The organism is Nostoc sp. (assembly GCF_036916735.1).
In the GTDB taxonomy this organism is placed as follows: Bacteria; Cyanobacteriota; Cyanobacteriia; order Cyanobacteriales; family Nostocaceae; genus Nostoc.
Genome location: NZ_JBALFV010000056.1, coordinates 1 through 48,950, shown reverse-complemented (window position 1 = coordinate 48,950; position 48,950 = coordinate 1). Strand labels below are relative to the sequence as shown.

Annotated in this window: 44 protein-coding genes and 3 pseudogenes; 24 read left to right on the top strand and 23 right to left on the bottom strand. The window is 40.5% G+C overall.

Annotated features, from left to right (window positions below; genetic code table 11):
- Positions 1–164: 164 nt before the first annotated feature.
- The 3 genes from V7L20_RS14295 to V7L20_RS14285 all read left to right on the top strand — a co-directional run bounded on the left by V7L20_RS14295 (position 165) and on the right by V7L20_RS14285 (position 2,367).
- Positions 165–383, top strand: coding sequence for a hypothetical protein (locus V7L20_RS14295; RefSeq protein ID WP_334744718.1), 219 nt, complete (start codon positions 165–167; stop codon positions 381–383).
- Between the two features lie 585 nt (positions 384–968).
- A complete protein-coding gene (locus V7L20_RS14290) occupies positions 969–1,514 on the top strand; it encodes a hypothetical protein (RefSeq protein WP_334744717.1) in 546 nt (181 codons plus the stop codon).
- Positions 1,515–1,839: 325 nt separating this feature from the next.
- Entirely contained in the window at positions 1,840–2,367 is a 528-nt protein-coding gene (locus tag V7L20_RS14285) for a hypothetical protein (RefSeq protein WP_334744716.1), read from the top strand.
- Between the two features lie 30 nt (positions 2,368–2,397).
- Here the strand turns inward: V7L20_RS14285 and V7L20_RS14280 are convergent, their stop codons facing one another.
- Positions 2,398–3,708 (bottom strand): aminopeptidase P N-terminal domain-containing protein, encoded by a 1,311-nt coding sequence (locus V7L20_RS14280; RefSeq protein WP_334744715.1) that lies wholly within the window; start codon positions 3,706–3,708, stop codon positions 2,398–2,400.
- Positions 3,709–4,572: 864 nt separating this feature from the next.
- Here V7L20_RS14280 and V7L20_RS14275 point away from each other — a divergent pair.
- Complete coding sequence (locus tag V7L20_RS14275) at positions 4,573–5,814, top strand: FG-GAP repeat domain-containing protein (protein WP_334744714.1); 1,242 nt, start codon at positions 4,573–4,575, stop codon at positions 5,812–5,814.
- 426 nt (positions 5,815–6,240) lie between these two features.
- Here V7L20_RS14275 and V7L20_RS14270 read toward each other — a convergent pair whose 3' ends face one another.
- The 8 genes from V7L20_RS14270 to V7L20_RS14235 all read right to left on the bottom strand — a co-directional run bounded on the left by V7L20_RS14270 (position 6,241) and on the right by V7L20_RS14235 (position 12,680).
- On the bottom strand, positions 6,241–6,792 hold the full coding sequence (locus V7L20_RS14270; RefSeq protein WP_334744713.1) for a hypothetical protein: 552 nt from the start codon (positions 6,790–6,792) through the stop codon (positions 6,241–6,243).
- A gap of 454 nt (positions 6,793–7,246) precedes the next feature.
- The gene (locus tag V7L20_RS14265; protein ID WP_334744712.1) at positions 7,247–8,014 is read right to left on the bottom strand and encodes an MBL fold metallo-hydrolase; all 768 of its coding nucleotides are present in this window, start codon (positions 8,012–8,014) and stop codon (positions 7,247–7,249) included.
- Between the two features lie 3 nt (positions 8,015–8,017).
- A complete protein-coding gene (locus V7L20_RS14260; RefSeq protein ID WP_334744711.1) occupies positions 8,018–8,617 on the bottom strand; it encodes an anthranilate synthase component II in 600 nt (199 codons plus the stop codon).
- 182 nt (positions 8,618–8,799) lie between these two features.
- Complete coding sequence (locus V7L20_RS14255) at positions 8,800–9,255, bottom strand: diacylglycerol kinase family protein (protein ID WP_334744710.1); 456 nt, start codon at positions 9,253–9,255, stop codon at positions 8,800–8,802.
- Between the two features lie 153 nt (positions 9,256–9,408).
- Positions 9,409–9,936, bottom strand: coding sequence for an rRNA maturation RNase YbeY (gene ybeY, locus V7L20_RS14250; RefSeq protein ID WP_334744719.1), 528 nt, complete (start codon positions 9,934–9,936; stop codon positions 9,409–9,411).
- A gap of 443 nt (positions 9,937–10,379) precedes the next feature.
- Entirely contained in the window at positions 10,380–10,535 is a 156-nt protein-coding gene (locus V7L20_RS14245) for a DUF3285 domain-containing protein (protein ID WP_334744709.1), read from the bottom strand.
- Positions 10,536–10,765: 230 nt separating this feature from the next.
- Positions 10,766–11,879 (bottom strand): peptide chain release factor 2 gene (prfB, locus tag V7L20_RS14240; protein ID WP_334744708.1). Its coding sequence is split into 2 segments (ribosomal slippage): positions 10,766–11,806 and positions 11,808–11,879, totalling 1,113 coding nucleotides; the frame shifts between segments, so codons are not numbered across the junction.
- 591 nt (positions 11,880–12,470) lie between these two features.
- On the bottom strand, positions 12,471–12,680 hold the full coding sequence (locus V7L20_RS14235; protein WP_334744707.1) for a hypothetical protein: 210 nt from the start codon (positions 12,678–12,680) through the stop codon (positions 12,471–12,473).
- Between the two features lie 357 nt (positions 12,681–13,037).
- On the opposite strand from V7L20_RS14235, the gene V7L20_RS14230 reads away from it, so the two are divergent.
- The 3 genes from V7L20_RS14230 (at position 13,038) to V7L20_RS14220 (ending at position 16,811) form a co-directional block, all read left to right on the top strand.
- Complete coding sequence (locus V7L20_RS14230) at positions 13,038–14,087, top strand: adenosine deaminase (protein ID WP_334744706.1); 1,050 nt, start codon at positions 13,038–13,040, stop codon at positions 14,085–14,087.
- Between the two features lie 80 nt (positions 14,088–14,167).
- The gene (mutL, locus tag V7L20_RS14225) at positions 14,168–15,943 is read left to right on the top strand and encodes a DNA mismatch repair endonuclease MutL (protein WP_334744705.1); all 1,776 of its coding nucleotides are present in this window, start codon (positions 14,168–14,170) and stop codon (positions 15,941–15,943) included.
- 634 nt (positions 15,944–16,577) lie between these two features.
- Entirely contained in the window at positions 16,578–16,811 is a 234-nt protein-coding gene (locus V7L20_RS14220; protein ID WP_334744704.1) for a hypothetical protein, read from the top strand.
- Between the two features lie 198 nt (positions 16,812–17,009).
- Here V7L20_RS14220 and V7L20_RS14215 read toward each other — a convergent pair whose 3' ends face one another.
- Positions 17,010–17,141, bottom strand: a complete 132-nt coding sequence (locus V7L20_RS14215) for a hypothetical protein (protein WP_334727016.1) — start codon at positions 17,139–17,141, stop codon at positions 17,010–17,012.
- 103 nt (positions 17,142–17,244) lie between these two features.
- Positions 17,245–19,152, bottom strand: a complete 1,908-nt coding sequence (cas12k, locus tag V7L20_RS14210) for a type V CRISPR-associated protein Cas12k (RefSeq protein ID WP_334744703.1) — start codon at positions 19,150–19,152, stop codon at positions 17,245–17,247.
- A 68-nt stretch (positions 19,153–19,220) separates the two neighbouring features.
- Here cas12k and V7L20_RS14205 point away from each other — a divergent pair, with 68 nt between their 5' ends.
- The 7 genes from V7L20_RS14205 to V7L20_RS14175 all read left to right on the top strand — a co-directional run bounded on the left by V7L20_RS14205 (position 19,221) and on the right by V7L20_RS14175 (position 27,983).
- The gene (locus V7L20_RS14205) at positions 19,221–19,652 is read left to right on the top strand and encodes a MerR family transcriptional regulator (protein WP_334744702.1); all 432 of its coding nucleotides are present in this window, start codon (positions 19,221–19,223) and stop codon (positions 19,650–19,652) included.
- Between the two features lie 75 nt (positions 19,653–19,727).
- A complete protein-coding gene (locus V7L20_RS14200; protein ID WP_334744701.1) occupies positions 19,728–21,953 on the top strand; it encodes a DEAD/DEAH box helicase family protein in 2,226 nt (741 codons plus the stop codon).
- A 9-nt stretch (positions 21,954–21,962) separates the two neighbouring features.
- The gene (locus tag V7L20_RS14195; RefSeq protein ID WP_334744700.1) at positions 21,963–23,615 is read left to right on the top strand and encodes a type I restriction-modification system subunit M; all 1,653 of its coding nucleotides are present in this window, start codon (positions 21,963–21,965) and stop codon (positions 23,613–23,615) included.
- Positions 23,612–24,922, top strand: coding sequence for a restriction endonuclease subunit S (locus V7L20_RS14190; protein WP_334744699.1), 1,311 nt, complete (start codon positions 23,612–23,614; stop codon positions 24,920–24,922). Before V7L20_RS14195 ends, V7L20_RS14190 begins: the two co-directional genes overlap by 4 nt.
- Before the next feature lie 72 nt (positions 24,923–24,994).
- A complete protein-coding gene (locus V7L20_RS14185) occupies positions 24,995–26,800 on the top strand; it encodes an AAA family ATPase (protein ID WP_334744698.1) in 1,806 nt (601 codons plus the stop codon).
- A gap of 5 nt (positions 26,801–26,805) precedes the next feature.
- Complete coding sequence (locus tag V7L20_RS14180; protein WP_334744697.1) at positions 26,806–27,732, top strand: hypothetical protein; 927 nt, start codon at positions 26,806–26,808, stop codon at positions 27,730–27,732.
- 92 nt (positions 27,733–27,824) lie between these two features.
- The gene (locus V7L20_RS14175; protein ID WP_334744696.1) at positions 27,825–27,983 is read left to right on the top strand and encodes a hypothetical protein; all 159 of its coding nucleotides are present in this window, start codon (positions 27,825–27,827) and stop codon (positions 27,981–27,983) included.
- A gap of 202 nt (positions 27,984–28,185) precedes the next feature.
- On the opposite strand, the gene V7L20_RS14170 is transcribed toward V7L20_RS14175, so the two are convergent.
- From V7L20_RS14170 to V7L20_RS14160, 3 genes are all read right to left on the bottom strand, one after another.
- The gene (locus tag V7L20_RS14170; RefSeq protein ID WP_334744695.1) at positions 28,186–30,693 is read right to left on the bottom strand and encodes a S8 family peptidase; all 2,508 of its coding nucleotides are present in this window, start codon (positions 30,691–30,693) and stop codon (positions 28,186–28,188) included.
- Positions 30,694–30,712: 19 nt separating this feature from the next.
- Positions 30,713–31,723, bottom strand: coding sequence for an AAA family ATPase (locus V7L20_RS14165; RefSeq protein WP_334744694.1), 1,011 nt, complete (start codon positions 31,721–31,723; stop codon positions 30,713–30,715).
- A gap of 267 nt (positions 31,724–31,990) precedes the next feature.
- Positions 31,991–32,167: a ribbon-helix-helix domain-containing protein gene (locus V7L20_RS14160; RefSeq protein ID WP_334744693.1), complete on the bottom strand. Its 177-nt coding sequence runs from the start codon at positions 32,165–32,167 to the stop codon at positions 31,991–31,993.
- 172 nt (positions 32,168–32,339) lie between these two features.
- On the opposite strand from V7L20_RS14160, the gene V7L20_RS14155 reads away from it, so the two are divergent.
- The 3 genes from V7L20_RS14155 (at position 32,340) to V7L20_RS14145 (ending at position 33,531) form a co-directional block, all read left to right on the top strand.
- Positions 32,340–32,876 (top strand): hypothetical protein, encoded by a 537-nt coding sequence (locus V7L20_RS14155; protein WP_334744692.1) that lies wholly within the window; start codon positions 32,340–32,342, stop codon positions 32,874–32,876.
- On the top strand, positions 32,869–33,174 hold the full coding sequence (locus V7L20_RS14150) for a helix-turn-helix domain-containing protein (RefSeq protein ID WP_334744691.1): 306 nt from the start codon (positions 32,869–32,871) through the stop codon (positions 33,172–33,174). The genes V7L20_RS14155 and V7L20_RS14150 overlap by 8 nt, the downstream gene beginning before the upstream one ends.
- Positions 33,175–33,333: 159 nt before the next feature.
- Positions 33,334–33,531 (top strand): hypothetical protein, encoded by a 198-nt coding sequence (locus V7L20_RS14145; RefSeq protein WP_334744690.1) that lies wholly within the window; start codon positions 33,334–33,336, stop codon positions 33,529–33,531.
- Between the two features lie 102 nt (positions 33,532–33,633).
- Here V7L20_RS14145 and V7L20_RS14140 read toward each other — a convergent pair whose 3' ends face one another.
- Genes V7L20_RS14140 through V7L20_RS14130 form a run of 3 tightly spaced genes read right to left on the bottom strand, consistent with a single transcriptional unit; the run spans position 33,634 to position 36,715 of the window.
- Positions 33,634–34,161, bottom strand: a complete 528-nt coding sequence (locus V7L20_RS14140; RefSeq protein WP_334744689.1) for a TniQ family protein — start codon at positions 34,159–34,161, stop codon at positions 33,634–33,636.
- Complete coding sequence (locus tag V7L20_RS14135) at positions 34,161–34,997, bottom strand: TniB family NTP-binding protein (RefSeq protein ID WP_334744688.1); 837 nt, start codon at positions 34,995–34,997, stop codon at positions 34,161–34,163. The genes V7L20_RS14140 and V7L20_RS14135 overlap by 1 nt, the downstream gene beginning before the upstream one ends.
- Positions 34,998–34,999: 2 nt before the next feature.
- A complete protein-coding gene (locus tag V7L20_RS14130) occupies positions 35,000–36,715 on the bottom strand; it encodes a Mu transposase C-terminal domain-containing protein (protein ID WP_334744687.1) in 1,716 nt (571 codons plus the stop codon).
- Between the two features lie 753 nt (positions 36,716–37,468).
- On the opposite strand from V7L20_RS14130, the gene V7L20_RS14125 reads away from it, so the two are divergent.
- Positions 37,469–37,681, top strand: a complete 213-nt coding sequence (locus tag V7L20_RS14125) for a hypothetical protein (protein WP_334744686.1) — start codon at positions 37,469–37,471, stop codon at positions 37,679–37,681.
- Between the two features lie 471 nt (positions 37,682–38,152).
- On the top strand, positions 38,153–38,527 hold the full coding sequence (locus tag V7L20_RS14120; RefSeq protein WP_334744685.1) for a response regulator: 375 nt from the start codon (positions 38,153–38,155) through the stop codon (positions 38,525–38,527).
- 502 nt (positions 38,528–39,029) lie between these two features.
- Here the strand turns inward: V7L20_RS14120 and V7L20_RS14115 are convergent.
- Positions 39,030–41,090, bottom strand: a complete 2,061-nt coding sequence (locus tag V7L20_RS14115) for a tetratricopeptide repeat protein (protein WP_334744684.1) — start codon at positions 41,088–41,090, stop codon at positions 39,030–39,032.
- 351 nt (positions 41,091–41,441) lie between these two features.
- Between V7L20_RS14115 and V7L20_RS14110 the strand changes: the two genes are divergently transcribed.
- Entirely contained in the window at positions 41,442–41,588 is a 147-nt protein-coding gene (locus V7L20_RS14110; RefSeq protein ID WP_334744683.1) for a hypothetical protein, read from the top strand.
- Between the two features lie 172 nt (positions 41,589–41,760).
- On the opposite strand, the gene V7L20_RS14105 is transcribed toward V7L20_RS14110, so the two are convergent.
- Positions 41,761–43,608, bottom strand: a complete 1,848-nt coding sequence (locus V7L20_RS14105) for an aspartate kinase (RefSeq protein ID WP_334744682.1) — start codon at positions 43,606–43,608, stop codon at positions 41,761–41,763.
- A 438-nt stretch (positions 43,609–44,046) separates the two neighbouring features.
- Here V7L20_RS14105 and V7L20_RS14095 point away from each other — a divergent pair.
- Positions 44,047–44,232 (top strand): annotated as a pseudogene (locus V7L20_RS14095) (outer membrane protein transport protein); the annotation flags it as partial.
- 82 nt (positions 44,233–44,314) lie between these two features.
- Here V7L20_RS14095 and V7L20_RS32625 read toward each other — a convergent pair.
- Together V7L20_RS32625 and V7L20_RS14090 are read right to left on the bottom strand one after the other, a co-directional pair.
- Complete coding sequence (locus V7L20_RS32625) at positions 44,315–44,410, bottom strand: hypothetical protein (RefSeq protein WP_442943545.1); 96 nt, start codon at positions 44,408–44,410, stop codon at positions 44,315–44,317.
- A 16-nt stretch (positions 44,411–44,426) separates the two neighbouring features.
- Positions 44,427–44,676: pseudogene (locus tag V7L20_RS14090) on the bottom strand (GTP cyclohydrolase II); the annotation flags it as partial.
- Positions 44,677–44,930: 254 nt separating this feature from the next.
- On the opposite strand from V7L20_RS14090, the gene V7L20_RS14085 reads away from it, so the two are divergent.
- Positions 44,931–45,413 (top strand): tetratricopeptide repeat protein, encoded by a 483-nt coding sequence (locus tag V7L20_RS14085; RefSeq protein WP_334744681.1) that lies wholly within the window; start codon positions 44,931–44,933, stop codon positions 45,411–45,413.
- 162 nt (positions 45,414–45,575) lie between these two features.
- Positions 45,576–45,737: a hypothetical protein gene (locus tag V7L20_RS14080; protein ID WP_334744680.1), complete on the top strand. Its 162-nt coding sequence runs from the start codon at positions 45,576–45,578 to the stop codon at positions 45,735–45,737.
- A gap of 225 nt (positions 45,738–45,962) precedes the next feature.
- Here the strand turns inward: V7L20_RS14080 and V7L20_RS14075 are convergent, their stop codons facing one another.
- The gene (locus V7L20_RS14075) at positions 45,963–46,223 is read right to left on the bottom strand and encodes an SBBP repeat-containing protein (RefSeq protein WP_334744679.1); all 261 of its coding nucleotides are present in this window, start codon (positions 46,221–46,223) and stop codon (positions 45,963–45,965) included.
- Positions 46,224–46,736: 513 nt separating this feature from the next.
- Here V7L20_RS14075 and rtcA point away from each other — a divergent pair.
- Entirely contained in the window at positions 46,737–47,786 is a 1,050-nt protein-coding gene (gene rtcA, locus V7L20_RS14070; protein WP_334744678.1) for an RNA 3'-terminal phosphate cyclase, read from the top strand.
- A gap of 982 nt (positions 47,787–48,768) precedes the next feature.
- Here rtcA and V7L20_RS14065 read toward each other — a convergent pair.
- Positions 48,769–48,950 (bottom strand): annotated as a pseudogene (locus V7L20_RS14065) (hypothetical protein); the annotation flags it as partial.

Below are 48,950 nucleotides of genomic sequence, written 5' to 3'. Positions count from 1 at the left end.
ACTTTGCTTTTAGGCGACAAACGTCTTGAGCCGGAAACAGCTTATGCACTGGCTCAAATTATCAAAGCAACTTATCGTTATTTGTTAGAGTGAAACTGCCAAAGGGTACATGAAACATGAGCGAGAAACTCTAGAAGCAGTTACTAGAATCTCTGCGCTTGGGTGTGCCAGAGCAGGAAAGTGCAATGGCGATCGCTTTTGCCCTAGCGTTAGATACTGAAAATATCGAGATCCAACAACGTCAAATTGCTTGGTTACGCGAAGTGCAGCCTGCTGAGTTGGTAGAAAAAACCCTGGAATTGAGCAGCCAAATTAGGCAGTTAAACCCCATCCATCTTGAGAACTGGAGTTTTACGAGAAAAAATATTACTGTATATAGATAAGTGTAGCTGCGTAGTGAAGTGGGGATGCTGAAAGTAGAATGCGATCATTGGAATGAAAGTGCTTCTTCTTTAAGAGAAGTAGCCTTGAGAGCGAAGCATATTCGCACACGCGAGCGGCTAATGGCTTTATACGAGATATGTAACCGGAAAAGTGCAACAAAAGTAGGACAACAAACAAATCGAAACCCCCAGCAGAGTTAATTCAACGCGTTGATTTATTTCAAAAAGATATCAATTCCAAGCCTTTTGATATTAGCGATCGCCTATGGGTAAAAAATCATCTCGAGTCCGATGAGGAAAAACTACGGGTTTCAATTTAGACGAGGTTTAGTTTCGTCAGTCAACAGCTTGAAAATCAAAAATTGTTAAATAGGTAGGCATGAATAAACCTAACTATCTAACAAAACGCAAAATCGTCAAAGTTCTTGTGATTGCTTTTCCACCAAACGCTAAGTGTAGCTTGTATCGACCTACTAGTACGTTGCACTCAGTTTCACTGGCAGTGACATACTTAATAAATTTTCCCACCCACTTAATATAGCTATTATATATATATAAATATCTACCAGTTTTTATTTGCAGTAAATGGATAGTAAAGTTAAATTATTGACTCTTAGTACCGTAACACTTGCCCTTTCTTATTTGACAATTGGGACAGTACTAGCACAAGGAAAACTGACAAATCAATCAAAATTGTCCATCAATGGTATCGGACAAGTAAGAGTTGGGATGACTGTTTCCCAAGCGTCAAAGGCTGCTGGTACTAAGCTAGTGGGCGATCCACCCAATAACAATTGCTACTATGTTAAGCCACAAAATGAACCCAAAAATCTTTCATTTATGGTTACAGAAGGTCGCATTTCTAGAGTAGATGTGCAGCAGAATACTCAAATTACTACCCTTAAAGGTGCAAAAATTGGCGATACCGAAGCACAAATCAAGTCTCTTTACCCAGGACAAATTAAAGTCACACCTCATAAATACGTCCAAGGCGGACACTACTTGACATTGATCCCGAAAGACCGTGCTGATCAGAAATATCGTGTGATATTCGAGACTGACGGTAAGCGTGTTACTCAGTTTCGTTCAGGTAAACTACCAGAAGTTGAATTTGTTGAGGGCTGTTCTTAATTTGAGATATTATCAAACTTACTTTCTTAGCAATCCGCAAGTTGCGTAGCTTGCCGCACTTCTCTACGAGACGCTGCGCGTAGCTTGCTTCCACGAAGTGGTACGACATACTTCGACTGCGCTGCTTCGGCTACGCTCAGCACAAGTCAGTACAAGAAGCTCAGTGACCACCGTAGGCATCGCTGCACTTTACTCCCAAGATGATACTATGCAGTTAAGCGTGATTGAGGGGTGATACAGTGCCGTACAGCGCCTTTAATCTTAGCAAAGTAAAAACAGACTTTTTAAATTAATCTTTATTGAAAATCAAGATTTATTTGTAGATGTGCAGACAGTTTCACCTAGTGAATATTTAAATTTGATTTTCTCTGAGCATTTCCCATTGGTGACAGCAATAAATACAGAAAAAGCTCGTTCTGAACTAATTATTATGCCTGTTTTAATTGAAGTTAAACGCTTCTTTAAATACCAAGTTAGTATATTTTATGGTTCAGAGTTTAATGTAGATGTTTCTAAAGGCTTAGAAGGGCACTGTGATTTTATTCTCAGTTGTTCACCAGAACAATATGATATTACTAGCCCTGTCGTGACCATTGTGGAAGCCAAAAATGAAAGTATTAAATCTGGTTTAGGGCAATGCATTGCGACAATGATTGCATCTCAATTGTTTAACCAGCAACAAGGAAATATTATCAATGAAATTTATGGTGTAGTTACAACAGGAACAGATTGGAAATTTCTCAAACTTTGTGACAATACCATCTTTATCGATAAGAACGATTACTTTATTAAAGAAATAGACAAAATCTTAGGGATTCTGACAATGACTCTGATGGCTTGTCCTCAATTTTAGTTTGGGGATGGTTCGTACCATCCCCCTTTTTTATCTTTCCACTTCATCCACTGCCTTGGGAACTCCCGCAGTTAACACTTCATGTCCATTAGATGTAACTAACACATCATCCTCAATCCGAATACCAATGCCAACCCATCGAGGATCAGTCTCTGGTTGGTCTTCTGCTAGTTTGGTATCAGGCACAATATATAGTCCCGGTTCCACTGTCAAAATTTGACCTGGTTGCAAAATCTGCGGTTTATCTTCACCGTGCTGATAAACTCCCACATCATGGACATCTAACCCTAACCAATGACTGGTGCGATGCATATAATATGGCTTATATTTCTCTTCTTCAATTAACTTATCAATTTCACCTTTGAGGATGCCAAGTTCAACTAAACCTTCGGTGAGAACGCGCACTGCTGTATCATGAACTAATTTGAAGGGATTACCTGGTTGCACTTGAGCGATCGCTTGTTTTTGCGCCTCTAAAACAATCTCATACAGTGTCTTTTGTTCTGGTGTAAATTTACCCCCAACAGGAAATGTCCGGGTAATATCCGAGTTGTAATAACCATAAGCACAACCGGCATCAATTAGCAGTAATTCTCCATCCTGCATTTGACGATTATTTTCAATGTAATGCAGTACGCAAGCATTCACGCCGGAAGCCACAATCGAAGGATAAGCCGGGCCTAATCCACCCCGCACTCGAAAGATGCGTTCCATCTCCGCCTGAATTTCGTACTCATAACGTCCGGGTGCGGTGATTTTTTGTGCATAATTGTGTGCTTCCGTGGCGATCGCAGCTGCTTGACGCATCAATTCCAACTCAGCTTCACTTTTGATTAGTCTCATGCTGTTGAGAACAGAACCAGTATCTTCAATGGCGATCGGCCCAGTACCGCGCTTAGGGTAAGTCCGTAGTAAACTTTGGTAATGTCGCAGGATTTGGTCATTGAAAGTGCGATCGCGTCCTAAGTGATAATAAATCCGACTGGCTTTTTCCAAATACTGCGGCAACTTTTCATCTAACTCGCTAATGGGGTACGCTTCATCAGCACCATAAATTTCCTTCGCTGCATCTACCCCTGAAAGATAACCAGTCCATACTTCCTTTTCGCGATCCTTTGGTTGGACAAACAGCACAAACCGATGTTCTAAATGATGCGGCGCTAACACTGCTACTGCTTGTGGTTCATTAAAACCAGTTAAGTAAAAAAAATCACTGTCTTGACGATAAACATACTCGACATCATTGTGCATTACTGCCATTGGCGCACTGCGAAAAATGGCTGTACCATCACCAATTTTTGCCATTAACTGCTCGCGACGCTGCCGATATTCTGCTTGCATAGTTGATGTACTTTTAATATTATTGTATTATTTGACACTTTAAGTAACTAGCAGATGCACAGATTATGCCTCTTAATAGTTGCTAATTTAAGTTATTCTAACCAATATTTGTTTCCCCTCAAGTTATAAATCATTAGAGAAGAATTAATTATCTCGAAACACTTAGATTTTCTAGTTTTTAAGCAACTCGGAAATCTTGTTGTTATCAAATAATTTAGGATCTTCCTGAAATAATTTATAACCCTTTATTTTATCTAATTTTTGGTATTTAATAAATTTCACAACACACAGTAAAAAATATGTTCACTCAACCTACAACAAAAAAGCGATCGCTTACGTAACCAATAAATATAAATTAAGTGTCTTAAATATACAAGTAGATTTTTGATACAACATTTTATGACTTACGCAAAACCCCTCCCAAACTCTCATTTCTCCATGACCTCTGCGTTGCGCCAGTTGCTAAAGAGCAAGAATGCTAAAAGCGAACAAGTCTCTTAACTGCAAGGGCGCACTGGCTTATCTGTGGTACCCTGCCTTAAGCCGATGCAGCGTCTACGTTTTCCGTTACCTGTGCCTAAGTCCTATATTTAAATGTCAAAGAAAATAAATAAAACAATCAAACTTTATCTATAAAGCATCATATATAAAATACAAAATAATATTTTGCAATTGCTTGTATAAAACTTGAACAACTTAGAAGAATAGTTTAAAATCAACAAATATTTATCTTCAAAAAATGACATTAATAAAGAATAAATAGTTATAAAGAAAACCTGAAAAACTGGTAAATGTTATTTTGTTACAGAAAGAGATTGGCAAAAAAAGTTAAAAGAATATAACAACCAATCATAAAAATAAACCATGTCTGGAAATCAAAATTCCTCACCTTTAGCTTTGAATACATTTCGATTAGTATCAGATTCTTTTGCAAAATCAGAAATCTTGACAACTTCTCTTAAGAGTTTAAATTATGATTTGGGGTTTGGAAGTAAGAGTTCTTCACTAGCACTAGAAAGTGAACCGGTGACTGCACCTGTTAAAACATCAGCAAATCCCAATCCTAATCCTTATTTAACTAGTGCAGCGATTACTCCTGACTTTAACGGTGATGGTAAAACAGACAAAGTTTGGGTCGATTCTACAACTGGTGAGATTATCATTCGGTTGATGGATGGCACAAAAGTTATCGACCAGGGTTCTCTAGGTAAATTCGACCTATCCGCCTATGATTACAAAATTGCTGACTTCAATGGTGATGGCAAAACCGACTTCTTATTACGCAATAAGACAACCGGTGAAAATGCCATTGCGCTGATGGATGGAACCAAAGTTGCTAATTCGGCTGCTCTAACCAGTGTTGACCCAGCTTGGACTCCTCAGATTGGCGATTTTAATGGCGATCGCAAAACCGATATCTTCTGGCATAATAATCAAACCGGTGAGAACGCTATTTGGGAGATGGATGGCACCACAGTTCTGAATGCAACTGTTTTAGATAAAACAGACCCAGCGCTAACTCCTAGCATTGTTGATTTCGATGGCAATGGCAAGAGTGATATTTTCTGGCGCAATCCGACAACCGGCGATAACACCGCTTGGTTTATGGATGGTACGCAAAAGACTGAGCTTGCAATACAATCACAAGACGCCGCTTGGACTCCTACCCTTGGTGATTTTAACGGCGACTATAAGACTGATATTCTATGGAGAAACGCTCAAACCGGTGAGAACAAAGTTTGGACGATGAATGGGATCATAGTTACAGAGGGTGCTTTGAAGACACTTGACTCAGCCTGGACTTCTAAGATTGGCGATTTCAACGGTGATGGCAAGACCGATATCTTCTGGCACAATGGCACCACTGGCGAGAACACCGCTTGGTTGATGGATGGTACAACAGTTGCCACTGAAGCTTTCTTACCGACTAATACCGCGGCCTTGACACCATCCCTTGGCGACTTCAACGGCGATGGCAAGACCGACATCTACTGGCGCGATCAGACAGCAGGTGCAGACAAAATTTGGACTATAGATGGAACGACGGCGGTTGAGACTCCTATCAGCGACGCAGATAAGCTTGGTGGAGAGTGGTATACGTTCTAAAACCTAGAAACAAGAGTCATTCAATTTTAGATTTTAGATTTTAGGTTTTTCGTTCAATCAAAAATCCAAAATTCAAAATCTAAAATTGGCAGAGTCAGGAGTCATATCTAGGACTTATGCACTGTACAAATTAACCATAATGTGATTTACGGTATTTAGTCGTTTCAAGCGCTTGGCATAATTTTGATTTATTCGCAACATGAGTGACGCCGAATAGCCCGTCGTAGACATAGCTAGTTGCTAAACATAGCTGAAACACCTGAATTGCATGTAGTATTTATGTACGATGCGTAACTCCTAGAAACGACTCAACCAGAACATTAGCGTCGGCTTGCCGATACTTCATCCAAATCACCAGTGAGAAATCCAGGTCAAGCGATATCTGAAGAATTGTTCTCAAGAAAAATTAATTTTAGAAATTAGGCTTTATCTACGGTATCTAGCGGTTCCCTTGAGTACAACAGTCTTATATGACGTTGGTACCACTGGTACGCCACGAACTAAATTTCCTTCAACTTGCTGAGTAGCTAAAATGGCTATGGCTTGGACAGCAAGTTCATCTGTAGTGCTGACTAAGTTGATATCTGGTAAGAATAAGCTCAGTCTGACTATACTTCCGAGAACAAAATTCAAGTTTGGTGGTCTGCTAATAATTACTGTGAGTAATGTATCATTGATTCCATCAGTGGTTGATGTCTCAATTTGATCGCCACTGAAATTATGAGAAATTTTTTCAGTTTTGTAATCAAGCTGTGGAACTCCATTAACAACTGAATACTTGATCTCAATACCTTCACCCTTAAGTTCAAACTCATTTGCTTTTTGCACAGGAATAAGTGCTTTTGCTGGCTTTGTGGATTTGGGAATCAAAAAAGATAACAGTGATGTGGTGGTTAAGCCAGTCACAAAGGTGAGAGCAGTCTTTAAAATTTGACGGCGAGACGAATTGGGGGATATATCTTTAAGGTTAGGGTTCATAATTGCGAAATGCCAAAAAATAAAATTATGAGCTTTTCAATTCTCTCAAAAAATTATCTAATTTTAATGACAAACTGATGATTTCTTGGTCTATAGAGAATAAGCATTTCTTATTTAAACCTGAGTTCTACGTAAGAAAATTTCCCAAAACATTATACATAAAGCTTTCGGATGAAAAACGCATTCGTGCTTTGTGATCAACATGTCTCTTATAATGAGAATAAACACTCTGTTCTCAAAAAATAGGTTTAATTCTGAATATTTTTTCTAGCTCAATTGGTTTAAAAGCTGATCATACAAGCTTTTTAAGCTAATTTATTATATCGAACTCAGGTTAGCAAGGGAAAGGGTTGGGGTGGTGTGCTTTTATGATGGGCAATTAGACGGACATCATATCAGCAGCTAGGGGACTGGAATCATTGATTATTCTCCCTCATCCACTCATCCCTACTCCTCAAAACTTGTAGCTCAAAACCTCAATTTCCCCATTTTCCGGCAATTTACCAGGGCTAATGGAAATAGTATCTGTGTTACTACGTTGCACTGTCATACCTTGCATCAAGGTCAGAAAATCATCCAGTGGCGAAAGATCGCACTTAGCAGCATCAGCGGCCTGTGTCCGGTAATGGGTTGGAATCACCAACTTGGGATTTAACACTTGAACAGCCTGCTTCGCTTCCTGGGCATTGTAGGCTTTTGCACTGCCTCCCACCGGAATAAATGCTACATCAGGACGCCCCATGAGAATTTTTTGCTCAATGGAAATGGGTGCAGCAGCTCCACCTAAGTGTAGAATATTAATTCCGCCTTGCTTCCAACTCCAAGCGGTATTTGAACCGAACTGCCTACCACCTTTGCGATCGTGGTCTATGGCAATTCCTTGAAACTTAATACCTTTGAACTCGTAAACTCCTGGCTCGTAGATGAGTTTTGCATTTCCCGGTAGTACATCCACAGCACCTTCATCTAGCAGTTGGCTGCTAATCAATACTAAATCTGCTGCAACTTTTGGGGGACGATACCCAGCTGTACAGCCGATTGACCGAAATGGATTAACGAGAATTTTCGCACCGCCACCAGTAAAAAGAAAGCAAGTATGACCCAACCACTGAACTGATAAACCGCTAGATTGTGCGTCAGCTTGAGATTCAGAACCCAAGTTAGTAATCAAAGCTGTGACTAACCCCGCCCCAGCATAGCCCATCAACTGTCGTCGTTTCATTAATTATGCTCTCGACTGTAACTGTTGGAGAAAATTTCGCAATAACTGTTTTCCTGAAGATGTCAGGACACTCTCTGGGTGAAACTGGACGCCCTGAATATGAGGATAGTTCCGGTGTCGTACTCCCATAATGGTGTTATCTTCAACCCAAGCGGTGATTTCTAACACATCAGGGCAAGTCTCACGTTCGATCACCAAACTATGATACCTGGTGGCGGTTAAAGGATTTTCTAATCCTCGAAAAACCCCCACCCCAGTGTGAGACACCTGAGAGGTTTTGCCATGCATCAACTCTGGAGCAGGAATTATTTTACCACCGAATACTTGACCGATGCTTTGATGTCCTAAACAAACACCCAAGATTGGCAACTCTTGTCCTAGCTGTTCAATCAATTCTAAAGAAATACCGGCATCTTCCGGGCGACCAGGTCCAGGAGAAATAACCACGGCTTCGGGCTTTAATGCTTGAATTTCATCTATGGATATCTTATCGTTACGAAAAACTTTAATATCATCTGCTACTGGGAATTCTGCTGCCAATTCTCCCAGATACTGCACTAAATTATATGTAAAACTGTCATAATTGTCGATAACTATAATCAAAGCTCATCACTCCTGGTTTTTACAGAGATACTGACTCAAAGCCCTTTACCCAGGATGCTTGGCACGAGCGCCTCACTTTTCAATTGCTTATAATGTGTTCTCCAGGGGATTGGACAGAGTGTGATCCTCTTATCAGCTCACTTGGCGACGCTTTGGTTGGGCTACGCCAAAGCAAATCACGTCTATAAAGTCGATATAATTAACTTTACCAGAGGAGGGAGCAGGAGCGTACCAGCTACCAGCACTGCTACCAAAGCAGAGACAAGCACTGCGCCAGCCGCACAATCTTTTGCAATTTTTGCCAATTCATGGTATGTCTGCTTAACGGTTAAGTCCACAAGAGACTCGAGCGCTGTATTTAGTAACTCTAATGCCAAAACTAAACCACTAGTTACACCAATTACCGCGATTTCCACGGCTTGCAGATGTAGAAAAACGCTTAAAGCGATCGCCAACGCGCAAACACTTACGTGGATGCGAAAATTACGTTGAGTTTGAAAACTATAACTGATTCCAGCCCAAGCATATTTAAAACTAACAAATAAATTAGAGGCTACTTTCCAGGAGAATTCCCGTTCGTTAGACACCAGTGTTTGTAACGAGGTGGGCGTTGGTGATGGAGAAATTTTTTGGGACATACACTTAAAAAGACAAAAACAGAGTTGCTACAGTGGGAATATTTGCTGATTTTAATGGCGGAATTAACTTTGAGGCAATCTTTAAGCAATTTTCCACAGAAGTATTATAAAAGTATTACCCAAAATTAATATTAAAGAATACATGAACTCTTGCTATTCCATGTCAATAGCAATACCTATTGCGTTCAGCAATCTCACTTGCTGTTCTAACATTCGCCCCAAACTTTCTTCATCAGGATGATCCCAGCCCAAGAGATGTAACAAACCGTGACTAGCTAACCAGGCTAGCTCAGTTGGTAAGCTATGTTCCTGCTGTTGAGCTTGACGTTGTGCTGTATCTACAGACACGATGATATCACCTAAGTATAATGATACAGAAGCAAGCATCTCTTTGCTTTGAGGAAAATCCACCTCCAAAGCAGCAAAGGCTAAAACATCTGTGGGCTTATTTTGTTGACGATACTGGGCATTCAGTTCTTGAATTTGCGAATCATCTGTCAAACGCAGCCCGATTTCATAGCTTGGCGCTGGCGGAATACAAGGGTGAAGTATTTCCAACCAGTGATTAAACCAATTTTCCCAAGTTTCAGGAGGAATTCGGGAATCAGTGTCCTCAATTTTTACAGATGTTGTTGGGGACAACTCGTAAAAATCATCTTCCACGTATAGTTCAACACTCAGGGGCACACAGTCTCCTAGTCTGAGGTTTACGGTTTTTCGTTAAGACTCTCCTTTGTCAATTGGTCATTTGTCCTTTGAAATATAAATAACTAATGACCAGAAAGAAAAAGGTACAGAGCAAGTAAATTTATTTATGGTTACTGAGTTTACGGTGAGCATCTCGGCTTTGCTCGATGGAACCGCAGTCGAACTGTGTAGCCGAAGTATGGGGTTCAAAATGTTTGACTTTTGACTTTTGACAATTCGACTACTTTGACTACGCCCAACTCTACCAGAGGCTGCGCCTTAAGCGTAGCTATGCCGCAGGCTTTACGACTACCAAGAGGACAAGCTCAGTACAAGTCCGCTCAGTGTTAACTTTTGACTTCCTCGAACGCGAGTGCGTCCGGTAGCGAAGGGGTTGACTAATGATTGATGACAACCCTCACCAGTTGTCTAATAGCTTAGTGAGTTAGGTAAGCTAGACCAACAAGGAGAGATAAAAGCCCTACAGCAGTCAACGCAAAATGCTTCAGGGAAGTTCCACCCTTTTGCACCATGTTTCGCATGGCGAGTTTGACGTAGCTAGGTTGAGGTTCTGTTGAAGGAGTGTTGCTCATAGTTATTTGTCCACAGACTCTTTTATAACTGTAACAGTTGGTCTAGCATAGAATGGCGATCGCCTGTATATTACCAAAGAATTTATCTAAAAACGCCCCAATAAGAAGGAATGCTATGCAATGTGTACGACGGGCTACGTCTACGCGAATTTTAGAAAAATAAATCACAAGGGCTAAGTAATATTAAAATTAATTACTTAGCCCTTGTAAATAATCATAATTTATGCTATTTAACTTTCTACTAATTTATTTTCTTGGCGTAGATAAGCTTGAATAAATGTATCAAGTTCGCCATTCATCACATCATTAATCGCTGTTGTTTCTGTATTTGTACGTAAATCCTTCACCATTTGGTAAGGGTGAAATACATAGTTACGGATTTGGTTTCCCCAGGAGGCTTCCACCATATCGCCACGAATTTCGGCAATTTCTTGGGCGCGTTGCTCCTTGGCGATGACCAACAACTTTGCTTTGAGGCGATTTAGAGCTTTTTCTTTATTTTGCAGCTGCGATCGCTCCTCTGTACAGCGCACGGCAAGACCAGTGGGAAGGTGAACAATCCGCACAGCAGTTTCTACTTTGTTGACGTTTTGTCCACCTTTTCCACCAGAGCGAGTTGTGGTGATTTCCAAATCTTTATCTGGAATATCCAATTGCACAGAGTTATCAATCTGCGGCATCACTTCCACCCCTGCAAAACTGGTTTGTCGCTTGCCGTTGGCATTAAAAGGTGAAATCCGCACTAAGCGATGTGTACCCATTTCTGAACGCAAGTAACCATAAGCATAGCGACCAGTAATTTCTAGGGTTGCCGATTTAATTCCGGCTTCATCACCCTCTGACTCTTCAGCTAAAGTTACTTTATAGCCGTGAGCTTCGCCCCAACGGGTGTACATCCGCATCAGCATAAATGCCCAGTCTTGGGCATCTGTGCCACCAGCACCAGCAGTAATTGTCAGTACAGCACCTTCTGCATCATAGGGGCCAGAAAGTAACTGTTGTAATTCCCACTGATCCAGGTCACGATTCAGCTTGATGATGGTAGATTCTGCTTCTTGAAGTAGCGCCTCATCAGTTTCTAACTCCAACAACTCAACAACTGCCTTTGTATCTTCTAGATTGGCGTGCCAGCGATCGTATTGCTGGAGGTGGGCTTTCAGGTCATTGAGTTCTTGCAGCGTTTGTTGAGCCTGAGTTTGGTCATTCCAGAATTCCGGCTGTGCTGATATTTTTTCGAGGTCTTGAATTTTGGCTGTCAGTGCAGGTACGTCAAAGATAGTCCTGGGTTTTACCCAGGCGGCCAGACAACGTTTCGATTTCGCGTTTGAGTTCTAAAACTTCCATAGTGCTTGCTGTAATGAGAGATAGAGCGCTTTGGATTGGAAAATTGCTCTTTATTCTACTTATGTTTCTTGATTTTAGCTGTAGTTGGGCAAATTTTTTCTACACTATTTATATAAGACGGCTTATGTGAGTTGAAGGCTGAAACAACCTAGTACGCCACGGCGTAAATAGAGTAACCATCTAAAATCACTAAAAAGCTTATTCTATAATACTTTTGACTTTTAACCCTTTGACTACTTCGACTGCGCCCAACTCTACCAGAGGCTGCGCCCTAAGCGTACCTATGCCGCAGGCTTTACGGCTGCGCCCTTCGACTACACTAGTCGAAGGGCGTAGTCGAAGTAGTCTAAGTGTCAAAAGTCACGCATTGAATAATTTATCAAGCCTATACTTCGGCTACGCAGTTCGACTGCGGTTCCATCGACCAAAGCCGAGATGTTCACCGTCAACTCAGTAACCATAAATAAATTTACTTGCTCCTAGAGACATAGCAGTGCTACGTCTCTACAAGGGTTCTGGATAATGCATATTTAATTTTAAAAGATGTCTAATAGCTAGAGATATTTTTAAGATTCAATCTTTACTTGATTTTTAACTTACCAAATCAACCAAGGCGTTCCTTCCAAAGCGGACTATAGATGAAACTGAACAACCGCGATAATTCTCAGAGGTGAATACTGATAGGGTGATATTAGCTTGACCAGGATCTAAGATGCGTTTTACCTTGCAGATTTGCATTTTGTTGTTGCAGTAAGCAACAATGCGATCGCCAGCCTTGACTTCTAATGCTTGAATTTTCAATTAATACCAACCTTGCCAGGAATTTGCTTCGTTAAAGCAAAATATATTGTTATATTTTAATTTTTCAATTCCCAATAGCAATGTTTATTTAAGTATAACATAAAAATTAAAGTTTTTAATTTTAATTAATTTAATCTTGATAATGTCAAGTTTATTTATACTCAAAACACTATTAAATGCTGGATTTTCACAAAACAAGGATAAAATCCGGATCTTAGCGCAGAAACCTCATCTGAAAAATCCAGATGGTGGGAAAGCTCCCATCCAATTTCTCTGGAGCTAAATTTTTTCGAGTACAGATTTTTTCTTTCTATGTTTTTGTTACAATCAATAAAATTTTTACTTAAAAATACCACTATGGCTTTATATGCTGAATTACATAGACATCTAGGCGGCTCGGTCGTACCAAGAGTTCTATGGCGATATTTTGAGCGACATTCTTCGGAGTTAATTTCCCGTTTTGCTGACTATTCACAATTTGAAGATTTTTACACCCGTCCACGCAACACTTTAGATGAGTATTTAGAATTACACACCCTGGTAGAAAGTGTGCAAACTGTTGAAACTTTGCCTTACTTTATCTATCGCTTGGTGCGGGGTGCTTACATCTTTGAAAATTTGGCTTATCTGGAACTGCGCTACACTCCCTATTTGCGGACACCTGAGCATCTAAATCAATCACAGAGAATTGACAAGATGGCAGAAATTGTGCAAGTAGTAGGGCTTGCCAGCCACCAGCCGGAATATCCGATTGTTACTAGCCAAATTCTCTGTATGCACACGCGCCTACCTTATGAGGTGAACAAGGCGATTGTTGATTTGGCGGCGCAAAATAAGCAGTATGTCTGTGCAGTAGATGTAGCTGGGGGTGATAGCTATTATCCTGATCGCTTAGAAGAATGGGTTAGCTTATATGATTATGCGCGATTGCAGGGCGTTAAAACCACTGGACATCTATATGAAACCACTGCTGGCTGTTACCCCGAACTATTACCCTATCTAATGCGAATCGGTCACGGCATTCAAATTCCCCTACTGTATCCAGAGTTACTTAATGATGTAGCTAGACGCGGACAGTGTTTAGAAGTTTGCCCCACAACTTACCTGAAAACTGGTACTTTGCAAGATATACGCCAACTTAAATTAGTTTTTGACCGTTGTTTTGAAGCTGGAGTAGATATTGCTATCTGTACTGATAATGCTGGGTTACATAATGTGCGTCTGCCATTTGAGTATGAAAATCTCTTGACTTACAACGTTATCAGTTTTGAACAATTACAAGCTTGTCAGGATGCAGCTTTTCGTCATGCTTTTGCTTGGCCTTACAGTCAACGTCCCGCATCCCTGTTGAACGGTTTACTAAAACCTGAACTACCTAAAGTTTTGGCAACAAGGGATAGTAATTAACTATTAATCAAAATTTCTTGTGAATTCGCCTTCTGATCTTCTCTACTTAGCTAGCACCTAGAAGCTATAAACTATAATTTATGGCATCTACTATTCAAGCTCTACCAACGGAAGTCGTATATCTCATTACAGCTGGTGAGGTAATCGACTGTTTTGCTTCTGTGGTGCGGGAATTGGTAGAAAATTCCCTAGACGCAGGTGCAACGCGAATTGTGGTTTCTCTATGGCCACAGCAATGGCGAATTCGTGTTGCAGATAATGGTTGTGGAATGAACCTAGATGATTTGCAACAAGCAGCCACAGCCCACAGCACCAGTAAAATTCGCTCTAGTGCCGATTTATGGAAAATTAACAGTTTGGGATTTCGTGGTGAGGCGTTACATAGCTTAACAACTCTGGCAGATTTAGAAATTTTGAGTCGTCCTGTGGGTGGAAAATTAGGATGGCGAATTAGCTATAGCGATAGTGGGGAAGTAGTGCAAGTTGAAGTAACTGCGATCGCACCTGGTACAGTGGTAACAGTTTCCGATCTTTTCGGTAATTGCTCATCTCGTCGTCAGGGATTGCCCACAACAGCACAGCAAATGAAAGCCGTGCAAGTCACAATTCACCAAATCGCCCTATGTCATCCCCACGTTACTTGGCAGATTTGGCAAAATGACCGTAAATGGTTCACTATCTCTCCTGCCGCCACAACTGGGCAACTGCTACCGCAGATTTTACCGCAAGTACGACAAGGCGATTTGCAAGAAGTCAAACTAGAAATACCCAACCCTCTCAACTCCTGTACAGACGCGATTAATCGCGTCTCTACTGCTAACTCCTGTACAGACGCGATTAATCGCGTCTCTACTCCTAACTCCGCACTAAACTTAGTGGTAGGATTACCCGATCGCTGTCATCGTCATCGTCCAGATTGGGTACGTGTAGCTATCAACGGACGGATGGTTAAGACACCAGAGCTAGAGCAAACAATATTATCAGCATTTCACAGAACATTACCACGCGATCGCTATCCAATTTGTTTCTTACATCTTGCCATTTCCCCTGATCAAATTAACTGGAATCGCAATCCAGCAAAAACAGAAATTTACCTCAACGAAATCATTTATTGGCAAGAGCAAATTACCCAAGCAATTAACCAAGCACTTAGTATCTCTTCTACCAATCTCAAAGAAGCTATCCACACAACACGAGTGAGTAAATTACTCAAAGCCGCAGAAGCAAAAGGCAGCTACAATTTCAATTCTCAAAATCCTAACGAAAATCCCAAAACTCCTAACCCTTATACAGACGCGATTAATCACGTTTCTCCTAACTCCTTAAAAGCTGTCGCTCAAGTTAGCAACACCTATATTGTGGCGGAACATGCAAGTGGTATGTGGTTAGTCGAACAGCACATTGCCCATGAGCGAGTTTTGTATGAGCAATTGTGTGATAATTGGCAACTTGTCTTTGTCCAACCGCCAATCATTCTTTATCAATTGTCGCCAGCGCAAATATCGCAATTGCAACGCATCGGTTTAGAAATAGAACCCTTTGGCGAACAACTTTGGGCAGTGCGAAACATACCTGCACCTTTGCAACAGCGAGACGATTGTGCAGAAGCAATTTTAGAACTTAGTTGGGGAGGCGACTTACAAACAGCCCAAGTAGCTGTCGCCTGTCGCAGTGCCATTCGTAATGGTACGCCTATGAATCAACAAGAAATGCAAAGACTTTTAGATAATTGGCAACGCACTCGCAACCCTCGCACCTGTCCCCACGGACGCCCAATTTATCTATCTTTAGAAGAATCAGCTTTAGCTCGGTTTTTCCGCCGTAATTGGGTAATTGGTAAAAGTCATGGAATTTGATGTTTTCAGTAAGACTCTTTTACCTAATTTTTGCCCATGTACATTCACTAATTATTTGTCACTATTAACAGATTAATGTCAATTTTAACAAATTAATGTCCATTAGGCATTCTGGATCAGCCATATCAAAGATGAACTGCTGTGGTCACAATACCAGTTTAACAATGCATGACTTATTAACTAAGGATGTCGGCGCAAATAAACTGTACTGGTGAACGAAAGTGCGTCTTTGACCAGAGAGAGTCGTCATTTGCCATTTCTCAATGGTAAGGGTTTGGAGGCTATTTACGTAGTTACCTAATTTACCTGCAATCTTCTGTATCCTATAGGCGGAAGAAAATTGACAATATTTTGATTTTGTTACAGGTATTTTCAGGTAAATAGACCACGTGGTAGGGGCGCAAGACCTTACCACTCTATGAGGATTTGTGGTTCAAAGAAATGAAAATTGCTCTCTCGTTGACAAGTTTTTGTCCCATTAGTCCAAGAATTCCATGACTTTTACCAATCTTTCAACCCACCTATTTTTAAGAGAAGTTTGTAAAACTCTCCCCAAAAAAATTGTTAGTTTTTAGAGTTTTCTTTCAGCCCATCTCTAGCTAGGAATGCTTTTGAAACGTAAAAAAGTATTATTGTGCAAAGTCTCATTTTTCCTGATTTTAAACCATCTTTAACTGAGAAGGGTGTTGAAATACTTCTGATTGCTTTTGTTTTTTGTGTGTCCACTCCTTTCAACCCGCCTCTAGCTGGGAGGGGTGTTGAAACTTGGCAGCATGGTCATTCACATCCCACAAATTCATCTTTCAACCCGCCTCTAGCTGGGAGGGGTGTTGAAACTCTGCGCTTCAAACCCTTGATTTACCAATAGTTATGAAGGCATTTTTGTCACGTCTCCCAAAATCACCCGTCAGTCGATACTTAAAAAAGTAAATCAACTGACACATTAAAGGCTATAAACCTTATTAAACAAGCGATTTAAAGTTTTGGCAGCAGTCCCAGGGAAATCGCCCCCGCTTTACCATGCCAAAAAATAATTAAGGTGGGTTCCTCCTTGGTCGGAGGTGATTTAGTAGCCACCACTGCGGTAAACCCGCACCTCTATTACTGGGGGCGCACCTAATTCCTGTCCGCAAGGGACAGCAGCATCAAGGTGGGCAGCTACCAGGGTCAGAAAGCAAGACTGTTTAACAGCAGTCAAACTAACCCAAATTTACACAGTACAGAGGCTTGTTACAAGCATGAACTGCGGCGCTGTGAATTTTATTTTCTTATTCTATTGTCAAGGTTCGGTGTTTTGTCAATCAGTTTATTTTGCGGGAATGGTAAGCGGAGATCGCTAATTCTTTCGCTTTCTCTTGTGGACTACCTCGGATTGGCTGTTTTAACTCCTCTATAACAATTCCAGCTTTAGCAGCTGACGAGTGAATATTTGCCATCAATCTGCCGTAACTCCATTGATGAATGTTAACTCGGTACTGTTTGGCATACTTTTGTTGAACTTCTATTAAATCTGATTTTTGTTCAGCTTTGGCTTGAACCTCACTCTGAACTTGTTCTCGCATATTGTCCAATTTGGGTAGAACAATACTTCCAGCAGAGTATGTTTGGGCGATCGCAATAATCTCTTTGGCGAGTAATCTGTCAATATACTCCCCTAACTCCGATTCTCCAAACTGATTTGGTGCAGCAAGCGTTTGAGCTATTTGGCGTTGGTGGGATAAAAAATGCTTTTGCTGTCGCTGTCGATTTAGCAGTTTGTAATTATCACCCAGTAGTTGTCTGATGCTGCAATAGGTAATTACTTGACCTGTAGTGCCGTTTACTACTGCTAGTGTTGCAGGTTTTTCTAAGCCGAGGCTAATACCAACAAGAATATGAGATTGTCCTTTATATAAAAGTTTCGTGGGGCGAGGAAAAGGGTTATTAATCGTGTCTAGAGTAGAGTTTTGCCGTTTTATATGGGCTTGCTGTTCTTCATTAAGCTTGCCTTTGGCTTTTGTATTGATGATAATTTTAGCGATTTTTTCGGCTTTTTCTTCCCTTACTTGATTGGTTCCTTCAGTCGTCCATAGGCGGGTATCTACAGAACAGTAGAGGGTTAAGCGATTAACATTCCAAGGATCGCTTTTGCCTTCCTCTTCCTGCCAAGCAATACGTCCACTACGCAGGGTGAATAGGCTACTGGAGTGTTGATTTTTGCTATTTTTCTTAATTTGTTGATCTTCTAGGAAGCGTTGAAACCAGTGAAGTTGTCGAGAATCACAATAAACTTGAAAACTATGCTCACTCAAACCGTTGAATTTTACACAGATGCGCCCAAACTGGTTTTTAAACCAAGTCATGTCTTCGTTGGTTTCGTAAGCTACCGGAAAAGGTACTTTGCTAGATTGCCTTAAAAGGCTGTCTTGCCAAGATTTTGCCTCGGCTTCATTCGTTGGAACGTTATGAGTGGCAACAACAATAGTTTCTAACCATTTGGCATCGGTTAAATCTCGACCTTTGGGAATTCGTGTTTCTAGCTGTTCTCTGAGGCGTTCAATCTGAATTTCAAGTTTACGGCGACGTTGAGCAAATTTTTTAGCGTCTTCCTCTTTATGGTTGATTTTGCAACCATTTTTGAGTAAATAGCTGATGGCGCAACGAGTCAAGTTATTTTCTGTGTTGCGGTAAGTCTCAAATAAATTCTTTGATAAACTGTTGCTATCTGAATTTTGAGCTTTTTTGCGCTTTTTAGCTTTTTTTCCATTAGTTGATTGAGTGTCAGCATTATCGAGGAGAGTAAGTTGAACCAAAATTTCAGCAGCTTTAGTGCGAAGACTATCTAAGCTGACACCACTACTTTCTACCAATTCAACATCACTTTTGAGCATTTCCGACCAGCGAATTTTGCCTTCTAGTTGGTACTGCGATCGCTTCATCAGGGCAAACCATGATTTATATATGTAATTCACCAATGCGATCGCACTTGTATAAAACCGTCCAGGCTGACCAATGAAGCGAGGATCAGTTTTCAAAGGTTGGCAGAGTTCTTTGACAATACTAGTAGAGTGTTTGCCCTTTTGTCGCCAAGTCTCAAAATCTGGGTGTTGATTTACCTGATGCAGTAGTTCATTAATCAGTGGCGTATTTAGCTCTGCCATCAACTTCCATAGCTGGTGGCGTGATGATTCTGAGGCTACAAGACGGCACTGAATAGTGATTTGGCTCATCGCTTTAAAACAATATTGTCTAATACTAACACATTTGTATTAAACAAGTCTTCTGTAAAATAAATTGTATGCAGGAGACATTTTTTACAAGCAAAGAAGCTGCTGAAATCACAGGCTGCACCCTTCGTCAGCTACAGTATTGGCGAGAGAGGGGGGTGATTGTTCCTGTCATTAGTGATACTGGAACTGGACGTAGTATTTATTACTCAAAATCTAATTTGCTGGAACTGGCTGCAATGTCATATTGGCTATCTGTGGGGTTAAGTTTTGACATAGCCAGTACCACGCTGAAAAAGCTGAAAGACCAAGAGCCGGGGTTATTTACTTCAGGTAAAGGTAAGCGGTTTATGTTGTTGTCTCAAGCACAGGAGCGATCGCTTGAGCTTGTGGAGTTTGACAGAAAAAAGGCGATCGCATCTTTAGATGCAGGTAAACCTGTAATTCCCGTGTGGTTGGATGAAATTTATCAAAAGTTGGCGCTGAAGTTGGAAAAAAGTTAAAACTTCTGGGATAAAGCGGAAATGGCACTGACGCTGAGGGCTTCGTGCTAACTTTGGTAAGACAGGAGTGACTTGATGAGCGACTTTAGCAAAGAGACAGACGCACGCATTAATATTGATGATCTTCTCCGCCAAGCAGGATGGAACCCGGCTGATAAATCTCAGGTAATGACTGAGGTTTCGGCTCCAATGGCAGATGGTAGGAGAGGAAAAGCTGATTATCTACTGCTTGACCAAAGAGGTCGTCCCTTGGCTGTGATTGAAGCTAAGAAGCGTGCTATTGAGCCTTATGTTGCTAAAAACCAAGCGCTTCCCTACGCCCAGCAACTTCAAGCACCATTTATTTTTCTCAGTAACGGCGAACTGATTTATTTCTGGGACTATCAAAACGATGATGCCCGGATTGTTAATTCTTTTTTCTCACGGCGAGATTTAGAGCGATTGGTTGAAATGCGCTCAACCCGTCAACCTCTGGCTACAATCGAAATTCCTGAGTATTACACTCGACAGGGAGAAATTCGCTTAGTCCGTCCCTATCAAAGGGAAACTATGCAAGCAATTGACCATGCGGTTGAATTGGGGAAGCGGCGATTTTTACTCGAACTGCCAACTGGGACAGGTAAAACTGATTTAATTTGCCTGCAATTAAAACGCTTAATTCAATCGGGATATGCAGAAAAAATCCTGTTTTTAGTGGATAGGGAACAATTAGCTAAACAAGCATTAGAAGCAATTCAAGATGTTTTAAATCAGTATGGTAGCTACTGGCTCAAGCCGAGTGTGATCCGGCAAGAGCAGCAAATTACAGTTTGCTTACTCCAAACAATGATTAGCCGTTATCGGGAGTTTACTAGCGGCTATTTTGATGTTGTTGTAGCTGATGAATGTCACCGTTCGATTTATGGTGTTTGGCAGACTGCACTTACTCATTTTGATGCATTTCATATTGGTTTAACTGCTACGCCAGCAGCTTACATTGAACGGAATACTTTTGATTTTTACAACTGCCGAAATGAGCAGCCAGATTTTACTTACTCTATTCAAACGGCATTTGAACAAAAGTATCTTGTTCCCTATCGGTTCGCTACTGGCATTACTGAAATTATTGCTGAAGGGGCTGAAGTTGATGAGGTTTATTATGACCCAGCAGCTTTTGAACGCAAGTGGACTAATGAGGCGAGTAACCGCCTAATGATGCAGGAATTTGATAGGCTGGCTTGGGAAAATTATCAAGAATTAGCACCAGGACAAAAGATTGGGCCTGGTAAATCGATAGTATTTGCTTTGACAAAAAATCATGCGGCACGATTGACAAGATATCTGAACGAATTACATCCAGAATGTAAGGGGCATTACGCTGAAGTAATTACAAGTGATGTTGCTAATGCCGATGATTTAATTCGCCAGTTCAAATATGAAGATTACCCACAAGTTGCAGTCAGTGTGGATATGCTCAATACTGGCTTTGATTGCCGGGAAGTTTTGCATTTAGTTATGTGTCGTACAGTGCGGAGTCCAATTCTTTATCAGCAAATTCGTGGACGGGGGACAAGGACTGCGCCACATATTAATAAACGCAAGTTTGTTATTTATGATTTTTTCGGAAATCACGAATATTTTAATGATAGCGATACTGATATTTATGCTGAAACTGGTCGAGGTCATGTATCAATTAGAAGCAACCAGCAACAATCCCGTTCTCGGTCAGAATTAATTGAATTAGGGCTGAGGGATAGATGGCAGCAATATGTCAGTTATATAGAAGTAGGGACAGAAGGGGAGCGGGTTGATAAGCGTGATTATGTTACTAATTGGGAGCAAACTATTCAATCTGCTGTAACTAGCGATCCAACACTCCAGAAAATCCGGGATGGGGAATTGTTGACGGAAACAGAAGAAACGGAACTGGTGCGGCGCTTGAATACACCCCGATATTACTTTAATGAAGAAAACTTGCGGAGAGCTTACCGAAATTATAATGGTAGCCTGATTGATTTTATTCGGGCAGCATTGGGAACATTAAAGATTAAAAGCCATGAAGAATTACTGGAAGAAAACTTTAGAGCTTGGTTGGTTTCTCACTCTTTTGCACCAGCCCAAGCTCAGTATCTTTCTTTGTTAAAAAATCGCGGTATTGCCAAAGGTCAGCTAACCATAGATGATTTATTCTTGCCACCCCTCTCAGTTCTCAATGCTGCTGGTTTGGGTATAGAACTGTTTGGTGAGCAGGGATTGCGGGATATTTTTGATGAATTAAACCGCTCTGTGTTTACGGTGGATGCTACAGGTACAGAGGGTTAAGAGAAAAATATGGATCAACAAATTCGTCGCAAACTCAAACATATTACTGATACTTTGTGGGCTGGTGGGATAACAAATCCTGTCACTTACATTGAGCAAATTTCTTACCTGATATACCTGAAGCTGTTGGATGAAGAAGAAGCAAATCGGGAGTTACGCGCCCGTCTGACGGGTAATAATGGTAATGCTAAATTACTATTTCCCCAACAGGCGGAACGTTATCGCTGGTCAAAATGGCGTTTCAAGAGTGGTACTGAACTACGGGACTTTCTGCGGGATGAAGTTTTCCCCTACATGGCGAATTCTTTGCTCAAAGATGAGCCAAAAGTGGCAGAGTATTTCCGGGATGCGGTTTTAGAAATTAATGACCCGAATGTTCTCAAGTTGGTAGTTGATGAACTGGATACCTTGGATTTCCTCAAAATGGGTCAGGATGTCAAAGGTGATATTTTTGAGTATCTATTAACCCATTTAGGTCAATCTGCACTTAATGGTCAATTCCGTACTCCCCGACAGATACGGGCGTTTATGGTGGAGATGGTTGACCCTGATTTGGGGGATACTATCTGTGATTTGGCTTGTGGAACAGCAGGATTTTTGATTGATAGTATTGAGTATATTTTGGCTAAGTACAGCGAAAATCCCATAGAAGTGCCGATTTACGGTGAAGATTGGCTGGAAAAACGGGGGCTAACTTTGGCACAAGCAAAACAGCAAATCCCCAATCTCCAGACTTATCGCAAAGGAAATGGGGATAGATTACCTGACTGGAAACTTTTGGAAGAGTCGATTTATGGCTTTGATGTCTCCCGCCAGATGATGCGAATTTCCATGATGAACTTGGTGCTGCATGGAATTCGCAACGCCAAGCTGAAAGTAGCCAATGTATTGTCTGATATGGGGGGACTGACTGAAGATGATTTGCGCCGTCGCTATAAGGTGATGTTTGATAATCCCCCTTTTGCGGGAACGTTACCCAAAGATTCTATCCGTGCGGATTTACCGACAAATTCCAAAAAAAGTGAATTGCTGTTTTTGGCTGCAATCATGAAATCTTTAGTAGCGGGTGGAATGTGTGCGGTGGTTGTACCAGAAGGGTTACTATTTGGTTCTACTGGCGCTCATGTGGATTTGCGTAAAAAATTAGTGACAGAATTTGATTTATTGGCGGTGGTTTCTTTACCTGCGGGGGTGTTTAAGCCATATACAGGAGTGAAGACGGCGGTGCTGGTAATTCGCAACCCAATGGAATCTGCGGCGCGTCAGGTGAATCAAGTTTGGTTTTATGAAGTTAAAAATGATGGTTACGACCCTGATAAGATTTCCGCAGGGGGTAGACCAGAAACGCCAGAACTTAACGATATTCCCAATTTATTAAAGCAGTGGAAGGTTTATCGGGAGTCAGGTTTTTTGCAACCCCCAGGTGTGGAAAAGGGAGAGTTGTTAAAGCCAGGAAGTGAGGAACTCCGATGCTGGTGGGCATCTTTGGATACTATTGCCGAAAATGATTACAATTTAGCTGCTGGGCGTTATAAGCCACAGGTAACTGAGGTTGTTTCTGATGATGATCCGGTTGAGTTGATTCGAGAAGTTTTGGAAATTGAGCGAGAAATTGCCTCTAGTTTAGAAAAACTGCTTCATGATGTGGAGGCAGTTTCATGAAGTGGCTAAGTGTAAAACTGCAAGATATTCTTGAAGACGCAATCAGTGGAACTTGGGGTAATCCACCAGTAGGAACTGATTCAGATTATCCTGTTTTACGCTCAACTAATATTTATGATCGTCATCTCTCATTGGAAGATGTTGCATTCCGATCAGTCACTACAAAAGTTGTTAATAAGTATGCACTTAAGTCTGGCGATATTTTAGTAACTACTTCTTCAGGGAGTATTCAAATGATTGGGAAAAATGCTTTATTTAAGCATCCCCAAGATGGATACACTTATTTATTTTCAAATTTTACATATCGACTTCGCCCTCTAATTCCGTTTATAATTCCAGAATTTTTGCATTTATACCTGAATTCCCAAAAAGCTAAATCTGAATTAATTCGGATTCAAAATACTACTACAGGACTAAGAAATCTTAATACAAAACTATATCTTAATCAGGTTATTCCCTTACCTTCAATTTCTGAACAACGCCACATAGTCGGGATTCTAGAGCAAGCTGATGCACTGCAAAGAATGCGGGCTGAGGCTGATGCAAAAGCCGATCGCATTTTACCTGCGCTATTCATAAAAATGTTTGGTGAGCCGTCAACTTGGACAGATGCTAATACTGAAACTCTAGGGAGTTTAGTAAATATTCAGAGTGGGGGAACACCGTCGAAAAAAAATCCAGATTATTGGGATGGTAATATTCCTTGGGTATCTCCCAAAGATATGAAGCAAGATATAATTTTTGATTCTATTGATCATATATCTCAAAAAGCAATAGAAGAAACGAATATAAAATGTGTAGAGCCAGGTGCAATCTTAATTGTAGTTCGGGGTATGATTCTAGCGCATACCATTCCTATTGCATTAGCAGCTACTCGATTAACAATTAATCAAGATATGAAAGCACTTTATCCTAATTGTAATGATATTGATTCAACATATCTACACACTGCATTAAAAGCATCTAGCCGTAAAATATTGTCCCAAGTGGGTACAGCAGGACATGGAACAAGAAAATTTGACACTGATGAACTACTCAATCTGCCAATTTTAATTCCCTCTCAGGAACAGTTGAATAAATTCCAGATAGCAGTTATGGAGTGTAGAGCAAGTTTGGCTGGTATCAGTAAAACAAAAGAAAAACTAGAAAAATTATTTGATGTTCTCCTCCACCGTGCTTTCACTGGAGAACTCACCGCAAAATGGCGAGAAGCACACATGAAAGAACTGCTTGCAGAAATGGAAGAACAAGCAAAAGCCCTCAATTTGAGAGATAACGCAGATCCTCAGCAGCTTTCTCTGTTATAAAAATACTGACTTCAGAATACACGGATGATACTTGGAGAATAAATGTCTAAAATGTGTCATTCATATACGAATATGCCTAAAAAAAATTTCCCTCCCCAGAAAACAGATTCATCAGCTAAAAACAAAGTCAATTCGCCCATAACTGGTTTCCGTATCAGTAATTTCAAAGCCTTTGCTGATACTCAGTACATCCCCATTCGTCCCCTCACGCTGATTTATGGTGCTAATAGTTCCGGTAAATCGAGCGTACTTCATAGCCTGTTGCTAGCCCATCATGCCATTACAAACGAAGGTGAGCTAGATGTTTATCGCACAGAAGTGGGGGGTGATTCTGTTGATTTGGGAGGTTTTGGGCAATATGTTCATAAACGCGATCGCACTCGCCTTGTAGAGTGGGCGATAGACCTTGACCCCAGCAACATTAATTTATCAGATAAGGGACTCGGCAGTTTATTAGAACCAATTAAAAAATTAACTGTAGGTGTTGGTATTGGGATGCACTCTTCAGGAAATGGAGGGATAAAAGTGCGATCGTTCTTTTTAGAAGCTGATGGCGAAAGGGTACTGAATATGAGTTCCCGCCGCAAGGGTGGGCTTCAGTTAGACCGCCTTGACCACAAGCATCGAATAGTTAGTCTGTTGATTGAAGCGATTATTGAAGCGAACACATTCAACTTAAAAATAACTCCCCAAGATGAGGAAGAAATTGAGCAGGTAATCAATTTTCTTGTGCCAGAGATTACAGCACAAGTTTCTCGCTTGCTACCAATAAATATTCAAGCTGAGTCTTCACTGCCAGAAATTCTTGAGCATATTACACCTGGAAATCCCCAGCATCGACAGGATACTTTAGCTGATGTGATGCGCCTGTTTATACCCTATCGACTAAATGATATAGTCGGCGCGATTACCCAAACAGTAGAAACTGAGCTACAAAAAATACGATACCTGGGGCCATTTCGCACTTATCCACCCCGCCATTTTGCCTTTTCTCAACAGCAAGATGCTAATTGGCAGGCTGGTGGTGGTTATGCTTGGGACGTTTTGTTGAATAATGCTGAAGTACGTCAAAAGGTAAACGCTTGGTTAGGGGATAGCAACAGAATGAAAACCCCCTATGAGTTAAAAGTGCGTACTTTATTACCAGATTCACATTTAGAGGATGAACTTTACTCTCGCATTGGCAAAACCTTACAAGACCTAACAGCCAAGTTAATTTTCCATGCCGCAGGATTTGGAAGTGACATTCAAGAAGAAATTGAACGACTAAAAGCTGACTTGGAAGCCACAGATATCGACTTAAATAATGCTAAAAGTTCTCTTCCCGAAATTGAACAAATTGTTTCTATGATGACTGATGTCGAAAGTCTGTCAGAAACGTGGGTACAGGAAATGACTTCAGGAGGCGATCGCATTTCAGATTTAGTCTTGATTGACAAGAGAACTAAAACACCAGTCAGTCACCGGGATGTAGGCATTGGCATTAGTCAAGTTATTCCGATTCTAGTATCTTGTTATGGTCTATCGGATGCGTTGGTTGCCATTGAACAGCCAGAAATTCATCTACATCCCAAACTGCAAGCAGAACTTGGAGATGTATTCATTGAGTCTGCACTTGGAGGACAAAAAAACACTTTTATATTGGAAACTCACAGTGAACATTTACTTCTGCGAATTATGCGACGGATGAGAGAAACCTACAATAACGAACTCCCAAAAGGATTACCCCCAGTTAGACCTGAAGATGTTTCTGTGTTGTTTGTAGAAGCAGACAGTGAGGGTAGTATCGTGCGCGAAATGCCTTTGAACAAGAGAGGTGAACTTGTCAAGGCATGGCCAGGAGGATTTTTTGAAGAAGAACTAGATGAGATATTTTAATAAGTATGTTAGTTGAATACGCTTTAATTCCTGATATTTTTGATGCTAACTGCTACGATTACCCTGAATTATGTAGCGCACGTATTGAATATATTAAAGATGTAATCCTTGAAGAAGCATTAGTTCGCGATCTAAGAAAAGGTGAATGGCGTGCTTATCTTCAAACCTGCATGAAAAAAGATGAATATTGTTGGCCGTCACGTTCAAAAGAACTTATCAAAAAATTAATTAAACAGTATAGGTTACGCCCTGTTTCCGTTATTAAACATGCCATACCATCTAGTTATATAGAATGGTGTCAGGAAGCAGTAGATTCTCACAATCATGAACCCCTTAGTGGTGTCATCACTACACAATCAGTTGCTACAGCGTTTTCCCAGACCAATATAGTAGCATCAATTGACAGACTCTCTAGTGCAGATTGGTGGCGAAACAGAAGTCCTTCAGTTCGGCTATACAGAACAACAAACGATTATCTTCTTCATCTCCAGTTGCTTCTTTGCCATGCCAATTCCATTATGTTTATCGATCCCTATTTCGATCCAGTGAAACATGGCTATAGGGAATTTAATAAATTATTGGCAGCAATTATAAATCCTGATGAGCCACCAGTTATTGAAATTCATATGTGCCATTTAGCAGACTCTATGTCAATAAGCCAATATGAAGAAGATTTTCGTAGAAAATTACTTAGGGTCATTAATCAAGCAGGACTTACTGTAGAAGTGTTTATTTGGGATAAATTACACGATCGATATCTGATTAGCAATCTTATGGGTGTTAAATTAAACAATGGATTTGATGTTAGTGATAATCCTAAAGAAATGACTACATGGGGCAGATTAGGACGTGCAGATCGAGATGATATTCAGCGTGAATTTGATCCAGCATCAAAACGGCATAAATTACAATATCGATTCACAGTTTCGTGAAATCATTTAGGTCTTCTAAAAGTAAACTTGATGGGTAATGGCGTATATTTAACTCTGATTAATAGGTTTTTGACTCTCTACCATTTCAGCAAATGGCAGAAAACAACGGTGACATCAACTATGCACCCACAATGCTAAAACTTGAAACCTTGTCCTACAGTTTGAAGATTATGAAAGTGAGCTTAATTTGTGGCGATCGCACCTTTACAGAACCATCAAACACTTGTTTAGCGTTTGGTGTGGTTTTCTAGTAGAGACTACCAATAAGCATCTCATGTATTGCCGTAAGCTCATTGGTTCGGCAGCGACTAGGAAGACAAATTGATGAGGCGATCGCTTGATGCTATAGAGTTTGGGTTGGGAGGTGCGATTACATCCTTAAAAACAAGTCAAGTTAAAATTCCAGTGTCTTATAAAGTTATACTACGCTGACTCTCATTGCCGGATTATCAATCAAACTCTTCCTCGTAGTCGCTCTTGCTCTCTATCACTTCTCTGATTAATCTGGAGTCTCATCCGATTATATAGATTAACTTGCGGATCGGAATGACTAATGGAAGCTACTAAAGCATAACGTTGCATTTCTATTTCATCTGGATTTGCCCATTTACGGTTACAACTCACAATTAAGATCATGTTTCCTTTATCATATTTTGTAGATTGAGGAAAGATTTTTACTTGTCCCCTTTGTACCGTTCCTTTTTTCCGAAGGTTAGAACCAGGAGATAAATCGACCAAGATGCCAGAACCATTGTTTTTCTTCAAATTTTCCATTGATATTTCTGCAAATTTATCAGGGGCATCTGTTTTGCTAGCATTTACATAAGCATTCACGATACTTTCGCGGTCAATCCCTTTAAAAAGATTGAATTCCATCGTGACTCCTAAATATGAGTCTCCACGAGTAGGACGAGTTGGTGGATCAAATACTAAGGTGATTGATAATACACGAGTACCTTTTACTTCAAAAAATTCAGGCGGCAATTGAGGAATTTCATAAATATGAAACTTGCCTACTGGAATCAAGATATTGTCTTCTGATAAAACAACGTAATTCTCAGCAGAATACATTGCACGTTCCAAATCACTCTGTCCATAGCCATAAATTGCTAGTTGGTTCTCAATTTGCTTTGTGTTTTGACTCTGGGATTGGTTACTGTTACATTGAAATTCGGGTGGAATTTCTTTAGGAAGAACCGCAGAGTTAACAATAAGGGCCCGAATTAGATTAGAACTAGCATCTGGATATTTTGTAAAAAGTTGAGCAGCAAGGTTAGCAACACGAGGCGCAGCAAAGCTCGTACCACTACAGATATGAAATAAAGAACTGTTGAAATTTTTGGATAGAGTTAGAATAGAAACACTAGCTATACTATCTGGCAATACATTGACTTTAGGTAGACCTAGACTTTCTCGATAACTGAGGTCTAACACTAAATCTCCACCAAAGTCCACAACATCAGGTTTAATCATCCCATCTACGCCAAAGCCAGTTCTGGTAAATGGAGAAGGGTACCCTGATAAATTTGCGATCGCCTGACGACGAACATCAGAAGGTTCTGTAATACTACCGCGACCAAATGATAAAGAACCTACGGTCAATGCAATTGCTGAAGTTGCTGGATCAATAATTCGAGCGCTCTTGTTCAGTAGATAATTCGGGTAATCAGTTAGTAATTGCTCATTTGACTCTGCTTCTTCATAGAAAGCATTTCCAGCTGAAATTACAAACACAATGTTTTTATGCTGGTATTGATACGCAATTTCATCTATCTTGGCAGCTAGCCGAAACTGCTTCAGACCATCTCGGTAAATTTGTTCATCATTACCTAGCGAGATATTTATGACTTTGCAATTAGGATACTGTTCAATAAAAGCATAAATGGCTTCATCAAGTTGAGTTTCTAAGAGAAGATCCTCATCATATTTGTTATTCTCATCTGTTACACGAGCAGAAAATAACCAAGCTGTTGGATCGAATGAACGTTGTTTAATGCAGTTCTCAACATTTCCATAAATAGCAATTCCAGCGACACTTGTACCATGTCCATGTACATCGTCAGGGCCACCTTGTATAACTTTCCGTTTTGCATCTGGGAATACTTCAGCCTCACCCAGTACCGGAGCAATCAAAGGATGACCACGCGGTACGCCAGAGTCGATAACAAGAATGCCGCAATTATCTTCAGGTGGGGGAACAATTTCGGGAAAATTGGAAATTGGCAGATTATAGTCAGCAGTTGTCTCAAAAGCAGGTTGGGGAGGGCGATCAATTTCTTTAACAATTTCCTCTAGCAGCAAAAGATTTAAAATTTCGTCAGTAACTTTAATCCGAGCAATACAGAGATAGTCACCTATGTAGCTATCACTCATTCTCATAGGAGCAGTAGCGCTGGTCAAACTTTCTAGGACATCGGCAATATCATCTAAATACTTTCGCATTTCTTTGCGATTGCCCGTGTGCCAAAGTTCTAAATCTAAAGCGGCAAGTTCACCAGGTTGTAGATGCTTTATATCTAATAGATGACCAATGCGATCTTGTGGTTCGAGGGGAACTAGCTCATCGATTGCCTCTAAGTATTCATATTTGGGGCCATCTTTGAGCTGACTATAATTTTCTAACCGTTTCTTGAATTCTGTTAGCTCATTGTCGGATGAGAAGACAACAATAGCTTTATTGGGTTCACGCGCTAAGACATTTAGTCCTGTTTGAGTTACCAAGTTGTCTGAAAAAGAATATTTTTCAGCAACTTTGATCTTAAAAATCAATTTTGGGTCAAGACGGAAAGGGCTAGGTTTTTGCTTAACAGGCTCAATAAGGCTAGAGATTTGATCTAATAGCTGCTTACCGTGTTCACTGACATCAGTACGTTTTGTACCACCAAAACCACCACTAGATCGTCGAGGTAATTCGATGTTTATTATTCTCGGTAATTTCAGGTGTTCAAACTGACTCCCCATTGTGGCTCGACGTAAATAATTATCTTGAGTTTGCTATTATACTTTGTCTTTCTAAAAAACGTCCGATGGCAACCTCCAAATCATCAGCAGTCAAGGTACGTTCACCCCGTAGAATCACGGATTTAATCGCATCAGAGCAGATACGCTCTATATCTGCTCCAGTAGCATTCTCAAGTCGAGCAGCAAAGGTAGACAGATTAATAGCAGTATAACGGATAGCAGATAAGTAGCGGTTCAAAAGTGCCTTCCGCAGTTCGACTGATGGGTTATCAAAGAAAATAACTTCATCAAATCGTCGCCAAACTGCACTGTCCAGCAGTTTATCGTGATTGGTGGCGGCGACAAATATGCTTTGATTAGTTGCATTATCGATAAGTTGTAGCAAGCTATTCACTAAGCGTTTGACTTCACCATGTTCATTTAAGTTATCGCGATCGCGGGCGATCGCGTCAAACTCATCAAACAAAACAAGCCATTCACCCTTTTCAATGTAAGTAAAAATTTTCTGAAGATTGGTTGCAGTTTCACCTAAGTAAGAAGAGAAGACTGCCGTTAAGTTCACATAAACGAGTGGCAGCCCTAGTGCGCTGGAGAGGACTTTGGCAGTTTGAGTTTTGCCACAGCCAGGTGGGCCACAGAATAGCAATTTGTTTTTGGGCTTGAGGTTATAGGCTGCGAGTATGTCTTGCTTACGGTTTTCGAGGACGATTTCTTGCAGTGTATCAAAAATTTTCTCACTCAGGATGATGTGATCCCATGTAAGATCGAATTGTTTTACCTCAAGCAAGGCAAGCCCAGTATCTTTATCTTTAGGAGGTTCAGAAAACTGGTTGCAGGGAGGCAGGTTAGAAGCTAGGGGTTTGGTGTATCCATTGCCATTTTGGAGCAGCTTTTCTAAATCTCTAGCAAGTAAAATGTGGTTTTTATTCTTCTCTTCCTCAATAAGTTCCATAGCCGCAGCCAAAAACTCTTCTCTCTCATTGCGAGAGAAGCTTCTAAAGAGTTTTCTAAGAATTTCGCCACGTGCCATACTTTAGAACCGAGATTGGATACTTTATGTACCCTAATTTATTATAGTATTTTTGTACTATACAAAGTTTAAAGATCCAAAAGACCATCTACCTTAGCACTGAAATATTACACTTGACAGGAATCATTCCTCAAGTTCTCTAACTGAGGCAGCCTTTTCTACTGGATTGCCTAGTTGCTTTTACTCCATCTTCTTTTTCGCAGAATGTGGGGTTTATAGCAAAGACAACTAACTATGTCTGGCGACAAGCCGCTACGCATCTACACCTTATTTCCCTTTTTCCTGAGTCGGCGAAATCGTTCCTTCTACCTGCGCTTGTTTAACTGCCCGTTTCAGAATTAACACTGCCATTTGAGACAAAGAACGCTCCTCTGCATCCGCCAGTTGTTGCAGAGCTTCCTTGTCTTCTTCTTCCATGTAAATACTGACTACAACTTTCCCCATGTGACTATCATCAACTTATCTATGTGTTTCTATATTAAATCAATAAAAACACATAAATAAAAATAAAATAACCTTGAAGTTATGTATAATTACTGATAAGTCAAAAGCCAGCGCTCAACTTTTGCAGGGAAGACGCTGACTTTTGGCCCCCTCTATACAGGAGACATATTCCATGTTAAAGCCTGTTTGCTCCAAAACAGATGAACATAGAAGTTATCCACAAGCTTTAGATGACTTCGGTATTGCTGAACTATTGGCAAAACTCAGCGATTACTGTGAACAGCAAGAACAAGAAACTTTAGCGGTGGTACTGATTGCTCAACTAACCCAAAGCATTGACGCTGAACTGATTGCTAATTACTTGAGTGCGTTGGCTTTGAGCGATGCCAAAGGCATTGCTCAAAATCACCAAGATTTATTTCCAGAGTTCATTAATCAGAAACTTTCTGTTGATTTACCCGACGATTTTCCTGATACAGCGAAAACACCCCGCTTTCTGTACGGCGATAGATTACGCTGGCTTGGTTCTAATACCGACTGGGGAATAGTGATCGGCAGATTTTACAGTTTTGCTCCCCATCTTTGCTGCTGGAGTTGGTGCTACCTAATTTGGTTAAGCAAAGACAGCCTCAGTGCCGCTTGGACATCTGCCGATATTGCTTGGGAGAAGGATTTAGAACCACTGGAAGGAGAGCCAGTATATGACTAATCCCCGCCCTCTACAAGAACGTGAGCAAAACCTGATTGACCTTTATAGCCATTGTCAACTAGGAATGACACCTAATAAATTTTATGCCAAATGGGATGTTAATCATGAGGCGATCGCTCGAATTTGCTCTCGTTCACTTTCAACTGTGCGACGCTGGTTCTCTAAAGGGCGCAACTACCGCCGTCCTATGCTTTCCGATTTACGCCATCTTGCCCTGATGGATTTGTTGCTAGAAGGCTTTGAGGAGATTCCTGAAGAATTCTTAAAAAAGGTCTGTTTCTCTGATCGGCATAAGTAGGAGTTGAAAAGTTAGCAAATTTCAATATCAACCTGACATTTCTTTACCAGCCACCTTCACACTAGGGTGGCTTTTGTCTAGGAAATTTTTGAACCAGTATTTGAGTCTTATTCAACCCAAATTAGGCAGCTAAATCACAAGTGTTGTCAGGAGAATATTATGACCTATATCGAAAAGTTAAATCCTTGGTGTGTAGTCCGCCATTTTCCCACTATGCAACATCAAATTGTTGCCCGTTTTCGTCGCCGGAGTTACGCTGAGGCTCATTTACAAGCTCTGCACCGACTCATGCCAAGCGTGACTTTCACAATTATTTTCAATCTGGAAGTGGAGCAGTTAGACCAAGTTGCCCCATAGATATCACATTCAGGAAGTAAACTGAATTTGTGGCGAACCTCTTTCAGAGGAGCTAACGCTAACGCATTTTAATCAAATATTCTTTTGCAGACCAACGTCGTTTCATAATATAGGATTATCATTCAATAATGAATGCTTCTGACACTTTGCCATATCGACAAACGGCGTAAAACACCTTTGACACCAACCATCTGCCCACAATGCTGGAACCTTAAATCTCGCCCCACAGTTGGGACATTCTGAAAGCAAGCTTAACTTGTGGTTATCGCACCCCAGTGTCACTTTCAACTGCCATTCAATCTTGTGACATGGTGACTCGGTATAACAAGCAGCACATAACCGAATCGGCTCCATTTTCATTCCCATCCCAGCAGGTGGTAACATCTGCACTAACCTATCGACATCAACCCCCACTACAACAGCCAATGCTTCCAACTGCTGCCGAGAAGCAGGGGGATTAAACCGAAACTTTTCCCATCGGGCGATCGCACCCCCAAGCCCTACGGCTTTACCTAAGCCAGTTGGGGTTAAATCATTTGCCTGTCGAAAGCGTCCCAAAAAATGACTCAGGCTTTCTCCTTGATATGATTGAACTCTAAACAGCCAAGGCTTAATATTTTCTACTTCCATCACTTGTACTCAGCAGCTACTTCCTTCAAAGTTTCCAAATCAATTTTTTGCAGTCCCTTTTTTAAAGCCCGGATTGCAGTCTCTCGCAGAATCATATCCATCAAACCGATATAACCTCCAGTTGCTTCCCCCAACGTCTTCAACATCGTCTTACTCGAAAGGTTGGAAGCAACTGGCAATCTCAGTATTTGTTTCTCCCAAATATCCACCGTCCGCTTAAAATCTTCCCCTGACATCTTTCCAAAACGATGACAAGACCGAAAACGGTTGTAAACCTGCTCATCCCGCTTAATCACTGCATCTAAGCGATCAGTTCCTACCAAAATCACTGCTATTTCCAACCTGTCAAAAATATCACGCACTTCCGCAAAAGTTTTCGGCTTAAAGCGGTCAGCTTCATCAATAATCAACATCTCTACCCCGCAACCTTTAAGAACCCGCAGTGTTCTATCTCGAATTTCTGCCACTGTTCCTTTAGTTACTTGATATTTTAAATGCTCCATAATTACCCCAAAGAATTCCTTAGCACCGCACTCCTGGGGAATTTGGATATAAGCCACAGGTACAATTGGGGGTTTTCCTGCTTCTTGTTTGGGTTTATCCCTAAGCCTATAGGCATCACAACCTATTGTTTTTCCCGTTCTCGACTCACCTACTACACGCCCAGATTGTCTTGATTGGCGCTTTCCTTCCAACCAATCATGGAGAATTTGCACTTGTTCAAGTGGGACATAAAGCTTACGATTTAATCGTTGAATGTCCGCCTGTAATTTTTCACTATTAACAGGAATATTACCCAATTGTTGGGCGACCGCTTGCGCTTCTTTTGAAGTCATTTTTACCACCCGTAATCTTCACGCATTTGTTCGTAATCAAAAACTTCCGGCATCTCTGGCTCAGGTTCGCTATCAATAGATACTGCCTCTACTGATGATTCTGGCTCAACAGGTATAAGTTGTTTAGATTTTTTGACCTCAGCCTGTTCTACTTTCTGACGCTCTTTTTTAGTTTTCTTTTGAGTTTGGAATGTTTCGCGTTCCCTAACTTCAGCCAAAATTGAGCGATTACTCACAGCCTTACCCGCTTCCCGCACTTTACGGCTGCTAGCTTTTGCCTCATCTAGAGATAGTTCCTCTGTCTCCAAATCTTGAGCATAAGCACGAGCAATAAATACTTCTTTATCCCCTTCTATGCAATAAACCAAAATCGTTGTGATGTCTCTAGGGTCATATCGCAACACAACACTTTCCCCTGCATAACCCGCTAAGAGTTCACCTCGATACATCAAGTTTTCAAATTGCAGATATCCTCCGCGTTGAATTTGTCGCCGTGTTTGCTTCATTAAGCAAATATCCAAATCCCTCTCGGAAAGTAAATCAGGTGCCGCAATTAAACCAGATTCCCAGCGTTGAAATCTTGTCTGGTCGCCCATTCGAGCATCAAGTCGCTGGTTATAGTTATCAACGATGTAACGCACCAACATTTGCTCTAACCGCCGCAACGTTAAGCAAGCTTCTTTCTCCGCTTCCTCTGGTCGCTCTTGAACGTTTGAACCTGTATATCCTTGCAAAGTTGAGAATAATTCTGTATTTAGAGTTTTAAACGGACGCTCAACACTACCACCTTCAGATGGGCGATCGCGCAAATGACAAACAAACCCTAACTGCACCCCTATTTGCTGTAAATGGTTGGAACGAAAATCTTTACCCCCATCCGTATAAAAGTGTTGCGGCAAACCAGAAGTACCCCATTCTTCGTGAAGTCCATATTCTGAACCATATTGCTTGGGCAAAATTGCATGACGTAGCGCCAAAGCTACAACCTGAGAACTTGGTGCATCGTAGCCTAAGTTAATTCCCATGATGCAGCGCGAATAACTATCAATAACTGTTGTTAACCAAGGACGACTAAGAATTTTGCCATGCTGATCTACTAATAAAACATCAACACGGGTATGGTCGCATTGCCAAACTTGGTTACTATGTTCTATCTGTAAATCTTTTCCATCACGGGTTTTAACTGATAAGCGCGAACCACGCCAACCCGGACTGCGAATACTTTTAGCTTGTTCAATTTTATCTATTAACGGTTGTAAAATTCGGTAAACCGTCATGTGGGAAGGAGGCTTAACTCCCAGTTCATCAGCTCTGGCCTTAACTTTGATAAATACCTGTTGGCGAGTCATCCTTTTACTTCCTTTATTACCCTCCTTATAGGTATTCAAAATAAACTCTTGCCAGTTTTCATCAACTCGATGCTTCCCTTTATCCAGGCGTTGATTTTGCGCCAGTCCAGCCAAACCCTCCTGTTCCCATTTCTCTACTAGCCGTCGCACTGTACGTACTGACTTACCAAGCTTTTCTGCCGCTTCCTTGAGCTTTTGAGTATATGTAATGCGATCGCTATTTTCTAAAAGACTTTGAATCACCTCCATTTTCAACAAAGCTTCATCCGAAAGTTTAGAAACAATAACGTTTGCTTCAGCAAGATCGTTATTAATATCTGCGGAGCTTGCCCAAGTTATAGAGGTTGTAGAAGATTCTGTATTTTGCATACTATGTTTTATCAAAACATAGTTGTATTATACTACTAATTGACAAATAATTTGTTAATTGATGAAAATCATGATTTTTCAGTTTTCTGGAGATTGACAATTAAATTGTGAAATATCTGGCATTTGACATCTAATTTGTGAATACAAGCTTAAGGGGTGTGACTGACGTAAATAGCAAAAAACCTGCCATAATCCTTTCCATGACAGGTTTTTAAGTATTTGAGGTATTTGTGACAATATTCTGTTAAATTGACAAATAATTAGTTAATGTACATTTGTCCGACATTTTAAATACTATTGCTTATTTATAAACAGTACCTCATCTTGACCTCTCACGAATGGCTATTCCCTATCTAGCAACTATATTTTTTCAAATAATTAAAATTTGAGGAAAATTACAAGACCTTGAAAGGGCTGGTACTGATTTTATATTTAAGACGTTCAATTCTTCAAAAAGCCTTCAGCGTTGCTGGACTTTGTAACCTAATCTATAAAAATTTCCATTTCACCCAACCCGCATTCTCCCGCTTGCTATTTACGGGATAAGTCACTCTTTACCACAGACTAATTTGTAGTTGTAGCGAACTGCCTAATAAAATCATCAGCTAAAAATTTCAGTTTTGTATTTTTTATTACTAGCAACCTTTACATTAAACCATGTTTTATCTGCCTGAAATTATTCACTAGATAGAAGAAAAAGTTTAGTATTAAAGAGTATTATTTTGAAAACAAGACTAAGAAATTTTTTTCTAAATGCCAAGTAATTTCTTTACACCAGTAGAAGAAAGAGAAAAAATCTTTTGCGCAGAACTGGTTCAATGTGGTGTGTCATATGAAAAAGCGGTTACTGCCGCTAAAATTTTAGCTTCTGGTCAGCCAGATGAGCTTTTGTCGTCTGAAGAAAGAGAAGTTGTCAAAGATGCCTCTGAAAAGTGGTTTGTACAGAATAAGCCCTATAAACGTTGAAGCTTATACACCCGTTTTGGGTTAGGCAATTCAGAATAATTAGAACGCTGAAGCTGGCGTAAGTTCGTACACGCGTGTCAATCCCTTACAAGTAAATTTCTACCTTTGTCATAAGGTATTGGCTCTTATAAAATTGCTTTCAATCGCCTATTACACAAATAAGCCCTAACGTGGAACTGCATATATTGATGTGATGAAGTTTTGACTCAGCTTGCTGCCTAATTGCATGACCGTCTCTCTAGCTTTACCTATATTTTAAATAAAAATGTTGAAATATCGGCGCTTTTGTTTTATATTTTTATTACCAGCAAATTTAACATTAAACCATGCTTTATCTGCCTGATCTTGTTCACCAGATAGAAGAAAAAGTTTAGTAATGAAGAGTCTTATTTTGAAAACAAGACTCACCAGTTTTTTCTAGTTGATTCAAAAATTACAGTTTTTTATAAATTAAAGTAAATAATGAGCAAGATGAATCAAAATAATTCTAATAAACATATTTTAGTTTGTGATGATATTGAACAAATGGTTCAAATGATGAAACTCGTTTTAGAATCAGAAGGTTATGAGGTGTCAACTGCAAATAGAGGTTCAGAAGCAATTGACAAAATTCAGATGAAAAAACCTCATTTACTAATTACAAATTTAAGGATGCCAGATATGAGTGGTTGGGATATAATTAATTATGTTCGGCAAAATTTAAAACTAAATACTCTCCCGATTTTGATTGTATCAGCCAATAATGAAGAATATTTTCGCAACAATGAAGTAGCTGGATTTCTTTGCAAGCCAGTTCAACTTGATGTATTTGTCAAAAAAGTTAAATCAATTTTAGAAGTAAGTTAATTGATTTGAACCGGGCGTGAATAGCAAACTGGTATTGAGCCGATATGTGTAAAAATCTGCAATAAAACAGTTCAGTTGAAAACCGAGTGGAATATTTTTGTTGTTAACTGTCAGTGATTTCATACAGAGTATGTACTGTATTCTGCGGTTGTTCTTGACAACCTGCATAAAGACCATATCAATCATATGTTCAAATACTAAATTTTTTGGGAATACTTAGTTGACGTTTTTACGAGACATAAATAGATACTTTACAATTCTGGAGAAATTACCAGGGCTATTTCATTCTAAATATAAAGGCTATTTGGTAAAAGACAGCATTATAATTACTCTAGGTTTTAGCTATCGCTGCGTAATTTAACTCTGAATTTATATCGAAGTCAAATGTTTGAAAATATGGCACAAGCTCAACAATTATGTTCATTTTGGTTAGATACACTTAAGCAATTTTTTAGAATGAAATAGCCCTGGTTAAAATGGTATTACTATATTGAGTCATAGCTCAATTTTTTTCTCTTTTTCCAGATTTAGGGCGAGTATTAGGTGCAAATGCTGAATTATTTTGCAGAATTGCAATTTCTCTTTGTGCATCTTGATAACTATCTTTTTCTCCCTGCTGTTGAAATAGTTTTGCAGCTTTTTTGAAATCTGCGATCGCTCCTTGTTTATTTTTCTGCTTAGTGCGAATCACGCCCCGGTTATAGTACGCTAAGGCATTGTTAGGATTAATTGCGATCGCTCGTGAATAATCTTGATTTGCCGCTTTTTTATTTCCCAGCTCGAGATAGGCGTTACCACGATTGTTATAAGCTGCTAAATCATTAGAATCTAATTTCAGTGCCTCGGTGTAATCTTCAATAGCGCCTTTATAATCTCCGAAAGAAAAGCGGTGGATACCTCTGTGGATGTAAGCTGCACTAAATTTAGGATCAATCTGTAAAATAGTGTTGTAATCTTCAGTAGCTTCGACTTGATTTCCCAGATCACTATAAACATCACCACGATTAAGATAGGCTTCTATGTATTTAGGATTGATGTTAATTGCGTCTGTGTAATCTTTAAGTGCTGCATATTTTTGCTTATTGATAGATTGAGTTAAAGCTCTTTGATAATAAGCTTTAGCATCGCTAGGATTAATCTTAATTACTGTATCAAAATCTTGGATTGCTTCAAGTCTTTGTCTGAGGCGACGGTGAAGAATGCCTCGCTGCAAGTAGGCTTCAGTATACTGAGGCTTGAGAGCGATCGTTTTGCTAAAATCTTCAATTGCCCCTTTATTATCCTTTAGTTGAGTACGGGCTAATCCCCGACCATAGTAAGCATAAGCATTCTGAGAATTTAACTTAATCGCTTGGGTATAGTCTGCGATCGCTTCTTTGTCCTTGCCTAATTCAGACAAAGCAAATCCTCGGTCAAAATAGGCATTAGCATCTTGAGGATTGAGTAAAATAGCTTGGCTAGAATCTGCTTGTGCTTGCTCGTAGTCTCCTAATCGATAATAAGCATCACCTCGCCTATTATAAGCCAGAGCGTTTTTTGGATCTAATTCAATCGCCTGATTAAAATCTTCAACTGCTCCTTCATAGTTTCCTGCATCATATTTATTGACTCCCTCTTGGTATAATGTTTGTTGAGCATTTATTGGAGGTTTTAGCAACCTCAATTGCCACGCTCCAACGCCAAGTGTGATACAGCCAACTACCCCCGTCAGAACTAGTAATAATTTTTTTTGATGCTGTTTTTGCTGATTATGATCAACATTTGTTATCTTTTTCAGATCGTCTAAAACTTCAGTGGCATACTGGTAACGTTTACGATAGTTAAAACGCACCATTTTATGAATAATTCTGGTTAATTTTTTATTAAATTTTAGATTGTTGTTTTGCCAAACTATTTCTCCTGTCAGCCGATTTTTCTGATTTCGCAAATTAGATATTTCGTTTTTAGATAAACCTAGAAGTGCTGCGATCGCAACCATACCTAAAGCATATATATCGCTGTTGTATTTGAGATTACCGTTAACTTGTTCTATAGGTAGATATTCTAGATTGTCATCGGTATTAGTGATGGCTTCATTAACACTACCAAAATTAACCAAAACTAACTTTTTGTCTGATTCCCGGCGAATAATATTAGCTGGTTTAATATCCCGATGAATCACACCATAGCTATGTACAATCATCAAAATTTCTAATATATCTGATAAAAGACTAATTACTTGGTCTTCATTCAAAGGTTGTCCCTGGATAATTTCGTCAGTTAAAGGATTACCAGCTATGAATTCTTGGACTATATAGAATTTTTCATTTTCTTCAAAAGAAGCAATGAGCTTTTGAATTTTATCGTGTTTTTGCCCTAGTTTTTCTAAAGTTGCTGCCTTGCTATCAAACAAGCGCCGTAAGATTGTTAAAGCTTGAGGACTGCTACCAGGAGAACGTAACTGCTTTACTATAAATTGGCTGTTAGCAAGATTAACATCTTCAACTAAATAGGTTTTTACCTTTTCACCATCATTTAGAATTTTTAGTATTCGATAATGTCCATTTAGTAAATGACTATTCATCAATATAAATGTAATCTAATAAATTGTTTGATTATAACTTACGTGTTTTACTGGTAATTCAATTACAAATATATTCTTTGAAAAAAGATTAATGCCATTCTGGCAGGTAAAATTATTAATTATTAGCTAATATGACATATTCGTACTAATATTGTTCTTGTTTTGGTCAAAAAAATGTTATAGACTTAATACGGTTACATATTATCAGACTTGAGTAAAGGTTTGAAACCGGGCAAGGACTTTAGCTTTGGACTTGATTGTACGATGATTGTAGGCGATCGCGCCAAGCAAATCTTACTTACCTAAATACCACAGAAGCATTAAGCATCATTTGAGACACAGTTAGAAACTTTGCTAGTCTCAGATCCAGTTAGTACCATCGAACAGCAGTTAGGGTGTGCATTTTTTAGCAATTTGACTGAGATTACCATCCAACAAATGCAGGTACTGAGTAATTCCCAAGCTGCGGCTTATCTAGGAGTGCTGTTGACTGCTTGAGGAACGTAGACCCAAAGGGGCTTAAGGCAGGGTAACCCAACATATTCAAAGATTTGTTGGGTTTTACTTCTTACCCCTATGGGGATCTTGCTACAACCCAACCTACAAATCTTCAAAACCTACGCAGTATTGAGTGCCATTCAGCTTTACGCTGCGCTAACAAAATTTAGTTTTACGCTGGTACGACAAATTTCTCACTCCCAGCCAGTCCAAAAGCAGTATGAATGGCCTGCAAAGCTTTAACACCTTGCTCTTGTGCTACGACACAGCTAATTTTAATTTCTGAGGTGGCAATCATTTGAATATTAATTTGCTGTTCGGCTAGCGCTTCAAACATTTTAGCGGCTACACCTGGTTGTCCCACCATACCTGCACCGACAATACTTACCTTAGCGATCGCACTATCTAAAACAACTTCACCCCATCCTAATTCTGCTGCTATTTGGGTAAGCATTTTTTTTGCACTTTCTCCGTCTATCCGCGACACTGTAAAGGCAATATCTCGTCTGGGAAGACCATCAATCACCCGACAACGTTGAGATTGGATAATCATATCAACGCTAATATTATGCTGCGCTAATAATCCAAACAACTTCGCCGCTATCCCTGGCCGATCTGGTAATTGACGAATAGCAAGACGCGCTTGGTTCAAATCAAGGGCGACACCGCGAACGGGAGGAGTGGGGGAGGAGTGAGGAGTTAGGAGTGGGGAGGATAAAAGAATTAATTTATCTTTCCCTGCTTCCCCTGCTCCCCCTGCTTCGATCTCAAAGGCGCTGCAAAGTGCTATGACGGCGCGATCGCATTCTGTTGCATTGACTACGCAACTTACTTTCACTTCGCTAGTGGAAATCATCTGGATGTTCACGCCTGCTTCTGCTAGGGTGGCGAACATCTTTGCAGCCACACCAGGACGCCCAATCATTCCCGCGCCTGCGATGCTGACTTTGGCAATCTTATGTTCTACCATTACCTCGGCTTCGTCAGATTTGGAGTTAGATTGACTCCTCAGTGCTGGGGCGATCGCTGCTGTTACTGCTTCTGCCCGTTTTAATATTGGTGTTGTAACAGTAAAGGCAATGTCGTTACTGTTACCTTCATGAACTGATTGAATAATCAAATCTACGTCTACTTTTTGCCGAGAAATTTCGCCAAATAACCTTGCTGCTACGCCTGGTTTATCGGGTACGCGCAACAAAGCCACCTTTGCTTGGTCAGTGTCAAATTCTACAGCATCCACCGGACGGGCAATTTCTAGATTGATCAGCGATCGCCCTTGGGGTTTGGCTGATGTTACCCAAGTACCGGGGGCATCCGTCCAGCTAGACCTAACTACTAGGGGAACACCATAGTTGCGAGCAATTTCCACAGCGCGGGGATGCAGCACTTTTGCCCCCAAACTAGCTAATTCCAACATTTCATCGCAGGTGATGTCATCCATCAACTGGGCTTCGGCAACTAACCGGGGGTCTGTAGTTAAAATTCCTGGAACGTCTGTATAAATTTCACAAAAATTTGCTTTTAATGCGGCTGCGATCGCCACCGCCGATGTGTCAGAACCACCACGCCCCAAAGTTGTAATTTCCATTTCTCCGGCGCTGGATGTGCCTTGAAAACCTGCTACTACAACTACTTTACCTGCATTTATGTGGCGAGTTAGGCGAGTAGTTTCAATATGTAAAATCCGAGCGCGACTGTGTTCAGCCTCGGTAACAATTCCTACCTGAGTGCCCGTCATAGAAATTGCGGGTTGTCCGAGTTCCTGCAAAGCCATACTAAGTAAGGCAATGGTGACTTGTTCACCAGTGGAAAGCAGCATATCCATTTCCCGGCGGTTAGGATTTGGAGAAATTTCATTAGCGAGTTTGACGAGTCCATCGGTGGTTTTGCCCATTGCCGAAACCACTACTACAAGCGAGTTTCCAGCTTTAACAGTTTTGTAAACTCTTTGTGCAACAGCTTGAATACGTTCGACTGAACCAACAGATGTACCACCGTATTTCTGAACTATGAGCGCCATAACTTTTATGCAATCAATTGTGTCTGCTTTAATCAATGCCTCCGCCGGGTTAGGAAGCTTTGAAGGTATTAATAGATATTTAGTTTACTAAAAATTGTGTAGCATACCCAATCATAAGTTGATTATTCAAAAACTACATCTTCGTAAAGCGCTGCCATTGTTTCCTCAAAATCCATGCTGTTGAGTCGAAATGATTTATCCTCTGCTGTGTAAGATTGTAAAACCCAGAGCTTCTGCTCAAAGGTAGTTTTGTTGGGGCGATATCATATTTTAAATTGAAACTTCAAGGTTTAAACGATACTGATTTCTAGGGTAGCGTTTGGTGTAGATTGAAATTAGTAGCTTATTTCGTAGCAAACAAGCGATCGCTTAACACTGCGAACGGGTATTAGCCCTGTTAATGAAGAATTTAATACGCCCTGATTACCCGGTGGCGATCGCACCTTGATTGGGTTCGGTGCTAGCTATGGGCCTTCTAAGTCATTCAATTTCGATATTGGTTATACCCACGTATTTGTAAACGATAGCTACATTAACCAGTCAAGTACTACAGCAGGTACGCTCAAAGGTAATTTTGAAGGTGGCGTGGATATCCTTGGGTTACAAGTAAGCTGGCAATTTTAACTAAAATCGAGTCTTTCTTACTTTGCGCCAATAAACAATTATCCACACCGCCTTCTTGTGTCGTTTGGACGCATACTTAAATCTAGAGGCCACAGGTGCAGATATCTGAGCCAAACAGATCAGAATTGTTGCATTCATCATGAACCCGCACAGCTACAGCTTTGTTTTGACCTGCGATCGCAGCAAAATCACCTATTCATCAAATCCGCTCGATGATCTGACTGCAAAGATACCGCTAGCCACTGCTAGGGCACGATAAATTGCATAATTGCCAGAATAAGTGCCAATCACATTGCGATGTGCCTACTTAGTTAGCGTGGCAATAATCGACCCGCGTTCCTTATGTTCGGTTGCTCCCTATTGAATGGGGATTGGTTTAAGGTTAAAGCTACTAGAATGCGAAATAAGAACAATATGCCTGGAAACATCGTTTTGCTTTGGCATAGTCATTATTTTTTGGGGATGTTTTTATAAGCTGTTAGTCACTAGGTATTTGTCAACTGCCTCTAGTTAGTTTTTATTTTTCTGATTATAAATATCGAGTGTGGTATTAGTCATATACTGAATACAATAAATCATACAGAAAATTCATAATTAGCAATAAATTATTGCAAATTTAAAGATGACTTTAAAAATCATTTAATAGATATATTTTGTGAGAAAGTTAATACAAACGTATATTCACTGATTTCAAATTCATGGATTCTTTACCTATCAATTACTTACTTGAAGAATTGAAAAACCCCGATGCCACAGTCCGCGAAAAAGCAACCAGAAAAATCTGGCGGATTTGGTTTCAGCAAAAGGGAATTTATGGGCTGGAAATAATTGATCGCAGTCAAAAGTTACTTGATGCAGGTGAAATTACTGAAGCTGAAACAGCGCTGACAGCACTAATCAAAGATCAGCCAGATTTTGCAGAAGCTTGGAATCGCAGAGCTTTTCTGTATTACAGTATTGGAGAGTATCAAAAATCTCTAGTAGATTGTCAGATGGTTGTGCAGATAAATCCGATACATTTTGGAGCGCTTCACGGTATGGGTTTGTGTTATGCAGCACTAGGAGAATATGGTGAAGCCATTAAAGCTTTTAAAGGTGCTTTAGAAATTCAGCCTTATTCGCTAGTAAATCAAAAGTTGATTCTAGAATGTACATTTAGATTCAGCTACAAAGGCAAATAAAAGAGAACATCATCTTGTTTTATGAATCCGTCATCACCCTGATCAACAGCAATTCATCGCCTTAGTCGCCGTAATTTTATTCAACGCGGTTCTATCTGGATTGGTAGTAGCTTTATTGCTGGTTGTGCTAACAGCAACCAACCATCAACTAGCAATTCTCGGTTGGATAAAGTTACATTTGGCACAAACTGGATAGCACAAGCAGAACACGGCGGATTTTACCAGGCGATGTCTACGACGGGCTGCGCCTACGCTACTAGTATTTACAAAGACTATGGTTTAGATGTAAATATCAAAATGGGGGGGCCCGCAGGTTTCCAGTAGTATTCAATTGTTGATGGGGGATGCGGTAGATTTCTTCATGGGTTATGGTATAGATGCCGTGAATGCCATAGCACAAGATATTCCTAAAATCACAGTTGCAGCAATTTTCCAGAAAGACCCCTAATGTCTTATTGCACATCCCAACCCAGCAATTAAAACCCTTGCAGAGACCTCAAAGGTAAACCAATTTATGTCTCTGCTTCTGCTAATATTACTTATTGACCTTTACTTGAAGCAAAGTATGGTTTTATAGACGATCAGAAACGCCCTTACATAAGTGCCAAAAGAGGTGAATGTGCCGTTAAAATCACTGGGATTAAACCGGACGATCCGGTCGTTAATAGTATCTGCCACATAGATGTTACCAGAAGGGTCTACTGCTACCCCATTTGGATATCTGAATTGCCCATTACCAATGCCCTCGGTGCCAAAAGAGGTAAAAGAGGACAAATCTACTGCCCTAGCTGCTAGTGCAGGTCCGATCACACCGCCGTCACTACTGAAACTACACTTGTTCTGATGACTGAGAGCAAAATTTTTATAGCGCGCTCGTGCGGCGACGTAAATCCTTCATTAAACAATTGCCCCAATTTTGCTGGGGTGACGATCTTTCTCTGCCCGTTCTCTGCCACTTTTGCCGAACGGCTTCGGATTACGTTGGTAAGTTTCCTTGCGACAATATCCTTTTTATTGGTGTTCATTGCTTTGGAATATTTTTCTTCACTAGATTACATGAAGCCTGGATTTTATGGAATAAACCGCTCAACCCGAGAGCAATGCGATTTTGTGTTGATCTATATCGATTGATAAATCCCGGTAAAAGCAAGGTTATTCAATTTCAAATTCAAAATTAGCAAACTACAACAAACACATATCAGAATTTTTTCTGTATATTTGTGTAACTTCACTTCAAAAAGCTCGCTCTTAGGCGTTTATAATTTGTGGTTTGATTTCAACAGCCGTAAGGATAACCCAAAATCCAACATCCCAAAATCGCCCATGATTGAAATTGACGGTTCCTACGGAGAGGGAGGCGGACAAGTTCTTCGCACTTCCTTAAGTCTAGCGGCCATCACTGGCGAACCCATACGAATTTCAGGCATTCGCGCTGGACGCAAAAAACCAGGATTAGCAGCACAACACTTAACTGCTGTTCGGGCTGCCGCGAGAATTTGTAATGCCCAAGTACGAGGTGATGCTTTGGGTTCAATGCTGTTGGAATTCATTCCAGGTAGTGCTGTGCAAGCTGGAACTTATACCTTTGATGTTAGTAAAGCACAAGTTGGTGGTTCTGCGGGTGCGATCGCTCTAGTTTTACAGACAATTCTCTTACCTTTGGCACTAGCATCTAGCAATTCCCAGCTAACTCTAAAGGGTGGAACTCATGTAAACTTTAGCCCGACAGTGACGTACATTGAGCAAGTTTATTTGCCAATACTGCAACGCATGGGTGTAGAAGCCCAAGTCAAATTAGGCGCTTGGGGGTGGTTTCCCCAAGGCGGGGGAGAGGTACAGTTGCAGGTAAGTGGCGGTGGTAAACTCAACGGGATTAACTTGTTGGAACGGGGAAATTTACAACAGGTGCGAGGGCTAGCAGTAGTAACAGAATTGCCCTCGCATATTCCCCAACGGATGGCGAATCGTGCGGAAAATTTGTTACGGGAAGCCCATTTGAAAGTTGCTGTACATGCTTTGCGAGAAAGAGGTATAGCACCTGGGGCGGGTATTTTTTTAACTGCTGAGTATCAGAACAGCTTGACTGGCTTTGGTGGATTTGGACGTTTGCGGTTGTCGGCGGAAACAGTTGCAGAAATTGCTTGTCAGCAACTGCTTGAGTTTCATCATACTGGCGCAGCAGTGGATGAACATTTAGCAGATCAGTTATTATTGCCAGCTGCTTTAGCGTCACAGGAAAGTCATTACCGGGTGGCTGAGGTGAGTAGACATTTGACGACGAATGCGGCGGTAATTGAACAATTTAGATTGGCGCAGATTAGGGTAAATGAAGCGGAGAAAATCGTGTCAGTAATTCCTGTAATTGGTGGATGAGATTAAAGACTAAACACTTTTCTAAAAGCCCTTATTTTTTTAGTGTTAATGCCATATTTAAGCCGGGAGATAGGATTTAAGCTTTTCCACTTGCCTTTACTAGCACTGAATATAACTAGGACTTACGCACGAGTTACGGAATAACGTAGACGCTGCATCGGCTTGCCACAGGCTACCGCAGAGGCGCACAGAAGCCAGTGTGCCCTTGCGGTTAAGAGACTTGTACCCCTCCGGGGAAGCAAGCTAGCAAGAGCGTCTCCCAAGGGGAGAAGCAACTGGCGCGACACAGAGAAATCAGAGTTTGAAAGATATTTTGCGTAAGTCCTAATAACATCAGAAGTATTTTTAACTAATTGAATTGATTGCTATATTAAAGCTTTTCCCTAAAAGCGATCGCTAGCAACGCAAACATGAAACATAAGTCAATATACGAGGTCAAGCGAAATACATTACCGTACTAACACTTTGGCTGTATGGCTGATGAAAAAATCATGCGTGGGTATCCAGTTACATAGAAAAGTGCCTCACTTCTAAGGGTTGAAATGAGGCATAGGAGCTTTTTTTAGCGGAGAAGAAAACTTTTGATACTTTTTCTAGAAGCATTTGCAATCAATTCCATAAAAGCCACATTTGTTCAAGAACAAACAACTGGCAAATTTTCAAGGCAACTGCAAGTAGGGTTAAGACTGAGTTCAGTCGTTCCTAATACTTCCTATTTATTTAAATATCAAACATAGCCTTTAAATTTACCTCTGCTAAAGGCATATATTTAGGTTAAGTCAGTTTGCGATCGCAAATACAAGGGACTGGAATTGAATATGTGGCACTTCTACTGAGCATTGCCGTAAAGCCTGCGGCATAGCTACGCTTAGGGTGCAGCCTCTCGTAGAAAAGTATCGAGCATTAGACACAGAGATATTTTTTATTGCCTGTGCTTATGCCTAATAGAGTATAGGACTCTTGCATCTAGTAAAGTATAGTCTTAGATTAGTATTAGAGCTTCGTTGATGAACCTTTGAGCTTCGTCGATGAACCTTTGAGCTTCGTTGATGAACCTTTGAGCTTCGTCGATGAACCTTTGAGCTTCGTCGATGAACCTTTGAGCTTCGTCGATGAACCTTTGAGCTTCGTCGATGAACCTTTGAGCTTCGTCGATGAACCTTT

Bases quoted from the DNA above. Each gene is read 5' to 3' on its own strand.
- V7L20_RS14275 (WP_334744714.1), top strand. From the start codon at position 4,573: ATGTCTGGAAATCAAAATTCCTCACCTTTAGCTTTGAATACATTTCGA.
- V7L20_RS14290 (WP_334744717.1), top strand. From the start codon at position 969: ATGGATAGTAAAGTTAAATTATTGACTCTTAGTACCGTAACACTTGCC.
- V7L20_RS14120 (WP_334744685.1), top strand. From the start codon at position 38,153: ATGAATCAAAATAATTCTAATAAACATATTTTAGTTTGTGATGATATT.
- V7L20_RS14130 (WP_334744687.1), bottom strand. From the start codon at position 36,715: ATGCAAAATACAGAATCTTCTACAACCTCTATAACTTGGGCAAGCTCC.
- V7L20_RS14175 (WP_334744696.1), top strand. From the start codon at position 27,825: ATGGCAGAAAACAACGGTGACATCAACTATGCACCCACAATGCTAAAA.
- rtcA (WP_334744678.1), top strand. From the start codon at position 46,737: ATGATTGAAATTGACGGTTCCTACGGAGAGGGAGGCGGACAAGTTCTT.
- mutL (WP_334744705.1), top strand. From the start codon at position 14,168: ATGGCATCTACTATTCAAGCTCTACCAACGGAAGTCGTATATCTCATT.
- V7L20_RS14190 (WP_334744699.1), top strand. From the start codon at position 23,612: ATGAAGTGGCTAAGTGTAAAACTGCAAGATATTCTTGAAGACGCAATC.
- V7L20_RS14165 (WP_334744694.1), bottom strand. From the start codon at position 31,723: ATGGCACGTGGCGAAATTCTTAGAAAACTCTTTAGAAGCTTCTCTCGC.
- V7L20_RS14255 (WP_334744710.1), bottom strand. From the start codon at position 9,255: ATGTCCCAAAAAATTTCTCCATCACCAACGCCCACCTCGTTACAAACA.
- V7L20_RS14125 (WP_334744686.1), top strand. From the start codon at position 37,469: ATGCCAAGTAATTTCTTTACACCAGTAGAAGAAAGAGAAAAAATCTTT.
- V7L20_RS14185 (WP_334744698.1), top strand. From the start codon at position 24,995: ATGCCTAAAAAAAATTTCCCTCCCCAGAAAACAGATTCATCAGCTAAA.
- V7L20_RS14135 (WP_334744688.1), bottom strand. From the start codon at position 34,997: ATGACTTCAAAAGAAGCGCAAGCGGTCGCCCAACAATTGGGTAATATT.
- V7L20_RS14280 (WP_334744715.1), bottom strand. From the start codon at position 3,708: ATGCAAGCAGAATATCGGCAGCGTCGCGAGCAGTTAATGGCAAAAATT.
- V7L20_RS14195 (WP_334744700.1), top strand. From the start codon at position 21,963: ATGGATCAACAAATTCGTCGCAAACTCAAACATATTACTGATACTTTG.
- V7L20_RS14270 (WP_334744713.1), bottom strand. From the start codon at position 6,792: ATGAACCCTAACCTTAAAGATATATCCCCCAATTCGTCTCGCCGTCAA.
- V7L20_RS14265 (WP_334744712.1), bottom strand. From the start codon at position 8,014: ATGAAACGACGACAGTTGATGGGCTATGCTGGGGCGGGGTTAGTCACA.
- V7L20_RS14150 (WP_334744691.1), top strand. From the start codon at position 32,869: ATGACTAATCCCCGCCCTCTACAAGAACGTGAGCAAAACCTGATTGAC.
- V7L20_RS14245 (WP_334744709.1), bottom strand. From the start codon at position 10,535: ATGAGCAACACTCCTTCAACAGAACCTCAACCTAGCTACGTCAAACTC.
- V7L20_RS14180 (WP_334744697.1), top strand. From the start codon at position 26,806: ATGTTAGTTGAATACGCTTTAATTCCTGATATTTTTGATGCTAACTGC.
- V7L20_RS14160 (WP_334744693.1), bottom strand. From the start codon at position 32,167: ATGGGGAAAGTTGTAGTCAGTATTTACATGGAAGAAGAAGACAAGGAA.
- V7L20_RS14145 (WP_334744690.1), top strand. From the start codon at position 33,334: ATGACCTATATCGAAAAGTTAAATCCTTGGTGTGTAGTCCGCCATTTT.
- V7L20_RS14105 (WP_334744682.1), bottom strand. From the start codon at position 43,608: ATGGCGCTCATAGTTCAGAAATACGGTGGTACATCTGTTGGTTCAGTC.
- V7L20_RS14205 (WP_334744702.1), top strand. From the start codon at position 19,221: ATGCAGGAGACATTTTTTACAAGCAAAGAAGCTGCTGAAATCACAGGC.
- V7L20_RS14200 (WP_334744701.1), top strand. From the start codon at position 19,728: ATGAGCGACTTTAGCAAAGAGACAGACGCACGCATTAATATTGATGAT.
- V7L20_RS14085 (WP_334744681.1), top strand. From the start codon at position 44,931: ATGGATTCTTTACCTATCAATTACTTACTTGAAGAATTGAAAAACCCC.
- V7L20_RS14140 (WP_334744689.1), bottom strand. From the start codon at position 34,161: ATGGAAGTAGAAAATATTAAGCCTTGGCTGTTTAGAGTTCAATCATAT.
- V7L20_RS14155 (WP_334744692.1), top strand. From the start codon at position 32,340: ATGTTAAAGCCTGTTTGCTCCAAAACAGATGAACATAGAAGTTATCCA.
- V7L20_RS14230 (WP_334744706.1), top strand. From the start codon at position 13,038: ATGGCTTTATATGCTGAATTACATAGACATCTAGGCGGCTCGGTCGTA.
- V7L20_RS14115 (WP_334744684.1), bottom strand. From the start codon at position 41,090: ATGAATAGTCATTTACTAAATGGACATTATCGAATACTAAAAATTCTA.
- V7L20_RS14170 (WP_334744695.1), bottom strand. From the start codon at position 30,693: ATGGGGAGTCAGTTTGAACACCTGAAATTACCGAGAATAATAAACATC.
- cas12k (WP_334744703.1), bottom strand. From the start codon at position 19,152: ATGAGCCAAATCACTATTCAGTGCCGTCTTGTAGCCTCAGAATCATCA.